This window comes from Streptomyces venezuelae (assembly GCF_008642315.1).
GTDB classification, from domain to species: domain Bacteria; phylum Actinomycetota; class Actinomycetes; order Streptomycetales; family Streptomycetaceae; genus Streptomyces; species Streptomyces venezuelae_D.
The window spans coordinates 1704017-1758989 of the sequence record NZ_CP029192.1 but is presented as its reverse complement, the minus strand read 5'-3'; the positions used below and the strand labels follow the sequence as shown (position 1 = coordinate 1758989).

Sequence of the window (54973 nt, the reverse complement as noted above, 5' to 3'; positions counted from 1 at the left end):
GAGCGTAAGGACCCCTGAACTGCTACGTCAACAGTTTGTTGAAGTTGATGATGGAGTTCCGGGCCGCGGCGACGCCTGGGCGCGACAGGACAGGTGTCAGCGCCGCCACGGCCCGGAAGTTCGAGAGGAGCTCTCGCCGGTGGTGCGGCTCAGAGCTCGGCGCCCGAGAGACGCTCGACGGAGCGCAGCAGGGCGGAGTGGTCGAGGCCGCCGTCACCCTGCGTGCGCAGCGAGGCGACGAGCTGGGCGACGACCGCGCCGACGGGCAGGGCCGCACCGACGTTGCGGGCGGCGTCGGTGACGATGCCCATGTCCTTGTGGTGCAGGTCGATCCGGAAGCCGGGCTTGAAGTCCCGGTTCAGGAAGTTGTCCTTCTTGCGGGTCAGCACGGTCGAGCCCGCAAGCCCCCCGTTCAGGACGTCGAGCGCGGCCTTGAGGTCCACACCGGACTTCTCCAGGAAGACCACGGCCTCGGCGCACGCCTGGATGTTGACGGCGACGATGAGCTGGTTGGCGGCCTTCACGGTCTGGCCCGAGCCGTGCGGACCACACAGCACGATGGTCTTGCCCAGCGCGTCGAGGAGCGGCTTGGCCTCGTCGAAGTCGGCCTGCTCGCCGCCGACCATGATGGAGAGCACGGCCTCGATCGCGCCGGCCTCGCCACCGGAGACGGGGGCGTCCAGGACGCGCAGGCCCTTCTCCTTGGCGGCCTTGGCCAGGTCCACGGAGGTCTGCGGGGTGATCGACGACATGTCGACGATCAGCGCGCCGGACTTCGCGTTCTCCAGGATGCCGTCAGGACCGTACGCGATGGCCTCGACCTGCGGGGAGGCGGGCACCATCGTCACGACGACGTCGGCGTCCTTGACGGCCTCGGCGATGGACTTGGCGGCGGTGCCGCCGGCCGCGGCCAGGCGGTCCAGCTTGTCCTGCTCGAGGGTGAAGCCGGTGACGGAGTAACCCGCCTTGATCAGGTTCTCGGACATGGGCGAGCCCATGATGCCGAGGCCGATCCACGCGATCTTGGGAAGGTTGCTCATGAGGGTGTCTCTCCTACTGCTCTCAAACGGGTCGTACGTCGATGAGGGGGCGCTCAGCGCTGGGCCGGCAGCCAGCCGAAGGCCTCGGCGCTCGGGGCGTCGCCCGGCTTGTACTCGAGGCCGACCCAGCCGTCGTACCCGGCGGCGCGGAGCTGGTCGAGCAGCGATTCGAGCGGCAGCGATCCCGTGCCGGGGGCGCCGCGGCCGGGGTTGTCGGCAATCTGCACGTGGCCGGTCCTGGCCGCGTACTGCTCGATGACCGACGGGAGGTCCTCGCCGTTCATGGACAGGTGGTACAGGTCCATGAGGAACTTGGCGTTGCCGAGGCCGGTGGCCGCGTTCACCTTGTCCACGATCTCGATCGCCTTGGGGGCGCTCACGATCGGGCAGAGCGGCGACTCGGGCTTGTTCAGCGCCTCGATCAGCAGGATCGCACCGACGCGGTCGGCCTCACGGGCCGCGAGCACCAGGTTCTCCAGGGCGAGTTCGTCCTGGACGGCCGGGTCCACACCCTCGACGCGGTTGCCGTACAGCGCGTTGAGCGCCGTGCAGCCGAGCGACTTCGCGAAGTCCGCCGCCACCGCGAGGTTGGCGCGGAACTTCTCGCTCTCCTCGCCGGGGATCGACAGGGCGCCGCGGTCCGGGCCGGGCAGCTGCCCCGCGTAGAAGTTCAGGCCCACCAGCTGTACGCCCGCGTCCTCGATCGCCTGCTTCAGGGCGTCGAGCTCGGACTGCTCGGGGGTGGGGGCGTCGACCCAGGGCCACCACAGCTCGACCGCGCCGAAGCCCGCCTTCGCGGCGGCCGCGGGGCGCTCAAGGAGCGGGAGCTCGGTGAAGAGGATCGACAGGTTCACATTGAAGCGCTGGTCGGAGTATCCCATGGGGCTTCCGCGCTCCTTCCGTATTGCGGAAGTTCATTTCTGTCTGGTGGAAGACTGCCTCCGATCTGCGGAAGCTGTCAAGAGGGGGCTGCCGAAAATTCCCACGGCGGCATTAGGTTGTTGAGCGTGCGATTGAGAGTGGAGTTCACGACCGAACCCTTCGATCTCGACGAGGCCCCCGCCCATGCGGTGGTGGCTCGTGAGGTCATTCAGGGGGCCCCGCTGGACGCCGTGGACGTAGGTCCGTTCGGCAATACGGCCGAGGGTGACGTCGACGCGGTGCTCACTGCCGTCGACGCGATGCTGCGCCGGTCCCTGGGGGCGGGCGCGACCCGCGTCTCGCTCCAGGTCAACGTGATCGGCGAGCCGGCGGACCCGGCGGACCCGGGGGAGGCGGATAAGTGACCAGCTTCGGGGACGACCCCTTCGTCACCGCGGTGAAGCCGCTGGTGGACGCCATGGGCGGCGAGATGATGCCGCCCGACCTGGCGGGGACCGACGACGTCGTGCTCGCCTGGGAGGGCGAGGACGTGGTGGCCGTACGGCTGCCGCAGCTCGCCGACTCGCTGGACCACATCCTGCTCGCCCTGGAGCGGAAGCAGGGCCGGCCCCTGTCCGAGCTGGACCGCAAGGCGAAACAGGAGGTCGTGCGGATACTGGAGGCGCGCGGCGCCTTCTCCGTCCGGCATGGCGTCGAGACTGTGGCGGGCGCCCTGGGAGTCTCCCGGTTCACGGTGTACAACTACCTGAACAGGGAGAACGCCGCCAAGAGCGAGTAATTCGCCCCTGGGTCACCTGGTGACCCACGCCCCGTGGTCACGCTGCGCGGCCGAGCCGTCACCCGAAATGCCGGGTGGCGGCTTCTTTGTTCAAGTTATTTCAACAAACTGTTGACGCGGTGTTGTTGAAGGTCTTAGCTGTTCCGCAGCCCGTCCAGCACAAGGCCACGGAGGCTCCCCGTGACTTCGAGTACGACGCCGGGTCTCACCCGGTTCAACGCCTTGGAGGAGGCCGCGGCCACCGCCGCCCTCCACGAGGCCTGCGCCTCTTCGGCCTGGGGAAGCAAGCTGCTTGCCCAGCGCCCCTACCCCACCGTCGAAGCCCTCTTCGCCGCCAGCGACGCCGCCATGGCCGAGCTCACCGCCGAGGATCTGGCCGAGGCGATGGCGGGGCACCCGCCGATCGGCCGCCCGAAGCCGGGGGACCCGACCTCCGCCCGCGAACAGCGCGGCATGGCCGGGGCCTCCGAGGAGCTCAAGGCCGAACTGCTCGAACTGAACCTGGCCTACCAGGAGAAGTTCGGTCACGTCTTCCTGATCTGCGCGACCGGCGCGACAGCCGAGTTCATGCTCGGCCAGCTCAAGATCCGGATCGAGAACGAGGCGGAGGGAGAGCGCGAGATCGTCCGCAGCGAACTGGGCAAGATCAACCGCATCCGCCTGACCCGCCTCGTGGAAGAAGGAAACGACGCATGAGCACGGAAACGACCGCTTCGGTGTCCACGCACATCCTGGACACCAGCGTCGGCCGCCCCGCCGAGGGCGTCGCCATCTCCCTGTCCGCCCGCAGTGGTGCAGGGGATGAGTGGAAGGCGCTCGGCGGCAGTGCGACCGACGCGGACGGGCGGTGCAAGGACCTGCCGGCCCTGCCGGAAGGCACCAGCCATGTACGTCTCGACTTCGAGACCGAGGCGTACTTCCTGAGCAAGAACAACCAGCAAGCCGAGGCGCAGCAGGACGCCCCCGCGAATCGGGACAGCGGTGCGACCGGAGCGTTCTTCCCGGAGGTGGCGATCACGTTCGCCGTCAAGCCGGGCGAGCACTACCACGTACCGCTGCTGCTCAACCCGTTCGGCTACTCCGTTTACCGAGGGAGCTAGCAGACATGCCCACCATTCTGGGACAGAACCAGTACGGCAAGGCTGAGAACCGGGTCGTAAAGATCACGCGGGACGGCGACACCCATCACATCAAGGACCTGAACGTCTCCGTCGCCCTCTCCGGCGACCTGGACGACGTCCACTACAACGGCTCGAACGCCAACTGCCTGCCGACGGACACGACGAAGAACACCTGCTTCGCGTTCGCCAAGGAGTACGGCATCGAGTCCGCCGAGCAGTACGGCATCCACCTCGCCCGGCACTTCGTGGACAGCCAGCCCTCGATCCACCGCGCGCGGATCCGGATCGAGGAGTACAGCTGGGAGCGCATCGGCGGCTCCGACAGCAACGCCAAGTTCATCGGCGCCGACGAGGTCAACCACTCCTTCGTCCGCAAGGGGCAGGAGACGCGCCTCGCCCAGATCACGTACGACGGCGAGAACTTCGAGGTCCTCTCGGGTCTGAAGGACCTGACCGTGATGAACTCCACGAACTCCGAGTTCTGGGGCTTCATCAAGGACAAGTACACGACCCTCCAGGAAGACTACGACCGCATCCTCGCCACCTCCCTGTCCACCTGGTGGCGGCACAACTGGACCAACGACGAGCAGCGCATGCCGAGTTGGGAGCGGTCGTACGAGCAGGCGAAGAAGCACATCCTGCACGCCTTCGTGGAGACCTACTCCCTCTCCCTGCAGCAGACGCTGTACCAGATGGGCTCGCGGGTCATCAACAACCGCAGCGAGATCGACGAGATCCGCTTCTCCGCGCCCAACAAGCACCACTTCCGTCAGGACCTCTCGCCCTTCGGCCTCGACAACGAAGCCAAGGACGGAGCCGTCTACTACGCCGCCGACCGCCCGTACGGCCTGATCGAGGCCACGATTCTGCGGGACGGCGTCGAGCCGAAGATCCCGGTCGACATGACCAACCTCTGACGCGGGATGCGCGCCCCCGTCCCGCCCGCAGTGGGCGGGGGCGCGCCACACCGGAGGGAACATCCGCAATGGCACAGCCTGCAAAGGGGCCGGCAGCAGCCGAAGGCCCGTGTTCCACCCCACCGGACACAGCTGACAGCGCAGCAACTGCCGACTGTCACCCGGTGGATGAGAAGCTCCACCCCTCGCGGCTCGTCCCCGCCGCACTCCAGCACATCGCCGCCATGTACGCGGGTGTGGTCACCCCTCCGCTCATCATCGGCCAGGCCTGTGGCCTGGACACCGTGGCCCAGACCCGGCTCATCGCCGCCGGACTGCTGATCGCCGGTCTCGCCACCATCCTGCAGACCCTCGGCGTCAAGGGCTTCGTGGGCAACCGCCTGCCGTTCGTGAACGCCGCCTCCTCGGCGGGCATCGCGCCCATCCTCGCGATCGCCGAGACCAACGCCAAAGGCGATCAACTCCCCGCGATCTACGGCGCGGTGATGGTCGCGGGCGTCTTCTGCCTCGCCGTCGGACCGTTCTTCGGCAAGCTGCTCCGCTTCTTCCCGCCGCTGGTCACCGGCGTCGTCATCACGCTCATCGGCGTCACGCTGATGCCCGTGCCCGTGAAGTGGGCGCAGGGCGGCGACGACACCGACCCGACGTTCGGCGACATGAAGTACCTGGCGCTCGCCGCCTTCACGCTCGTCGTGATCCTGCTCTTCCAGCGATTCGGACGCGGTTTCCTCAAGCAAGTCGCCCTGCTGGCAGGCATGTTCATCGGCACGCTCGCCGCGATCCCGTTCGGCATGGCCGACTTCACGTCGGTGCAGACGGCCCCGCTCGCCGCCCTGCCCACGCCGTTCGCCTCCGGCGCCCCCGTCTTCCAGCCCGCCGCGATCCTCTCGCTCTGCATCGTGATGCTGGTCCTGATGACCGAGTCCGCGGCCGGCATGCTCGCCCTCGGCGAGATCTGCGAGCGCAAGACCGACGGCAGGACCATCACCCGCGGCCTGCGCACCGACGGCATCGCCACCCTGGTCGGACCGGTCTTCGGCGGCTTCCCCACCTCGGCCTTCGCGCAGAACGTCGGCGTGGTCTCGCTGACCCGCGTACGCAGCCGCTATGTCGTCGCGGTCGCGGGCGGCGCGCTCATCGTGCTCGGTGCCTTCCCGGTGCTCGGCGCCGTCGTGAACGTCGTCCCCATGCCGGTACTCGGCGGTGCGGGCATCGTCCTCTTCGGCTCCATCGCCGTCAGCGGCATCCGAACGCTCTCCGAGGCGGGCCTCGACGACAGCTCCAACATCATTCTGGTGGCCGTGGCGCTCGGTGCGGGCATCATCCCGCTCGCCGCCCCCACCTTCTACGCGGAGTTCCCCGCCTGGGCACAGACCGTGCTCGGCTCCGGCATCAGCGCCGGCGCGCTCGTCGCGGTCACGCTCAACCTGTTCTTTCACCATCTCGGCACCCGTGGCTCCACGGCCGCGGCACTCAAATCTTCCTAGGGTCATGCCGTGCCCTCCCCCAAGCTCTCAAGGAGCAGGGGGGACCCCCATTGCCACACACAGTAAGGAAGCACCATGGCAGCATCGGCAACCCCTGAAGGCGCCGTCGAGCGCATCGTCATCGAGAACGCCGCGATCGCGACGGTCGACGCCAACGACACCGAGTACGCCTCGGGGTACGTGGTCGTCGCCGGGAACAAGATCGAGTCGATCGGCGCCGGCAAGGCCCCCGAGGGCCTGGCGAACGTCGTACGCCGTGTCGACGCCACCGGCCACCTCGTCACCCCCGGCCTGGTCAACACGCACCACCACTTCTACCAGTGGATCACCCGGGGCCTGGCCACCGACCACAACCTGTTCAACTGGCTGGTGGCGCTGTACCCGACGTGGGCGCGCATCGACGAGCAGATGACATACGCGGCCGCGCAGGGTTCCCTCGGCATGATGGCCCGCGGCGGCGTCACCACCGCCATGGACCACCACTACGTGTTCCCGCAGGGCTCCGGCGACCTCTCCGGGTCCATCATCCGTGCCGCCTCCGAGATGGGCGTCCGCTTCACCCTGGCCCGCGGTTCCATGGACCGCAGCGAGAAGGACGGTGGTCTGCCGCCGGACTTCGCCGTCGAGACCCTGGAGGGCGCGCTCGCCGCCACCGAGGAGACCGTCAAGAAGCACCACGACGCGTCCTTCGACGCGATGACGCAGGTCGCCGTCGCGCCGTGCTCGCCGTTCTCCGTATCCACCGAACTCCTCAAGCAGGGCGCCGAGTTGGCCCGGCGCCTGGGCGTGCGTCTGCACACCCACGGCAGCGAGACGGTCGAGGAGGAGAAGTTCTGCCACGAGCTGTTCGGCATGGGCCCGACCGACTACTTCGAGTCCACCGGCTGGCTCGGTGAGGACGTGTGGATGGCGCACTGCGTCCACATGAACGACTCCGACATCGAGGCGTTCGCCCGCACGAAGACGGGTGTCGCCCACTGCCCGTCCTCCAACGCCCGCCTCGCCGCCGGTATCGCCCGCGTCCCCGACATGCTCAAGGCGGGCGTCCCCGTCGGCCTCGGCGTCGACGGCACCGCGTCCAACGAGTCCGGCGAGCTCCACACCGAGCTGCGCAACGCCCTGCTGATCAACCGCCTCGGCGCCCACAGGGAAGCGGCCCTGAACGCCCGTCAGGCCCTGCGCCTCGGCACCTACGGCGGCGCGCAGGTCCTCGGCCGCGCCACGCAGATCGGTTCCCTGGAGGCCGGCAAGCTCGCCGACCTGGTCCTCTGGAAGATCGACGGCATCGGGCACGCCTCGATCGCCGACCCGGTGACCGCCATCGTCTTCGGTGCGGCCGCCCCCGTCTCGCTCTCCCTCGTCAACGGCAAGCCGGTCGTCGAGAACGGCACCCTGCTGCACGCCGACGAGGACGCCATCGCCCGCTCCACCCGCGAGCAGGCCCAGCGTCTCGCGCGCATCGCCGCCGAGAGCTGAACCCGAGAACTCCGGTCAGGGGGGACGGCCCTTGACCGGACTTGAGCAGCCGAGCGGGCTGCTCAAGTGCCGCCCCGGGAACGTGGCCCAAAGCTTCACGTTCCCGGGGCGGTCAGCACTACCTGGGCGCATTTCCCACAACTGCATACCGAGCAAGTCCTTGCACCATGCACCACCTCCCAGAAGCGAAAAGTGCCGGCGGCCCCGCCGGGACCGGAAAACAACCGGAGGAGCCACAGTGGCCACTCAGCCCAGGTTCACCAAGCAAGGCACCACCCCGGACCCGGAGACCGACGACGGGTCCATACGCGCCGACGGGGCGATACACCCCGTCGACGAGAAGCTCCCCGCCCTGAAGATGGCGACCACCGGCCTCCAGCACGTGGCCGCCATGTACGCGGGAGTCGTCGCGCCGCCGCTCATCGTCGGCGCCGCCATCGGACTCTCGCCCAAGGACCTCACGTTCCTGACCGGCGCCTGTCTCTTCACCGCAGGCCTCGCGACCTTCCTCCAGACCCTCGGCTTCTGGAAGATCGGCGCGCGGCTGCCCTTCGTCAACGGCGTCACCTTCGCCGGTGTCGCCCCGATGATCGCGGTCGTCGAGTCGACCGACAACAAGGACGACGCGCTGCCCATCATCTTCGGCGCGGTGATCGTGGCGGGCGTGCTCGGCTTCATCGCCGCCCCGTTCTTCTCGAAGATGATCCGGTTCTTCCCGCCGGTCGTGACCGGCACGGTCATCACCCTCATCGGCATCTCGCTGATGCCGGTCGCCTTCGGCTGGGCGCAGGGACCCGTCCCCGGCGCCGACGACTACGGCTCGATGAAGAACCTGGGCCTCGCCGGCCTCACGCTCGTCGTCGTCCTGCTGCTGCGCCGCTTCACCACCGGCTTCGTGAAGCAGATCGCGGTCCTGCTCGGCCTCGTCATCGGCACGCTCATCGCCATCCCGTTCGGCGTCACGGACTTCGGCCCGGTCGGCGACGCGGACATCGTCGGCTTCCCGACGCCGTTCCACTTCGGCGCCCCGCAGTTCGCGGCCGCCGCGATCGTCTCGCTCTGCGTCGTCATGGTCGTCTCGATGACCGAGTCGACGGCCGACATGCTCGCCCTCGGCGAGATCGTGGAGCGTCCCGCCGACGAGAAGACCATCGCCGCCGGTCTGCGTGCCGACACCCTCGGCTCGGCGGTCAGCCCGCTCTTCAACGGCTTCATGTGCAGCGCCTTCGCGCAGAACATCGGCCTGGTCGCGATGACGAAGATCCGCAGCCGGTACGTGGTCGCCGTCGGCGGCGGCTTCCTCGTCCTGATGGGCCTGTGCCCGATGGCCGCGTCGCTCATCGCGGTCGTGCCGCGCCCCGTGCTCGGCGGCGCGGGCGTGGTCCTGTTCGGCTCGGTCGCGGCGAGCGGCATCCAGACGCTGGTCAAGGCGAACCTGGAGAAGGACAACAACGTCCTTATCGTGGCCGTCTCGCTCGCCGTCGGCCTCATCCCGATCGCGGCGCCGGAGTTCTACCACGCGTTCCCGGAGACCGCGAAGATCATCCTCGACTCGGGCATCTCGACGGGCTGTGTGGCCGCCGTGCTCCTGAACCTGGTCTTCAACCACATCGGCAAGGGCCGCGACGAGGACGACGTGACGGCACCGATGGAGCCGGGCGGTGAGATCCGGGAGACGCGCGTGCCGGGTCAGGGTCACGGCAAGAGTGAGGCGATAGCCCACTGAGGCCCCGGTTACGGCTCACAGCACACTTACGCGAATTCCCTCGCGCGGTCAGGTCCCGCGCGAGGGAACGCTCATGTCACGGCAGCGCTCAGCCGTACGGCCTCACCGCGGTGTTCAGTCGATGTCCATCGCGTCGTCGCCGCCGCTCTTGACGACCTTGATGACGTTGCCACCGGCGTCGCACAGCTCCGCGCGGACGACGTAACCCGGCTGAATGCCCTTCCAGAAGATGACCTCCTGCTGCTGGGCGAAGGACGTCGTCCCCAACGTGTCCACCAGGTCGATCCCGCCGGGCGCGTGGATCACGTACCGCCAGCCGCTCCCGTCGGGCTGCCGCGCCCAGTCGGGCACGTATCCGCCCGGGGACCGGGTCGTGCTGACGAAACCCGTCCTCTGCAGGAGCTTCTGGTAGTGCCGCAGGCTGGCCGGCAGCTTCTCGTTCCACGGCTTGAAGCCCTTGCCGAGGATCTGGTCCGGCGTCCTGCCGTCCCAGCGGTACAGGGGTTCGTTGTCCTTGCGGTACCGCAGCGGCGGCGCCTCGCGCCCCTGCTTCCTGTCCTCGCGCATCGACTTCACCTTGCCGGGGTCGATGCCGTAGGTGCTCTCGCCGAACCCCGCCGCTTCCTGGGGGGTCGGAGTGGTGGAGCGGGGGTGCTTGCCGCGCTCGGCCATGAACGACGGGTAGTCGTACTCGCCCGCCTCGGAGTCGGTGCCGCCGTCCGAGAGTTCCTCCGCGTCGGAGAAGTCCAGCCGGTCGATGTCCATGGCGGTCGTGTCCTGGCCGCCGGCGCGCTGCACCACGGCCTCGTCCGCCTGCTGGTGGCCGCAGCCCGCACCGTGCTGGTGCCGCTCCTGCCCCGCGGGCTGCCCGGCCCGGCGGAGCATCTGGACGACGGCGGCGTTGCCCGCCGCGCCCTGTAGTCCGAGCAGCCCCGGGAGCGGGGCGTCGGCCGGGGCGGCGGGTCTGCGGGCCGCGGCCCGCGCTTTCGCGGCGTCGTGCTTTCCGGCGTGGTCGTGGTCGCGCAACGGGGGCTCCTCCAGGTACAGAGCCCCCCACTCTTCCTGGCGGACCCTGGTCGGCGCCAGGTACCGAAGGGCAGCACCACGTGCAGTCTTCGTTGTCCGCGGGGTCTTCCGTTGCCGGGGTGCGCTGACGTAACGTCGTGCCGCCGCCGACCGTATGGCGGAAGTTACTTTCCAGTCGGATACGTGCGCCTTGTTCCGCGTCTCATGAACTCCCACGGAGCGGGGCGGATTTCCGGCGTCACGCGACGGAAGAAGCGCCACCCATGAGTTCTCAGCAGAAGTCCGGCGACGCCGCGGCGCCCGCCCCCGAGGTCCATCCGGTCGACGACGTCCATCCCGTCGACGAGATCCTGCCGCCGGGCCGCATGCTCGTCGCCAGTCTCCAGCACGTCGCCTCCATGTACGCGGGCGCGGTCTCCGTCCCGCTCGTCGTCGCCGTCGCGGCGAAGATGTCCCCGGGCGACACGGCCGTACTCATGGGCGGCAGCCTCCTCATGGCGGGCATCGCCACCCTGCTCCAGACCCTCGGCATCGGCAACTTCATCGGCTCGCGGCTGCCGTTCGTCAACGGGGTCTCGTTCGCGGGCGTCGGTGTGATGCTGACGATCATCTCGACGCAGGGCGGCGTCGAGGCGGGCATGCCCGTCGTCTTCGGCGCGATCATCGTCTCAAGTGTCTTCGGATTCCTGGTCAGTTCGTACTTCTCGCGCCTCGTCCGCTTCTTTCCGCCGGTGGTCACGGGCTCGGTCATCACCCTGATCGGGGTGTCGCTCATCCCCGTCGCGTACGACTGGATCGTCGACGACTCGCCGACGGGCACACCGGAGCCGAAGAGCATAGGCCTCGCGGGCGCCACGGTCCTCGTCATGCTCCTGCTGCAACGCTTCACGCGCGGCTTCCTCAAGCAGATCAGCATGCTCATCGCGATGGTCTTCGGCACGCTGCTCGCGATACCGATGGGCCTCGCGGACTTCTCCGAGCTGGACGGCGCTGACCCGGTCGGTATCCCGTCCCCGCTGCACTTCGGCGCCCCGGAGTTCAACATCCCGGCGATCATCTCCATGTGCGTCGTGATGCTCGTGATCCTCACCGAGTCCACGGCCGACATGATCGCCCTCGGGAAGATCGTCGAGAAGGACGTCGACGAGAAGACCATCGCCCGCGGCCTGCGCGCCGACGCGCTCGGCTCCGCGCTCAGCCCGCTCTTCAACGCCTTCCACGCCAGCGCGTTCGCCCAGAACATCGGCCTGGTCGTCATCTCCAAGGTGCGCAGCCGCTTCGTCGTCGCGCTCAGCGGCGCGATCCTCGTCCTCATCGGCCTCAGCCCGGCGGCCGCCGCCCTCATCTCCGTCGTCCCCATGCCGGTCCTCGCCGCCGTCAGCCTCTTCCTCTTCGGCTCCATCGCGGTCAGCGGCATCCAGACGCTGCTCCAGGCGGACCTGCACCGCGGCGACAACGCACTCATCGTGGTCGTCACCCTCGGCGCGGGCCTCGCCCCCGCCCTCTCCGACGGCTTCTACGACGCGTTCCCCGCCTGGGCACAGATCGTCCTCGGCTCCGGAATCTCCACGGGCTGCATCCTCGCCGTGGCACTCAACCTGATCTTCAACCACGCGGGTACGGAGAAGGCGGCGGTCGCCGCGGAGACGGAACCGGCGGTGACGCACTGAGGGCGTGCCGCCGCCTCGGCCACGGCTGATCGCTTGACCTCAAGTGTTCTTGAGGTTCCAGGATGTGGAGCAGGGGAGCCCGTCCGGGGTATCCCTGATCTTCACGGGGAGCCGTCATGCGTGCCGAGTCGTCCACCCTTCGGGCTGTCGATGTCGCCGCCATCCGCCAAGTCGTCGCGGACGCGAGCGAGTTCCAGAACGATGTCGAGCGGTTCATCCCCCTGCTCACCGTCGATACCACCGTGGTGAACTTCGGGGGGCGCCGCGTCGCGGGGCGGGACGCGCTGGAAGAGGCGATGCGGCAGGCGCTCGCGTCGCCGCTCGCCGATGTGGTCACCACGGTCGAGGAGGAGGACATCCGCTTCGTCAGGGACGACGTGGCGATCGTGGCGAGCATCAAGCGCGTATCCGACGGGCGGCGGCCGGGGGACGACGGCGAGGCCGTGGCACCGCTCCCTGCCTCCGCGGGGCGCCTGACGCACGTACTGGTGAAAGAGGACGGGGCCTGGCGGATCACGTCCTCCCAGACCACCCCGATCCTCGGCTGAGAGTCGGCCGGGAGGCCGCCGTCAGGGGTGGTCGTACCAGGAGAACGCGGCGATCCGCCAGCCCTCCGGCGTACGCACGAACTGCATCGTTTTCGTGCCGCCGCCCTCGAACGGCTCGCCGTCCATGACGCCCGCCTTGGCGTACTCGCCGAACCGGCACGCGATGTCACCGGCGACGTCGGTGCGTTCCGAGATCTCCCACTCGGAGAACTCCACGAGGCGGCCGTCGGTGAGCAGCCGCTCGCGGGGCTCGATGAACTCCTCGACGGTGTAGGCCGCGTACTGCGGCCCTGTCACGACGATCACGCCGCCGGGCAGCATGAGCCGGCGGATGCGGGCGACATCCGCGGCCCTGCCGCCGCGGTTGTCGAAGGCCCCGAAGAACTCGGCGGTCAGTGCGTCGATTTCGGCCTTGGTGTGCTCGGCCGCGGGTATCTCGGTCTCGGACATGCCGGGACCGTAACACCCCTACTTGCCGCACACGGCCGCCGAGTTGAGTGAGCCGCCCGCGTTCTCGTCGTCCGTGCCGAGCAGGGCCTTTCCGCCCGATCCCGGCAGGCACTCGACCGCCTCGATCTTGACGCCCTTGAACTTGCGCACCACCGCGGGGGACTTGGCGACGGTCAGTCGTACCTTGCCGGAGCGGGCGACGGAGAGCTTGCCCGCGTCGAGGACCGCCGAGGTGAAGGGCCCGTCGTCGCCCGCGTCGGACGCCGAGCTGATCACGAGGCGGCCCGACGGGGTGACGGAGATGTCCGAGGCGTGCCGGACGTCGCCGGTCGGGTAGGGGGCGCGGAGACGGGCCGTGGTGACCGCGCCGAAGTCGGCCTCGCCGTACTTGTTGAAGGAGAAGGGCGCGGCGTGCACGGTCGCCGGACGCTTCTTGCCCGCGCCCCGGTCCGCCCAGACCGCCCCCAGCTTCCCGTGCCGGGAGGTCAGCGCGAAGCTCTCGTAGTCGTCGCCGTCGGCGATCGCGGGGAGCGGGGAGGTGTCGAGGACCTGGAGCTCGGAGCCGGTCGCCTTCAGGTGGTAGACCAGGCCGCGGCTGGCCAGGGCCACGTACTCGCCGCGGGCGCCCGGCACCGCCTCGATCGCCTCCAGGTCGACGGGTTCCGGGGTGCCCGCCCAGGTGAGCGGTTCTACGTGGGCGGAGGCGGCGCGGCCGCCGCCGGAGCCGGGGCGGTAGTCGACCCTGGCGACACGGTTCTCGCCGGGCTTCTTGTTGTCGCGTACGACGAGGGCACGGGTCCCCCCGTGCCGTGAGCTGCTTCCGGTGACGGCGAGGCCACTGACGCCGGACTTGATGTCGTCACCGATCTTCTGCCAGCCGCCCTGCGGGGCGGGCGCGGCGGACGCCGTGAGGCCGCCCGCCGACAGGAGGGCTGCGGCGGTCAGCACGGTCGTGGTCGTACGGAAGAACATGGAGCTCTCTCACCTCGGTGCAGGTAGACGCGCGTAGACGGGGAGTTGGCCGGGACCGTACCCAGTTCAACCTCCACGGGGCAAGAGGGAGCGCAGGCGCGCGGGACGCCGAGCGCGCCCCGCGCGACTGGCCCACCCGATCCGGCCCGCGCGCTCTGCCGTCCGGCCTAGCCGATGTGGAACGGGTCGCCGTAGACCTTCCAGTCCAGCGGCGGGTCCAGGTTGAGGTTCCGCTTCTTCAGGAAGACGCGCTGAGCCGTGTCCACGCGGCTGGTGTCCTCGTGGGCCTCCTCCTGCTTCATCGCCCAGACCCGCGCGTCGAGGAAGGCGTTCAGGTACGTCACCTCGTCGCCGCCCTGGGCCGGCGGCTTGGCCGAGCGCAGGGCGCGCTTGCGGATGTTGCGGAAGCTGGTGGAGTCGCCGCCGTCACCGTGCATGACGATGGCGTCGTAGTAACAGAACTGGCCGAGCGTGCCGATGCCGTCGGCCTTGCCCTGCTTGACCGCGGGGTTGAAGTAGACCCGGTCGCGCTCGTCGTTCTGCGCCTTGCGGAACTCCGCGTCCGTGTCGGCGGCCCGCTCCCAGTCGCGCGTGAAATTCGGGTCGAGACCGTCGTGCGAGTCGGTGCCGTCGACCCTGCGCAGCGCGGGCAGGTACTTGGCGAGGACGTTGCCCGGCTTGCGCTGCGTGTAGAGCTCGACGAGGTCGAGCATGTCGCCGGTGCCGGAGCAGAAGCCGATGATGCCCGCGGTGTAGCCGCGGCCGTCGTCGATGTCCTCGATGTACCGGTACTGCTTCTTCCAGTCGAGCGAGGAGTTCTCCGCGCTGCAGACGATCTGCATCGCGATCTCCTTCTTGGCCGGGTCGTCGAGTCCGCCGGCCGTGATGAAGGACGAGAACGGGGCGGCCGCGCTCGCGGACTGCGTGGCGAGGAGCGGGCCCGCCACGGCCGCCGCGCCGATGAAGGCGAGGAGCGTGCGACGGGAGGTGTCGGTGGGGCGCGGGCGTATGTGGTGGTGGGGGGTTTCCACGGGGGCCTCCAGATAGGGGAGTTCACGTACCGCGTACTGTTAGGAAGGTTTCCTACCAGAGATCTGGAGTGACGTATACCCGTCAAGACACGATGAGCCGAGGATTCCGAATGGCCGGACATCGCTCTGTGCGCCGGGCCCATTGGTCCATACGATCCCCTCGCTCACGCAATCCGCTCCAGGCACCCGCGTTCCACGCACCCGCTCCGCGTTCCACGCACACAGGCACTTCTCCAACCCCCCTCCTCAGAAACGGAACGGAGAACCATGGCCGGTGCACTGTTGCTGAGCGGCGCCGTCGCGGCGCTGTTCGGCTCGACGCTCCCCGCGCACAACCCGACGACGATCCTCGACCCGCCCCCTGACAAGATCGTGATCGAGGTCGCCACGGTGAACGGATCGGGCTGCCCCCTGGGCACCGCGGCCGTCGCCGTCTCGCAGGACAACACGGCTTTCACCGTGACCTACAGCGATTACCTCGCGAAGGCGGGCGGCGGCGCGGACCCCACCGCGTTCCGCAGGAACTGCCAGCTCAGCCTGATCGTGCACGTCCCCTCGGGCTTCACCTACGCGATCGCGAGCGCGGACTACCGCGGCTACGCGGCGCTCCAGCCCGGCGCCAAGGGCACGGAGAAGGCGTCGTACTACTTCCAGGGCTCGCCCCAGACGGCCGCGATCAGCCATGAGTTCAAGGGCGCCTACAACGACAACTGGCAGGCGACCGACACGACGGACTGGGCGCAGCTCGTCTGGGCGCCCTGCGGCGTGAAGCGGAACTTCAACGTCAACACGGAGCTGCGCGTCGACCTCGGGACGTCCGATCCCGCGAAGTCGAGCTTCATGACGATGGACTCGACGGACGGCGACATCAGCACGATCTACCACATGGCGTGGAAGGAGTGCCCGCGCGCCTGAGCTCCCCGCGCCTGGGTCATGACGGTGTCCCCGCCCCCGCGCCCACGCCCTTCCCGCTCGGAGCCCCCTCCGGGGTGAACGAGTGGTGGAAGGTGAAGGCGTGCGGCGCGGGGTCGCCGTCCTGGAGGTACTCCAGTCGGGAGACCCCGTCCTGCCAGGTGGGTATTGCGTCGTCGGAGACCCACCAGAACACGTAGTTTGGGTGCCCCGTCCTCTCGAACCAGTCGTAACGCCTGTTCAGCGCCTTGCGGTGCATGCCGGTGTAGATGGCGTCGAAGGCGGGGCGCACATCGGTCCAGAGCGACAGGGTCGCGGCCAGAGCGGTGGTCTCCGGCGTGCGGCCCTTGTCGTACCAGGTCGGTACGGTGAACTCGCCCCACGCACCCCAGTCCGCGCCGAAGAGCTTGCCCCGGTCGTCGCCCGCGGGCTCGGCGTGCGCGATGTATCCGGGGTGCCGGCTGATCGTCTGGTAGACGGTCCCGCCGATGTCGTAGAACTCGCGCGTCAGCGGCGAGGCGTCGGCGAGAGGGGACTTCAGGACGCCGAAGGTGTACAGAGCAAGCTGGGGCATGCGTCTCTCCCTGGTTGAGGACCAGGTGAAGGTAGCTGCCCCGGCGGGCCCTGTCGACGTTGTGTTTTACCGCTCGAAATGCCCTCCGCGACCTTCGATGTGCTTACGTACCTTTGATGCGACTTTGTGCGTATCGCCTTTCGGCCGGGTCGCCAGCTTTCCAGGGTCCTTGAGCCACGCCTCCTCCACCGCGAACCAGTCGATCTCGTCGGGCGCGCGGTGCTCCGCGAGGGCGGCGCGGAGCTCCTTGAAGTAGCGCTCCCAGCGCAGCCGGTACAGGCCGCCCACGAGCCCCGCCCACTCCCGGTTCGCGTAGTCGCGCAGCCCCGCGTCGGCGCCGGAACGCGTGCCCCACACGGTGACCAGGGACAGCTGGTCGTACGCGAGCCGGTCCCGTTCCGCCGCGTCGGCCCCCCACGCGCGGGCGTCCGCGACCCAACGCCCCAGCAGGTGACGTGAGTCGGTGGCGACCAGGTGGTCGAGCAGGTCCATCAGGGTCAGCCACTCACGGGTGAGGCGGTCGAAGCGGGCGGCGTCCCCGGCGTCGTACGCCTCCTTGATGTGCGGCAGCAGGACGCGGCTGCGGTTGGAGAGCACCTGCCGGGCGACGTCGAGCAGGTCGCGGCGGTACGCGGACGAGTTCCGCAACCCGGGCCGCACCGCGAGGAGTTCGCCGAGCGCGGGCTCGAGGTCCGCCGCCTCGTACCGCAGCTTCTTCGGGGACCAGGCCGCAGCCGACTTCGCGGCGAGGTCGGGCCGTGCCCCGAAGAGGCCGTCGGCGCCCTCGGCCCACTCGTCGGCGCGGGTCGTTCCGTAGGCCGTGCGGCGCAGGATGTCCCAGGCGGCCTCGGCGTGCGGGTCGGCGGCGCCGTACCGGGACGTCGACCACTCCTTGAACCAGGCCGCCAGGTCCAAGTCACCGCCCATCCAGGCCAGTTCCGAGAAGAGCTCGAAAGCGGCCGGGTTGTTGTCGGCCGCCTCCGGCATGAGGGAGATCCCGCTGAGCGTGCTGCCCTTCTTCGTGCGCCACTTCTCGTACAGGGCGGCCCAGTCGGGGGTGTTGGCGCCCAGCGTCGTGTGGCCGCCGAAGTTCCAGATGGAGCCGAAGGTGTAGGGCGTCGAGCCCCAGTCGGACTCGCGGTCGGTGATGTTCGGGAAGCGGTCGGAGAGGCCGTCGACGACGAGCATCCGCTCCTTGTCGACGGCGTCGGTGATGGCCTTCGGCGGATTGTGCTGCCAGCCGAGGATCACCCAGGTGGCGCCGGGGTGGGCGGTCCGCAGCGCCTTCTCGATGCCCTTCGCCGCGTCGCCCACGGGGACGTTGCCGGGCTTTCCGCCCTCGTGGAGCAGGTCCATCTTGTACATCGTCGTCGGGCCGAACAGCTCGTCCTGCGCGCGGTAGAACGCGGCGGCGACCCGCGCGAAGTGGCCGGTGCGCGGATCCAGCCAGTCCGGTCGCGCGAAGCCGACCCAGTCGCCCTGCGGCACGGTCCGCGCGCCCGGGTTCTTCTTCTCGAAGTCGGGCGGCACGGTCCCGAACCAGCCCGGCAGCACCGGCGTGATGCCGAGGTCGCGCAGCCGGTCGCAGATGCGGCGGCCCAGGCGGGCGCGGGCGTCGAGCTGCTGCCGGGAGACGGGGTGCGGGAACGACGACATGTTCTGCAGGAGCCACCAGGGCTGGTGGGCGGGACCGGGTATCCAGGCCCGCAGTTCGGCGTCCGTGTATCCGAACTCCTGGAAGGCGCGGTGGTAGACGGCGTCGGCGCCCGCGTACACGAGGACTTCGTTGTAGCCGTGGAGCGCGAGCACGTCGATCTCGTGCTCCCAGTAGTCCCAGTCGCAATAGGCCCCGGTGTACCCGTCGTTGGTGTCGTTGAGGACGAAGCGGTGCGGGGTGTTGGCTGTTTTGGTGAGGGGTTCGTCGGGTGCGGGGAGACGGTCCGGGAGGTGGTCGGTACGGCTGCCCGCCCAGGTGATGTTGGCGTGCGTGACGTGTTTCAAGTAGTGGCGAAGACCGGCGAGTTGGGTGGCGGGGCCGGTCCCTGCGACCGTGATGCGGCCACGGCGCCCGTCGACCCGGAAGGAGTCCTCGGCGCCCGCCTCCCTGGGTACGTTCCTGAACTCGATCTGGTCCCAGTGGCGGGGGAGCAGGCGCCGGGCGGCCTCGGCGGCTGCGGTGCGGCGCGGGGCGGGCGCACCGGACGTGCCGGTGGGGGTGGCGGTGGAGTGGGTGACGCCGTCCGCCGTCGTGCCGGAACAGGCGACGGCGGCGACACCGGCCGTCCCGGCGATGCCGGTGAGGAAGGTGCGGCGGGGGAGGGGCATTCGGGCTCCGTCGGTCGGATGGGGGTGCGGGCGCGCGGTGCGTTCGGGAGGTCTCTTCCCCCGGTGCCCCCCTGCCTCTAACCGTCGTGACGGTCGCCCCACCCGCGCGGCGACGCGCCGAGGCCGTCGAGGACGATGCCCACGGCCCGGTCGAGTGCCTCGCCTTCGCTGAGATCCGTGGCGTGCGCGAGGGCGCGCAGGAGGAGGGAGACGTCGTCGCCGGTGACGTCGGGGCGCGCGGCGCCGACGGCCTGGGCGCGGTGCAGTGCGCCGTTCAGAGCGGCACGGAAGGCGTCGGCCGCTTCGGTGACCGGCCGGGACAGGCCCTGGCCGTCGTCGTCGTGCGGGGGCAGCAGATCCATCAGGGTCATCTTCACCGGCCCGGCCGCCGCGAGGGTCCGCAGCAGGGAGGCGAAGGCCTTTCCGGGGTCCGGGCTTTCGGCGAGTGCCAGCGCCTGATCGGTCAGCTTCTCCAGGTAGCGGCACGCGGTGGCCTCGATGAGGTCCTGCTTGGTGGCGAAATTGCGGAAGACGGTGGCGATGCTGACCCCGGCCCGCCGCGCGACCTCATCGGTGGAGGCGGCTGCCCCCTTCTCGGCGAACACATGCTCGGCGGCGAGCAGGACCTTCTCCCTGTTGGCGGCTCCGTCGCGGCGCATGGCTGACCCCTTGTGTAAACGTAGTGGCCACTACGTATGATGCGTAGTGAAGACTCCGCTTAAGGGTAACTCCCAGGCCAAGGAGCGCCAACCATGTCCGTTTCGGACGAGAACACCACTGTCGTGATCGTGGGCTCGGGTGTCGCCGGGCTCGCCCTCGCCAACTTCCTCCAGCGCGCCGGGATCGACTGCGTGGTTCTGGAGCGGCACAGCCGCGAGTACGTCGAGCAGCGCCAGCGCGCGGGGGTCATCGACCCCAGGGCCGCGCGTATGTTCCGCGAGTGGGGCCTTGCGGACCGGGTCCTCGACGGTGCCCCCTTCGCGCCGGTGCTCAACTTCCGCGTCGACGGCGAGACACGGCCCTTCCGGTACGTGACCGACGACCACGTCGACGGACGCTTCTGCCCCCAGCAGGTCCTCGTGCGCAACCTCATCGACGTCTTCGTCGGCGACGGCGGCGACCTCCGCTGCGAAGCCGAGGACGTCGAACTGGGCGACCTCACCGGCCCCCGGCCCCAGGTGCGCTACCGGGACAGCACGGGCGTGACGCGGACCATCACCTGCGACTTCATCGCCGGCTGCGACGGAGACCACGGCGTCAGCCGGGCGAGCATCCCCGACGGCGTACTGAACCGCCAGTCCCACGAGTACGGGTACGCCTGGCTGACCGTACTGGCCGACGCGCCCGCCAACCACCAGTCCATGATGGCGATCCACGACCGGGGATTCGCCGGCCAGTTCGCCCGCGGACCCCAGGCCAGTCGCTTCTACCTCCAGTGCCCGCTGGACACTGCCGTCGAGGAGTGGACGGACGACCGCGTCTGGGAGGAGATCGAGGCACGCTTCGGCGAACCGGTCGCCGCGAAAGGGGCCATCACCAGCAAGACGCTGGTGCCGCTGCGCAGCGTGGTCCACGCCCCGATGAGCCATGGCCGCCTGTACCTGCTCGGTGACGCCGCGCACATCGTGCCGCCGATGAGCGCCAAGGGCATGAACCTGGCCCTGCACGACGCCGACGTGTTCGCCACGGCCGTCCTGAGGCAGGTCAGGGAGCAGGACGCGGGCCCGCTGGAGGCGTACTCCGCCACCTGCCTGAAGCACATATGGAACTACCAGGCGTACGCCGCGTGGTTCACCGACCTCATGCACGACGCGGGAGACGTCTCGTACCGCGGCGAGTTCCGGCGCAGCCTCGCACGCGCCGAGTTCGAGCGCCTCTACCGCTCCGAGACCGCCAACCGGCTCTTCGGCGAGTTCCTCACCGGCCTGAACTGAGCCCGAACTGAGCCTGCCTCCATGGGCGCTGTTCGGAGTCATCGGGTCGGTGAGCGCCTCATCGGCCAAAAGAGAGCCGCGCACGGCGAGTTGGAACCATTGACATCGGATGTATTCGTCCCTACGTTCCCGTGCGACCCCCCAACCCAGGGATCCGGAACAACACCGGGAGCCGCCCCATGCGCCACAGAGCAACTGGACTCGCTCTGCTCCTCGCCGCCGCCCTCGCGGCCACGGCCGTCCCGGCCGCGACGGCCGGCTCGGGCAGGGCGGACGGCACCGACCACGCCGCCGACGACCCCTTCACCGCCGACCGCACCAACTGGTTCCGTCAGGACCGCTTCGGCATGTTCATCCACTTCGGCGCGTACTCGAACCTGGAGGGCGAGTACAAGCGCCCCGACGGCAGCACCTGCCGCAACGCGGAGTGGATCAAGCGGGAGTGCGACATCCCGATGGACGAGTACGAGAAGCAGGCGCAGAACTTCAACCCCGCGGACTTCGACGCGAAGGCGATCGTCAAGGCGGCCAAGGACGCCGGGATGCGCTACATCGTCATCACGTCCAAGCACCACGAGGGCTATGCGATGTGGCCGACGAAGGTCAACGACTGGAACCTGCGCGACCACTCCTCCTTCGACAAGAACCGAGACATCCTCGCCGAGCTGAAGAAGGCGTCCGACGACGCGGGCATCAAGCTCGGCTTCTACTACTCGATCTGGGACTGGCACGACAAGGACTTCCCGGATCCCGCGACGTTCCCCAAGTACGAGAAGCGCATGTACGCGCAGCTCAAGGAGTTGGTCGACACCTACGACCCGGCGCTCCTCTGGTTCGACGGCGAGTGGGACACCGACAAGCCGCACAACCCCTGGACGGCGAGGGACGGCGAGCGCCTGGAGTCCTACCTCCGCGGCCTCGACCCCGACCTCGTCATCAACAACCGCGTCGGCAAGCGCCGCGTCGTCGACGGCGACTACGGCACCCCCGAGCAGGAGATCCCCGGCGCGCCCGTCGACGGCCAGCTCTGGGAGTCGTGCATGACCCTCAACGACCACTGGGGGTACGCGCGCCACGACCAGAACTGGAAGTCCGCGCAGACCCTGACCCGCAATCTGCTCGCCACCACGTCCCGCAGCGGCAACTATCTCCTCAACGTCGGCCCCGACGCCCGCGGCCGCGTCCCGCAGCCCTCCGTCGACCGCCTCCGGCAGATGGGCGACTGGCTGCGCACGGCGGGCCAGGGCGAAGCGGTCTTCGGCGCCCGCTACGGAGGCCTGGTCGAGGAGCCGGCCTGGGGCCACGTGAGCCGCAAGGGCGACAAGCTGTACGCGGCGGTCACCCAGTGGCCCGCTACGGGCGGCTCCCTCCACCTGAAGGTCCGTACGGATTTCGAGGTGAAGTCGGCACGCGTCCTCGGCAGCGACCAGAAGGTGACCGTCACCCGGTCCGGCGACGGCTACGACATCAAGCCGTCGGGCGCCGCCACGAACGACACGGCGACGGTCGTCGAGCTGCGCGTCGACCCCGGCCCGACATCCCGCCCCGGCCGCGGCAAGGGCCTCAAGCAGGAGATCTTCGACAACGAGAACCTCGAAGGCGCCCCGAGGATCACCCGCACCGACGCCACCCTCAACCACTCCTGGAAGTACACCGGCTCACCCGCCGCCTCGATCCCGGCGGACCGCTTCAGCATCCGCTGGACGGGATCGGTCGAGCCGCGCCGCTCGGAGACGTACACCCTCACGACCGTCTCCGACGACATGGCCCGCGTCTGGATCGACGGCAAGCTCGTCATCGACTCCTGGACGCCGCACGAGCCGCGGCTCGACAAGGCGGAGGTGCGGCTGACGGCGGGGAGGCGGCACTCGATCAAGGTCGAGTACGCGGAGCGGACGGGCGAGGCGCACCTGAAGCTGCTGTGGTCGAGCCCGGGCCAGGAGCAGCAGGTGATCCCCAGGTCACAGCTGTACACGCGCTGACAGTCCGCGCCGACGGTCCGCCTTGACCGTCTGCCCGGAGAGTTTGTGGTGAAACAGGCCTCAAGTCCCTGAGAACAGGGACTTGAGGCCATGTTCGTGAGGACCATCAGCGGGCACTTTCCTTGACCTGGGTTGGCAATGTTGATCGACGTCCGACCCGAAGGACCCAGGTGCCGAGAGAGAGTGACTGACCAGTGAGCGCGCCCGAAGCCCCCGAAACACCGGCACCGCCGGCTCCCGAAGCCGTGGCACGGCACCGGGCGCTCTTCCGGGCGATCCACCGCCGCAAGAACCCGCGCCTGCGCCAGACGGACATCACCGTCACCGAGGAAGCCCAGGTCAAGCGCGCGGTGAAGGCGACCGCGCTGGGCAACGCCATGGAGTGGTACGACTTCGGTGTCTACGCCTACCTCGCCGTCATCATCGGCAAGGAGTTCTTCCCCTCCGGGAACGACACCGCGCAGACCCTCTCCTCCCTGGCGACCTTCGCGGCGGCCTTCCTGGTCCGTCCCATCGGCGGCATGTTCTTCGGCCCGCTCGGCGACCGCGTGGGCCGCAAGAAGATCCTCGCGCTCACCATGATCATGATGTCGACGGCGACGCTGGCGATCGGTCTGATCCCGAGCTACACGTCGATCGGCGTCTGGGCGCCCATTCTCCTCGTCCTCTGCCGCATGGTGCAGGGCTTCTCGACGGGCGGTGAGTACGGGGGTGCCGCGACGTTCATCGCGGAGTACGCGCCCGACAAGCGCCGCGGTTTCTGGGGCTCGTTCCTGGAGTTCGGCACGCTGATCGGCTACACGGTCGCCGCGGTGCTCGTCACCTCCCTCACCGCGGCGCTCAGCGACGACGCCATGCAGTCGTGGGGCTGGCGCATCCCGTTCCTGGTGGCGGCGCCGCTCGGCCTCATCGGCCTCTACCTGCGGATGAAGCTCGACGAGTCGCCCGCCTTCCAGAAGATGGAGGAGGGCGGGCCCGCCGCCGAGCGCGACAAGAAGTCCTTCAAGGATTCCTTCTTCGGTCAGTGGCGCGCGATGCTGCTGTGCATCGCGCTGGTCGCGGCGTTCAACGTCACCGACTACATGCTCCTGTCGTACATGCCGACGTACCTCACACAGCTCGGCTTCGGCGAGACCGGTGGCCTGATGTCGATCGTCGTCGTCATGCTGATCCTGATGGCGCTGATCAACTCCGTCGGCCGCCTCTCCGACCGCATCGGCCGCAAGCCGGTCCTGATGGCGGGCTCGGTGGGCTTCTTCGTCCTCGCCCTCCCCGCGTTCCTCCTCATCAAGCAGGGCGGAACGGTCGCGGTCTTCACGGGCCTGCTGATCCTCGGCCTCGCGCTGGTCTGCTACCTGGGCGCCATGTCCTCGTCGCTCCCGGCCCTCTTCCCGACGGACATCCGCTACAGCTCGCTCTCCATCGGCTTCAACATCTCCGTCTCGCTCTTCGGCGGTACGACCCCGCTGGTCGTCGCCGCGCTGATCGGCGCGACCGGCAACGACCTGATGCCCGCGTTCTACACGATGCTCTTCGGACTCGTCGGCATCATCGCGGTCGCCGCGATGAAGGAGACGGCCCGCAAGCCGCTGGAGGGCTCGCCGCCCTCGGTGGCGACGGACGAGGAGGCGCGGGAACTGGTGGAGTCGCAGCGGGTGTCCTGAGGCTGGCACCTCAGGGCTTCTCCCTCAGGGTTTCTCCAGCGTGGTGATCGCCTCGGTCAGCCACGCCTTCTCCTCCGTGCCGGTGGCACGCGCGATGCGCAGCATCCCCTGGCGGAAGAGGTCCTCGGCCTCTTCCGCCCGCACGGGTTTCCCGTCGCGGTAGAAGAAGCTGGCGGGGGTGGACAGGAACGCCTGTCGACGGCGGAGGACGGTGGCCTGTTCGGCCGGGTCCGGAAGGTGGCGCAGAAACGCGAGGAGCGTGAAGAAGCGCTGTCCGTCGGTGATCTCGACGTCCTTGGGCCCGCGCAGCCGGGCGAACAGGCGGGTGCGCCCGGCGTCGGTGAGTGACAGGACCCGGCGGGGTGCGGCGCTGCTGCCGGGTTCGGTGCGCTGGTCGATGTACCCGGCCGTCGTGAGCCGGCTGATCGCCGGGTAGAGCGCGCCGTCGCTCACGGGCCGGATGTGCCCGTTCAGGTCCTGGATACGGGCCTTGAGCTCGTACCCGTGCAAGGGCTCCTCGTACAGGAACCCGAGAATCGCCAACTCCAGCATGAGTGCTGCCCTTTCACCCTTGTACGTTCCGTGCCCGTGATGCTATCTCTTTTCGTGGTACCTCGATTCGAGGTACACGGGTGGAGGGGGATGGGGCATGGGTCCGACGGAGCATCGACGGCGGGTGGTGTCGCTCGCGCTGCCGGTCTACGGGGAACTCCTCGCGGGAGTCGCGGCCGGGATCATCAACATGGTCTGGGTGGCCGGGCTGGGTGGGGCCGCGGTGGCCGCGGTGGCGGTCGCGACGAACGTCGAGAACGTGTTGCTCGGCGTGATCCTCATGGCGGGTTCCGGTACGACCGTGCTTGTGGCCCGCGCACGGGGAGCGGGTGATCCGGCGGCGGCGCGCTCGGCCGTGCGGGGCGGCTGGGCGCTGTGGGCGCTGCTCACTCCCGTGGTCGCGGTCGGGGGTTACGCGGGTCGGGAGCGGTTGGCCCGGTGGGTGCTCGGCGAGGACGGCGGCGCCTCCGTCCACCTCGCCACGGAGTACTTCGCGATCGCGCTGCCCGGCGTGGCGGTCTACTTCGCCACGAACGTGGTCGACGGCATCCTCAAGGGATCGGGCAACACGCGCACCCCGATGCGGCTCGCCCTGCTGGCCAACGGGCTGATCCTCGTCCTGGACCCGGTCCTCATCCTCGCCTGTGACCTGGGCGTGCGCGGCGCGGCGATCGCCACGGTGACCGGCCGCTCGGTGGCGTTGATCTGCGGGCTGCTGGTGCTGCGGCCCTCGCTGCGACCGTCCGGCCTGCGGGTCCGCGCCCTCGCCGCGGACGCGCGCCGGACCGCCGCGACCGGTCTGCCCATGTCGGCCGACTTCGTCGTCCGCATGACGGGCACGCTGGCGCTGGTCGCGGTGGTGGCCCGGATCGGTGTCGACGAGGTCGCCGCGTACGGCATCGCGACGAAGGCCACGTACGTCGCGACGATGGCCTTCTACTCCGTACGCCAGGCCGCCGCGATCCACACCGCCCACCAACTCGGCGCCGGGCGCGACGAACGCCGGGCGATCTGTCGCGAGGCACTGCTCGTCGCTGGAACGCTCGGCCTGACGGCCGCCGTGCTGCTCCTCGCCGCCGCGCCCTGGATCATGCGGGCGTTCGGCGCGGACGGTGAGGTGGCCGCCGCCGGGACGCTCTACCTGCGGTGCCTCGGGCCGTACCTGGTGCTGCTCGCGTGCTTCATCGGGGTGGCCGGGGTGTATGAAGGCGGCGGCGACAGTCCGGCGCTGGCCCGCATCACGGTGTGCGGTGTCGCGGCCCAACTCGGCGCGGCGTACGCGCTGTCGGGCCACGGGCTACCCGGGATCTGCCTGGCGATGGCGTGTGCGGTCGGCCTCCAGTGCGTGGCGCTGACGCGGGTCAGGGGCGGGAGGCGTACGCGACGAACTCCGTCCAGGCGTGGGGGTTCAGGGCGAGTTGGGGGCCGTCGGGGTTCTTGGAGTCGCGTACGTGGAGGGTAGTGGGGCAGGGGGCGATCTCTACGCAGTCTCCGCCGCCACCGCTGCTGTAGCTGGACTTGCGCCAGGTGAGGGCGATCTCTATGCAGTCGTCGCCATCGCCTCCGCTGTAGCTGCTCTTGAACCAGGCCAGTTCGGGGGTGCTCATTGCGCTCCTCGCATCCGCTCCAGCAGGCTCATCGAGTCGTCGAACGAGAGAGCCTGTGCGCGCATCCTGGCATACCGCATCTGGAGAACGCTGATCTCTTTCGGGGAGGAGATGAGCTGCCCGCTCCGCTGGCTCTCGGCGTAGGCGAACCACTGGTTCTCGGGTGTCTCCAGGAGTCGAACGGGCCCATCCAGTCCCGCATGACTCTCCCGCATCACCGGCATGATCTGAAGCTCGATGTTCCGCCGCTCGGCGAGTCCGAGAACATGGTCGATGAGTTCCATGGTGACTTCATGCCCGCCCATGCGGCGCTGGAACAGGTGTTCCTCCAGGATGAAGCTGTACGCGGTGTTCGGCCGCTCCGTGAGGAGCAGTTGACGTTCCACGCGCGCTTCCAGCTGGGCCTCGATCTGCTCGTCGCCCATCGGAGGCAGCTGATTGACGAACAGGGTCCGCGCATACGCCTCCGTCTGCAACAACCCCGGAATCAACCGGCACTCATACGTCGAAAGCGCCACCGCCTCCTGCTCCAGCTGCGCCCACCGCCGGAACCAGGACGCAAGACCCCGCTGCCGCGACAGCTGATTCGCCGCCAGCCGCAGCGTCCCGAACGCATCCAGCGTCGCCTCGCACTGGTCGACGAACCGGGGCGGATGAAAGCGGCGGCCCTGTTCGACGGAGGCGATGAAATGGACTGAGTAGCCGATCTCCTCGGCCAGGGACTCCTGCGTGTACCCGGCGCGTTTGCGGAAGCTCTTCAGGACGGCGCCGAACGCCTTCAAGCCATCGGTCGGTTCGGGCTCATTACTGCTCGTCGCACTTGACGACATCACGGGTATCCCCTGACGCTCGGCTATCGGTCTGCGCCAACGCGCCCATGCTCACGTTCCGTTACCCGTACTGTCCACCCTTCGCACTCGTACAATTACGCAGCGTACGAGTTTTGCTCCTGGTGTCCACAGTCGTGCACGGCCACCGTTGCCGCCATGTCGACGCAAGCGCGCCCCGCCGCCGCACCCCGCACCTTCGCGCAACGCTTCAGTGCCACGCCCCGGGGCGCACGCCTCGCGAGGAGGCTGGCCAGGTATCACCTGGACGGCTGGGGGATCGCGTACGACACCGAACTCTCGGACGCCGCCGAGGCGATCGTCGCCGAGCTCGCCGCGAACGCCGTGACGCACGGCCTCGTGCCGGGCCTCGACTTCGAGCTCGGGCTGACGCTGCGTGCGGACACGCTGCGTATCGAGGTCGCGGATGCCCGCGCGGAAGGCGCACCCCTGGTGGCGCGCGACGCGCCGTCGCCCGAGCGGGAGACGGGGCGGGGGCTCACGATCGTGGCGGCGCTCGCCGTCGAGTGGGGCGTCGTCGGCCGGAAGGCGGGCAAGACGGTGTGGGCGGAACTCGCCGTGCTCTCCCAACCCCACTGAAACCAGGGCGTGTTAACCCTGTGTACATTCGGGCGGGGTGTTACCGGACGCGTCGCGTACGCCGCGCCGACACCGGCAAGGCCCAGTCTCACGCAAGATCCATCCGTTCCCGGAACGAGGAGACATCGCGTGACCAGACACTGTCCGACCCGTCGAACGATCGGCTCGGTCGTCCTCGCGCTGACCACCGTGCTCGCCGCGACCTCGGCCTCCGCCACGGCCGTGGCCGCCGACCCGCTGCCCGGGGTCACGCCCCGGGCCGAGACCCCCGTGCTGCACGACGACGACGCGGGCGGCAACGCCGACGCCGACGACCCCGCGATCTGGCGCGACACCGCCGACCCGGCGCGCAGCCTGGTGATCGCCACGGCCAAGGAGGGCGGCCTGCGCGCCTACGACCTGGACGCCCGCCCCGTCCAGTCCGTCGCCGCACCGCCCGCGGACAGCCCCGACGACGCGCCGGGCCGCTTCAACAACGTCGACCTCGTGCGTGGCCTGAAGCTCTCCTCCGGCTCCGCCGACCTCGCCGTCACCAGCGACCGCGGCCACGACCGGCTGCGTTTCTACCGCATCGACCGCGACCGGTCCGGCGGGCCGCTCACCGACGTCACGGACCCCGCGGCGCCGCCCGTCTTCTCCGCCGACCAGGCCGAGATCAACGAGCAGCGCACCGCGTACGGCCTCGCGACCTGGCAGGACAAGGCGAGCGGTCGCTCGTACGCGCTCGTCAGCCGCCGCGAGCGCACCAGCGTCGCGCTCCTCGAACTGCTCCCGGCCCCCGGCGGCAAGGTCACGTACCGCAAACTGCGCACGCTGGACCTGCCGTCCTCGTTCCGGCTGCCGAACGGCACGTCGTGGAGCCCGTGCAACGAACCGGGTGAACTGCCGCAGGTCGAGGGGATGGTCGTCGACGCGGCGAACGGCACGCTGTACGCGGGGCAGGAGGACGTCGGCATCTGGCGCATGCGCGCCGACCTGACCGGCAGGCCCGAACTCGTCGACAAGGTGCGGGAGTACGGCGTTCCCGGCGTCTACGACGAGGAGACCGAGGAGTGCACGCCGGGCGCCGACCCCGGGTACGGCGGCAAGCGGATCACCGCCGACGTCGAGGGCCTCACCCTCGTCAATGAGGCCGACGGGGACGGGTACCTCCTCGCCTCCAGCCAGGGCGACGACACCTTCGCCGCGTACGACCGTGAACTGAGCGACCACAACGAGTACGAGGGCGGTTTCAGGGTCACCCCGGCGGGCGGCGCGCTCGACGGCTCCGAGGAGTGCGACGGCGCGGCCGCGCTGAACGAGCCGCTCGGGCCGAAGTACCCGCACGGCCTCCTCGTCGTCCAGGACGGCCACGACGCCCCCGGCGACGGCGACCGCCCCGCCACGAACTTCAAGTTCGTCGACCTCGGCAAGGTCATGAAGACGCTGGACGACTGAAACGTCGGCCGGCGGCGTGCCCCTCCCCGGGCGGTTGCGCGGGCCCGGAGAGCGCTGCCCGCTGCTCGCGCGTGAGCCGGACTCCCGGATCGTGCCCGGCGGCCTGTACCGCCGTGATGACGCGCGACGTCGGCCAGCCGAGGGCGACGGCGAGCTCGCTGGTGGTGAGGGGCCTGGCCGCATGGAAGAGGGCGGCCAGGACCGTCAGCGCGTCCTCGATGGCGGCGGAGGTCGGCGGGCCCGTCATGCTCCGGTGAATCCCGGCGAAGAACGCGTGCATCGCCCCGAGCCGCGCGCCCGTGGGGGTGTCGGGCCCGAACAGGTCCGCGCCCTCCTGGGCGGTCGCGGCGCACGCGGCGTTCTTGTGCGCGCTGGTCAGCCAGGCGCGCAGCCAGACCTCCTCGTCGATGACGTAGCGGTCGCGGCGACGGCCGGGCTCGTGCTCGCGGCTGAGGACGTCGAGCCCTTCGAGGTAGCCGACGGCCTTCGACACCGAGGCCGGGCTCACCTTCAGCCGCCGCGTGAGCTCGGCGGAGGTCTCGGCCCCGGTGGGGGCGGTCACCAGGCACGCCAGCACCCTCGCGGCCGTGCGGGGCAGCCCGACCGCGATCAGCAGGGCGGCGAACTTGTCCACGTAGGCGTGGACTGCGGCGGGATCGGGTCCGTGCGTGGCTTCTCCCGACGTCTCGGCGTCCGGGGGCGTCGGTGCGGGGGCCGTGGGCCGCCGGGGTGGCAGCCGGTTGCGCCGCCGCCACGTGTCGGCGCGGTCGGCGTGCTCCGCGCGGTAGGCGTCCGGGCCGCCGTTGCGGGCCACCTCCCTGCTCACGGACGAGGTCGCCCGCCCCAGCCGGCGGGCGATGGCGGCGTACGACAACGCGTCGGACAGCCCCGCCTCGATCGCTCTCCGGTCGTCCGCTGTCAGCCGTCCGCCGCCCATGTTCCCCCTTTGCGTTGCGTTAGCCCTCATCGGTAACGCTACGTGACCCCAAAAAGCCTGCTGTTCCACGGAGTTGTACGCCGTTGTCACTTCAGACGGCCGCTTGCGCAACGTAGCTTTCAGTGGTCGCGAAAGAAAGCGCAAGGTGACGTACGCAAGACGACGTACGAAAGAACCAGGGGGGTTCAGATGGAAGACGCCACGCCTGTGGCGCCCACCCGAGGTGGCCACGAAGCCGCCCAGCACGTCCTCGACCGGGCCGTGCGGGAAGGGGGCGTGCCGGGCATCATCGCCCAGGTGCGCGACCGGGGCGGGAACTGGTGCGGCACGGCGGGGGTAGCCGACCGGCGGACGCGGCGGCCAAGGGGGCACGAGGAGAGGTTCCGGATCGGCAGCATCACGAAGACGTTCGTCGCCGCTGTGCTCCAACAGCTCGTGGGCGAACGCAAACTGACGCTGCGGGACACGGTGGAACAGTGGCTGCCGGGCGTGCTCCGGGGGAACGGGCACGACGGCACCACGACCACCGTCCGACAGCTTCTCGACCACACCAGCGGGATCTACAGCTACACGCACGACCAGGCCGCGCTGACCACGCAGGAGACCTACACGCCGGCGGACCTCGTCGGGATCGCCCTGTCGCACCCGGCGGACTTCCCGGCGGGGACGGGCTGGGCGTACTCCAACACCAACTACATCGTCGTAGGAATGATCATCGAGCGGGTGACGGGACGGACGCTCGCGGCGGAGATCGCCGACCGCATCGTCCGCCCGCTCGGCCTGACCGGCACCTCCTTACCGGCGACGGCCGACCAGACCCTCCCGAAGCCGCACGCACACCACTACACCAAGCTGTTCTCGCCCGACCCGGACGCCCCGGTCCACGACGTCACGGAACTGGAGGCGAGCCCGTACTGGGCGGCGGGCGGCATGATCTCCACCGTCGACGACCTGACCCGGTTCTTCTCGGCCCTTCTCGGAGGACGCCTCCTGCGACCGGAGCAGCAACGGGAGTTGCTCACGATGGTGCCGACCCGCGATTGGCTCCCGCGCACCACGTACGGCATCGGGATCTCCCGCCTGCTCCTGCCCTCCGGCACGGCGGTCTGGGGGATGGGCGGCGCGCTCTTCGGCTCCTGGTCGTACGTCTACGGGACGCGCGACGGCACGCACATGCTCGCCGTGAACATGAACGCCGACTGGGCGACGGGCCACTGGGAGGACCCGATCGGCGTCTTCAGCGACCTCCTGGAGACGGAGTTCAGCTACGGCTGCGCGCTGGGGTTCGCGTCGGCCTGAGGCCCGAGGGGCTGGGGGAGAGGGAGCGGCCGGTCCGCCGCCGGGGGGCAGCGGCGGACCGGCCGTGCTTTTGCAGACTTGTCAGGAGACTCGTCAGTGCTTTGGAGACCCGTCAGTCGAACGGGACGGCGTCCGCCGCGTTGGCGTGCCAGTTCGTGCTCTTCGGCTTGTCGATCAGCGTCGGGCTGGGGAGGCGGACGTCGGTGGCGCTCGCCTCGTCACCGGAGACGGCGATGGCCATCCAGTCGAACTCCGCGCCGAAGTCGCCGTTGGTCGACTTGGGGTTGATGCCCGCGTACGCGGCCTTGGAGCCCGAGACCTTGACGGTGTCGGTGATGGCCTGCTCGACGGGCGTGACCTGCCGGTCGGGGTGGGAGCCGAAGCCGGCGGAGGGGAACGTGCCCTCCAGGTAGCAGGTGATGCCCGGCTTGGCCTTGGCCGTCACGAGCAGGTAGCCGCCGGCCTGCGTCTTCTCGGTGACCTTGAAGGTGAGGTCGTTGGTCCCGCAGAGCTGCTCGACGGGGGCCTTGGACTGCCCGCCGACGGCGAGGGCGGTACCGGCGGCGGTGGTGGCGAGGGCCGCGGCGGCCACGGCGGTCAGGACCAGACGGGCGGGGCGGGCGGCGAGACGCGAACGCATCGGGAACTCCATGGGTGCGGTGAGTGGTTCGTCCGGCGGGCCGCTCGGACGATCCACAGCCTGGGCCGTGACCCGTCCCGGCCGCCAGCACCCACCGGCGATACGGGACGCCGGAACGCTGAAACGGCCGCTGACCAGCGCAAAGACCGTCACCCTGGAACGAGTGACTGGAACGTCTCAGACCTCAAGACCTCTCAGACCTCAAGACCTCAAGACCTCCAGGCCTCTCAGACGTCCGCCACGTGCACGCGCTCGCCCTGCTGCCCGTAGATGGCGATGGTCTCCGCGGGGATGTCGTCCCGCGCGTTGCCGATCCAGTGCGGCGTCGCCGTGTCGAACTCCGCCGCCTCACCCGCCGTCAGTTCCGTCCGGGTGTCGGTCAGGACGAGCTGGACCGTCCCGTGGAGGACGTAGAACCACTCCCGGCCGGGGTGCACGTGGAAGCGCGGCGGCGGGAGCTGCGACATCGGCGGGTAGATCACCTTGTACGCGCGCATGCCGCCCGTCTTCACGCCCAGCGGCACGAACGTCAGCCCGTCCTTGCGGAAGGGGCGCAGGTGGACCCGCGGATCGCCGACGGCCGGCGCGGCGACGAGTTCGTCGAGCGGCACAGCGTACGCGCGGGCGAGCGGAAGGAGCTGTTCCAGGGTGGGACGGATGTGCCCGCGTTCGAGCCGCGAGATGGTGCTCGGCGTGAGTCCCGTGCGCTCCGCGAGCGTGGCGAGGGTGAGGCCGAGGGCCTGACGGAAGCCTCTGAGTCGCGGTCCGACGTTCTCCAGTACGGCCTGGTCTTCGGTCACAGCGGTCGGCACCCTTCTGCGGTCACCGGGGACGTGCGGTGTTTGCAAGGCTGCAAAATTCCGTGCGGTTCCGCAAGGGGGCACCTCACGATCGCACCATGACCTTTCCCCGAAGCAGAAGCACACTCCTCGGAGCAGGCGCACTGGCGCTGTCGTTGGCCGTGGGCGGCACGGTCGGATGGGACGCGCCGGACGGAGCGGCGGCGGCGCCCCCGGTCACCACCTCCTCGGACGGCACCACCACCGCAAAGCATGCCGCCTTCGCCGCGACGTTCAAGCACAAGTACGCCGAGGTCCGCGGCGTCCGCATGCACTACGTGACCGGCGGGAAAGGCCCGGCACTCGTCCTCCTCCACGGCTGGCCCCAGACCTGGTACGAGTGGCGGAAGATCATGCCGGCGCTCGCCGAGCACCACACCGTGTACGCGCTCGACCTCCCCGGCCTCGGCGACAGCAAGGGGAGCCCGGAGAGGTTCGACAAGAAGACACTCGCCCGCTACGTCCACGAACTGCTCCGCGACCGCATGGGGCTGGACGACTTCGACCTGGTGGCACACGACCTGGGCGCGGGGGTCGGGGCGCAGTACGCCTCGCGATACCCCCGCGAGGTCAACTCCTACGTCCACATGGACTATCCGCTCCCGGGCCGTGAGCTCCCCGCCGCCCGGTACCGGACGTTCTCCTGGCACATGGCGTTCAACAGCCAGCGCGCGATCCCCGAGAAGCTCGTCGACGACCGCGAGGACGTACGCGCATACATCACGGCGTTCGCCACACAAGTCGCCCACGGCGGCACGGCCTTCGGCGGCACGCGGACGAAGCCGCCCTTCACCAGGGAGGAGACGGACGAGTACGCCCGCACCTACAGCCGTCCCGACGCCCTGCACGCGGGCTTCGAGCTCTACCGGACCCTCGACGAGGACGAGCGCGACAACATCGCGGCCGCCCCCACCGACACCCCCACCCTCCTCCTCACGGCGACCGGTTCCCTCGCCGCGACCCGGCCGACCCTGACGCCGATGCTGCGCAACGTCACGCGGGCGGCCGAGATCCCGAAGTCCGGGCACTGGCTGGCCGAGGAGAACCCGCAGGCCGTGACCCGCGAGATCCTCGCGTTCACCGGCCGGTGACCGCTGACTCGTCAGGGTCGGGTCAATAGACCTCTTCCACCCACTCCGGGTGGTCGATGAACGGGTTCCTGTTGTGCTGGAACTTGTCGAAGATGACCTGGTTGCGGTTCTTCTCGAACGCGTCCGGCGGGTCCTCGTCGCTCCACTTCTTCAGGACGGAGAGGCGGCCGATGGCGGGCGCGCTGCCGTTGTCCACCTTGTCGTTGGGCTCCAGGTCGGGGAAGCCGCTCTCGCCGTCGTAGCGGACCGCCATGTAGAGGATCATGCGGGCCACATCGCCCTTGACCGCGTCGCGGGGCTCGAAGGAGTCGCCGTCGGTGAGGTTGCCGGGGGCACCCTCGACCGCGCTGCCGCCGTTGTCGAAGTCCTTGTTGCCACGGATGCTGTTGACCGTGACGTCCTCGGGGCGCAGGTGGTGGACGTCGGTGCCGGGACCGGTCGCCGTGCCGAAGTCGCCGTGGGACTTCGCCCAGACGTGCTCACGGTTCCAGTCGCCCTGGTCGCCGCCGCTGCTGCTCTTGCTCCGCGAGGTGCCGGAGTAGAGCAGGATGACGTTCGAGCTGTTGGCCGGGTCCTCGTCCGTGGTCTTGAGGGCGTCCCAGACCTGGTCGTACGAGAGCTTGGTCTGCTCGCTGACGATCGTGTGCAGCGCAGACTTCAGCTCGGGGCCTGTCTTCCCGAGCGCGTCCTTGTAGTACGTGTCGTCATAGGTGCCGACGGCCGCGGTGACCGGGGCGTTGGTGGGGGTGGGGGTGGCCGTGGCGGTGGCCGGCACGGTGATGCCGGCGAGGACCGCGGCCGCGGTCAGGGCCAGGGGTTTCCAGCGGCGTACGCGCGGGATGGGCATGTGGGGGTGTGTCCTTTCCCGATGGCCTCGCGCGCCGCCCGCCCGAACCGACGAGCGTGCGGTCTACGCGAGTTGACTACTCAACCATCGGGAGAGTGGCACGGATGTGCGTACGACCGTGTGAACGTGTCGGGGTGGTTGGGTGACGATGTCATGTACACGAGATCTAGAGGCCCATCACCGTCGCGTCCGTCGCCAGCGCCCGGAAGTACTCGCGCGGATCCGCCACGAGCCGCCGCTCCTTGAGGTCGAGCAGCCCCCCTACGGAGGAAATCGTCGCGGCGACCGTCCCGTCCGCCTTCGTGATCGTCTGCTCGACGCCGAACGTCTTGCGCTCGCCCCACACGAACGCGCAGCTCACCGACGCCTCGTCACCCGCGAGGAGTTCGCGCCGGTAGCGCACCGTGGTCTCAAGGACCACCGGGCCCACGCCCTTGTCCAGCAGGTCGGTCTGCGCGATGCCCGCCGCGCGCAGCAGGGACCAGCGCGCGTGCTCGGCGTACTGGAGGTACACGGCCTGGTTGAGGTGGCCCTGGGTGTCCGTCTCGTATCCACGGACGCCGACGCTCACGGAGTAGGGCTCTGTCACGGTGTTCCCTTCGGTGGACCGGCCTTCTGGGTGCTGCCCGGTGCGTTCAACCTGTAGGTGGCGCAGGGCATTCCGGGAGTCGGCCGCCCTGAGAAGGCACGGGCCCCCACCGCTCACACCCGCCGGGGCGACGCCAGCACATAGCGTCCGCCGCCGCGCCGCTCCGTGTGCTCACTGGTCTGCCATCCGGCCCGCTCCAGGGCCGTCGCGCACGCCCGTATCCCCTCCGCCGTCGGTTCGCGGACGGCGACGGCCTCCGGCTGCGGGGTGGGGGACACCCGATAGCCCTCGCGGTCCGGACCGGCCGGGCCGCAGCCCGCCGCCTCAAGGGCCAGCGCCGCCGCCTGCACCAGGTGCGTGCGCTCCCACGCGCAAGGGCGGTCCCGCGTGCCGTCCGGATTCGTCATGCGGCGCAGCTCGACCAGGCCCTCCCAGGCGCTGCGGACCTCACGCGCGCGGGCGGGGCCCTCCGCGCCGGTCGGCTCCGTCTCCGTGCCGGTGCGTGCGGCGAAGACACCGGAGGACGCGGGGGCCGGGGGCGACGGCTCCGGCGGGGGCGGCGCGGGGGCGGCACCCTCGTCCCGTACCCGATGGCCCGCCGAGGTCAGGAAATACGCGTGCGGCGGCCGGGGGTGGCGGAAGGCGAGGCGCGCCCGCACCAGGGCCGTCAGCTGGGCCTCGCTGCCGGACAGCCGGCCCGTGCCCGGATCCGCGGCCTCGACGATCCGTCGCTGAGCCGCTGTCAAAGGCTTCACCGCACGCACCCCTTCCCCGGGCCGGTTCCGTCGACGAGTTACGTCAACCGGTACCGATGGTGCCCTGTGCCACTGACATCAGGAGGCCAGCGACATCAGGAGGCCACTGACATCAGGAGTTCGAGGACCCGGCGGTCCTCGTCGGCGCCCGCCCGCTCCCCGGGGCTCCCGGGATACGTGTCCAGCAGGACGTCCGTCGCGCCCAGACCGGCCAACGTCTCCAGGTCGCCGCGGATCTGGTCGACGCTGCCGTGCCCGAGCGGCCGCTCCGCGGTGTCCTGCCGCTCCCCGACGCTGATCTGCAAGCGCGGTGCCAGGTCCGGCACGGGACGGCCCGCGGCCTCGGCCTCCGCGGCGATGCGCGGGAGCGCCTCGTCGAGCAGCGCACGGCTCGGCATGAACGGGTGCCAGCCCTCGCCGAGGCGGGCGGCACGGCGCTGCGCGGCGGGGGAGTTGCCGCCGACCCAGACCGGCAGCGGGCTGCTCGCGGGGGCCGGCGCGGTGCGGACCCCGTCGTACGAGACGTACTTCCCGCGGAACGACGTCGGGTCCTCGCGCCACGCGGCGCGGATCGCCGTCAGATACTCGTCGGTGATCGCGCCGCGCTCGCGGAAGGGGACGCCGAGCACCTCGTACTCGGCGGCGGACCAGCCCACCCCGGTGCCCAGGATGAACCCGGCGTCGTTCAACTGGTCGATGTTGGCGGCCATGCGGGCGGTCTGGAGCGGGTGCCGGTACGGGACGACGGTGATGGTCGTCCCGAGCCGCAGCCCCGGCACCCGGCCCGCGAGGTACGCGGCGAGCACGAACTGGTCGTAGAACGGCGCCGGATAGACCTCGTGGACGTCGGGCGTCACCGCTATGTGGTCGGAGATCATCGCGAACTCGAACCCGAGATCGCGGGCGTCGGTCGCCTGCCGGAGCAGGGAGTCGGGGGTCGTGCCTGAGCCGAAGTTGAGGAGGTTGATGCCGTATCGCATGACCGAAGTCTTGATGATCACGTCGACGTGTGTCGAATGCCGTCACTTCAGCAGTTCGGGGCGGAGGTTCCAGCTCGCCACCACGTGCCGCCGGTGCTCCGTGGAGAGCCGGCTCACCGTGCCGGTGGCGAGCAGGAACATCGAGCCGCCCGACGCGGGCAGGCCCAGACGGCGGGCGGTCAGGACACGCAGGAAGTGGCTGTGGGCGAAGAGGACGACGCTGCCCTCGTTGTTCGCGAGCGCCGCGTCGACCTTGGCCAGCATGCGGTCGGCACGGTCGCCCACCTGCTCCGGGCTCTCGCCGGGGTGCTCCGGAGGGCCGGGCGCCACACCGTCGGTGAAGAGGTACCAGTCGGGACGGGTGCGGTGGATGTCGAAGGTCGTGATGCCCTCGTACGCCCCGTAGTCCCATTCGCTCAGGTCCGGGTCGACCCGCGCGTTCGCGAAACCGGCGAGCTCCGCGGTCTCCCGCGCGCGCTGCCGGGGGCTGACGAACGCCGCGCCGATCCGGAACCGCCCGATCAGCGGGGCGAGCGAGCGGGCCTGCTCCCTGCCGTTGTCCGTGAGGGGGATGTCCGTGTAGCCGGTGTGCTGCCCGGACAGGGACCACTCCGTCTCGCCGTGCCGGACGAGGAGCAGATCACCCATGATCGTGCCGTTCCTGTTCTCCCGGTGGTGGCGGGCCGTCCGGCACCGCCACCACCGAGCCTGCCACGCCCCCCCGGGGCCCGCGCCCGGCGGGGACCCGGCAGGCGGGCGCGCGAACGGCGTGCTACATGCCCTGCGGCACCCGCGCGGGCCGCCCCGACCCGCGCGTCAGCGCGTAGCCGCCGACGCCCGCCAGCGCCGCGAGGACACCGCCCGCCGCCGTCCAGAGCCAGCGGGACGACCACCAGCCGTCCGACCAGCCGTCCTCCGGCTCGACGGCGGCGGCGGTCCGCAGCCCGTCCGAGCCCGCGCCCGGCACCAGCGGCTCCCCGAGCGAGCCGTCGACGGCCTGCGCGCCGCCCGCGTCGGTCGCGGTGACCTTCGCCTCGGCCCGCACCGGAAGACCCAGGTCGTCCGCCTTGAGGTCGGTGACCGTGAGCCGCAGGTAGTACGTGCCGGGCAGCGGGTCGTTCGCCCACTGCTCCGACCAGGCCCTGACGGTCCGCAGCGAGCAGGACAGCGACACCGACGATTCGTCCCGCGCCGCCGTCTTCGCGGGCGTGCCGAGGCGGCAGGCCTGGCGGCGCCGAAGCCCGTCGTACACGTCGACCCGCCAGGTGGACGCGGCGTGCCGGGCGGCCGCGTCGGGCAGCTTCACCGTCGCGTGCACGGTGGCGCGCTGCCCGGCGTCCACGGGGAACGCCCAGTACAGGTAGTCACCCGTGGACGCCTCCGCCGACGCCTCCTGGTCGATGCGGAGCGCGGTGGCGGTACGGAAGGACGTGCCCGCCTCCGTCACCTTCTCGGGGGTGTCGTCGTCCGCCGCGGCGGACCCGGCCGCCCCGGTCAGCGCCAGCAGGGCGGCGCCGGTCGTCACGGCGAAGCGCCGCACCACACGTGTCGTACGCATCAGTTGGTCCTCCAGACCGCGAAGCGCCAGCGCGAGACCCAGCCCCAGACCAGACCGGCGAGGAAGCCGACCAGGACGAGCACACCGAGCAGCCACCAGCCGTGGCCGAGCCCGAAGAAGGCGACGTCGGACGCGTCGTCGGGGGAGTCGACCAGGTCGACGGCGAGCTCCACGGGCAGGCCCGGCGACGTCTTCACCGAAGCGGGCGCGGAGAAGGAGTTGCTGACGCGCAGACAGACGGTTTCGCTCGCGCCGTACTTGGCGTCCTCGTCGTCATCGTCTGCCTCGGGCCGCGGATGGCGCAGGCCCGTCGAGATGACGTCGGTGCGCCCGTCGCCGGACTCCTGGCCGCGCACGATCTCACGGCCGCCCTGCGTCTCGGCGCGCAGCAGCACGCCGTAGTCCTGGTTGACCGCCCGGTCGGCGGCGACGCTCACCGAGGCGCGCAGCTCCTTGCCCGCGGGGACGTCCACGCGGTACCAGCGGTGCTCGCCGAACTTCTCGCGGTCCGTGTAGAGACCGGACTTCAGCTCGGGCGCGTCGGTGCACTGCGCGGCGCCCTTCGCCTCCACGGGCGTGACGACCGGGTCGGCCGCGCGGTCCACCAACTGCTTGACACGGCCCGACAGTTCATCGGTGTGCCGGACGGAGGTGTACGTGCCGCCGGTGGCCTCCGCGATGCAGCTCAGCTGGTCGCGGGTCTTGGCGTCGGGAACCAGGCCCAGCGTGTCGATGGTGAGGTGGATGCCCTTGGCGGAGATGTCGCGGGCGACCACGCACGGGTCGAGCGGCTGGCAGGTGTCCTCGCCGTCGGAGATCAGCACGATGCGGCGGCTGCGCTCGGCGTCGTCGTCCTTCGTCAGGTCGTCGGCGGCCTTGAGGAGCGTCGGGCCGATCGGGGTCCAGCCGGTCGGCGCGAGCGTCGCCACGGCGGTCTTCGCGTCGGTGCGGCCCGCCTTGTCGAGCTGCTCCACGGGGTAGAGCAGCTCGGTGTCCTTGCAGCCCGTCTTGCGGTCGTCCCCGCGGTAGTTGGCGCCCAGGGTGCGGATGCCGAGGGCGACCTCGTCCGGGGTCGCGTCCAGGACCTCGTTGAAGGCCTGCTTCGCGGCGGCCATGCGGGACTTGCCGTCGATGTCGCGGGCGCGCATGGAGCCGCTGACGTCGAGGACGAGTTCGACCTTCGGGTTGGGCCGTGCCGGTTCGTCGTCGTCATCGGCGGCGGCGGGGCCTGCCGTGACGAGCCCGGCGGTCAGGGCGGCGAGCAGGGCGATGGCCCAGGCCGCCGGCCGTTGTCTTGTGATCATCGCCGGATACTATTGATCAACGGTGCGCATCCCCAAAACGGCGTCAGTTCTTCAGCACACGGCCCCCGAACGCACCGGACCCGTCGGCCCGCTTCCACCACGCCTCCATCGCGGCCTGGTCCATCGCCCGCCAGTCCGGCGTCGCCTGGACGAACGCGCCGCCGAGCCGCCGCCCCAGGTCCACCATCGCGCGCCCGGAGACCGTGCGGTCGGTGTCGTACGTGTCCAGGGCGTCGTCCCAGGTGTCCGCCGTGGCGAGGGCGGACTCCAGGACCGTCGCGTCCTGGAGCGCCTTGACCGCCCCGGCGCCGGTGTGCGGGCGGGCCACCGCCGCCGCGTCGCCGACCAGCAGGACGCGGTCCGCCGTGCAGCGCGGCGCCGTGAAGTCGTACATGGGCTGGAGGAAGAGCTCGTCGGGCGCCGTCTCGCGCAGCAGCGCGCCCCAGTAGGGCGGCAGGAGCTCGTCGGCCACGAAACCGAGGTGGGCGGAGAGCGCGTCGGTGAGGCCGCCGGGCGGCAGGCTCGTGGGGCCGGTGAGCCGCAGGTCGAGGCCGAGCCCGAGGTCGAGGCCGGGAGGCGGCGCGGTGTACAGGACCCAGTTGACGCAGCGGCCGCCCGCGCCGTCCGGGATGCGGTAGATGATCACGTGACCGCCCGGGAAGACGGCGTACACGCAGTCGTCGTCGGCCCACGGCTCCGGATCGCGCAGCCGGGCCTCGGGGAAGGCGCCGCGCCAGGCGAGGTAGCCCGCGTAGGCGGGGCGTACGTCTCCGAAGCGGGCGGCGCGCACGGCGGACCGGTAGCCGTCGGCGCCGATCACCAGGTCGTGGCGGGAGCTGTCCGTGTCCGTGGTCACCTCGACGCCGTCGGGGCCGGGACGCACGTGCCGCACCGGGGACCCGGCACGGAAGTCCACGCCCGCCGGGACGCGGCCGCGCAACTCGCGCCACAGAGGACCCCAGTTGTACGTGCGGAAGGGGAACGGCATCACGGCGATCTCGCGGCCCACCGGGGTGCCGGACGCGTCGTCCCGCACGTACCAGCGCCGCCGCACGAGCTGCACCCACGGCATGCCCGCGTCCAGGTACCCGGCCGACGCCAGCTCGGCGTAGCGGGAGTCGTGCACGGCGAGTCCCACCCCGCGGTCCGCGAGGTCCCCGGCGGCCCGTTCGTACACGGTGATCTCGTCCGCGCCGCCGCGGTGCGCGGCCAGGGCCGCGGCGCATCCGGCGATGCTGCCGCCGACGACGGCGACCTTGCCTCCACGCATCATGGCGCCATCCTGGCAGCCGCGGTGACCGCCTGTCAGCGCAGAGACACCCCGCGCCCGGCGAAGAACGGCTCGAACGCGTCGGCGGTGAGCGCCGCCGTGCGGGTCGCCGCGTCGATGCCGGACGGATTGTGGAAGTGCAGGCCGCCGTCGGGCGTGCGCGCGGTGAGCAGGACCAGGTGGCCGCCCCTGCCGGGCGAGGGGAGGTGCGGGCGGCGGATCTCGAAGTGCACCGAGGCGATGACCTGCCGCCCCTCGTCGAGGAGCGCGCCGATCTCGTCGACGGAGAGATGCCGGTGGACCTCGGCGTCGACGCCGAACGCGTCGCGGGCGTATGCGGCGAACGGGGCGTAGATCATGCCCTTGATGACGTTGTCCACGTCCGTGTACGCGCCGTGCTTGAGCGCGCCGTCCCGCAGCTCGAACAGGGGCGGCGCGGAAGGGCCGAGGGCCATCCGGAAGCACGTCAGGCCGCACAGGTGCCCGCACCAGCGCGCGTAGTCGTCGAGGGTGGCGGCGCCCGAGGTGCGCCAGGCCGGGTCGGCGGCGCGGTCGAAGCCCTCGTACACGATGGGCGCGACGAGGTCGGGCGAGGCGAACTGGGTGAGGACGGGCTGTCCGCAGTCGGCGCAGGGCGGCACGGTGCTCCTGGGGGTCGGCGCCGTGGGAGGCGTCACTGACTCGAGTGGCTTCACTGGCGGTAGCCGCTCAGGAAGCGGCCGATGCGGCTGATCGCCGCGTCCAGGTCGTCAGCGTACGGAAGCGTGAGGATGCGGAAGTGGTCGGGGCGGGCCCAGTTGAAGCCCGTGCCCTGGACGACCTGGATCTTCTCCTGGAGGAGGAGGTCGAGCACGAACTTCTCGTCGTCGTGGATCGGGTGGACCTTCGGGTCCAGACGCGGGAACGCGTACAGGGCGCCCTTCGGCTTCACGCACGAGACGCCGGGGATCTCGTTCAGCTTCTCCCAGGCCTTGTCGCGCTGCTCGTGCAACCGGCCGCCCGGCGCGGTGAGTTCACGGATGGACTGGCGGCCGCCGAGTGCGGCCTGGATGGCGTACTGCGCGGGGGCGTTCGGGCACAGCCGCATGGAGGCGAGCATCGTCAGCCCCTCCAGATAGCTCTTGGCGTGCTGCTGCGGCCCGGTGACGACCAGCCACCCGGACCGGAAACCGGCCACCCTGTACGTCTTCGAAAGACCGCAGAAGGTGAGGACGACGAGGTCGGGGGCGAGGGCGGCGACACTGTGGTGCACGGCGTCGTCGTACAGGATCTGGTCGTAGATCTCGTCGGCGAAGACCATCAGGCCGTGCCGGCGCGCCAGGTCGAGGATGCCCTCCAGGATCTCCTTCGGATAGACCGCGCCGGTGGGGTTGTTCGGGTTGATGATCACGACGGCTTTGGTGCGGTCGGTGATCTTCGAGGCCATGTCGTCGAGGTCGGGGTACCAGTCGGCGGACTCGTCGCACACGTAGTGGACGGCCTTGCCCCCGGAGAGGGTCGTCACGGCGGTCCACAGGGGGAAGTCGGGGGCGGGGATGAGGACTTCGTCGCCGTCCTCCAGGAGGGCCTGCACCGCCATCGTGACCAGCTCGGACACACCGTTGCCGAGAAAGACGTCGTCTACGGAGACGTCGTCCAGGCCGAGCGCCTGATACCGCTGGGCGACCGCGCGGCGGGCGGAGAGGATGCCGCGCGAGTCCGTGTAGCCGTGCGCCTGGGGGAGCATCCGGATCATGTCCTGGACGATCTCCTCGGGCGCCTCGAAGCCGAAGAGCGCGGGGTTGCCGGTGTTGAGGCGCAGGACGCTGTGGCCCGCCTCCTCCAGTGCGTTGGCGTGCTCGATCACGGGGCCCCGGATCTCGTAACAGACCTCGCTGAGCTTGCTCGACTGCCGGAACTCCATGCGCTGCGCCTCCCATGACGTGTGCCGCTGACGTGTCCCACTCGGTGTTGCTTGGTTTTACCAAGTCCCCGCTTGGAAAGTCCAACAACTTGCATAGACTATGCCGCATGCCACCTCAGCCGCCCCGGCCGAACGCCACCGCCCGGCCCCGCCGAAGCTACGACCAGTACTGCGCCGCAGCCCGTGGCCTCGACGCCGTGGGCGACCGCTGGACCCTGCTGATCGTCCGGGAGCTGCTCGCGGGCCCGCGTCGCTACACCGACCTGCACGCCGACCTGCCCGGCGTCAGCACGGACGTCCTGGCGTCGCGCCTGAAGGACATGGAGCAGCATGGCATCGGCACCCGCCGCAAGCTGCCCCCGCCCGCGGCGGCGTACGTCTACGAACTCACGGACAGGGGGCGCGAGTTGCTCCCGGTCCTCCGGGCCCTCGCCGCCTGGGGCGCCCCCGCTCTCGCGGAGCGCAGGCCCACGGACGCGGTGCGGGCGCACTGGTTCGCGCTGCCGCTCCTGGAGGCCTTGTCGGCGCTGGACGCCGAAGGGGTCCTTGAGGTGCGGCTCGACGAGGGCGTGTTCCACGTACGGACGGGAGGGGGTGTCGAGGCGTACGGCGAGGGGGAGGCGCCTGAGGAGCCCGACGCCCGCATCGTCCTGGACGCCGTGACATGCGCGGCCGTCGCCCGGGGTGAACTCGCACTCGGCGAGGGCGTACGGGAAGGCCGGATCGAGCTCACGGGCGAGAGCGTCCTGGCGAAGGCCCTGCGCGAGGCCTGACGCCAAGGAAATCCGGTTACGTTCCTAGGACCCTTAGGTTTAACCTAAGGGCCCTAGGAACGACTGGAGGGGTGTCCATGGTGAGGGCCGGACTGACGGCGGAGCGCGTGACGATCGCCGGCGCCGAGCTGGCGGACGAGGCCGGACTCGACCGGCTGACCATGTCCCAGGTGGCGCGGCGGCTCGGCGTGAAGGACGCGAGTCTCTACGCGCACGTCCGCGGCCTGGAGGACCTGCGGGGACGCATCGCGCTCCTGGCGGCGGACGAGAAGACGATCCGCATCGCGGAGGCGACGGCGGGCCGGTCCGGCAAGGACGCACTCTTCGCGTACGCGGACGCCTGGCGGGACTACGCCCGCCGGCACCCCGGCCGCTACACGGCCACGCAGACCCCGATCGAGATCGACCCCGCGCTGGCCGCGGACGCGCCGGGCCCGCGGCGCGCGGTCGAGCTGACGTACGGCATGCTGCGCGCCTACGGCCTGGCCGAACCCGACCTGACCGACGCGGTCCGCCTGCTGCGCAGCACCTTCCACGGGTTCGTCGCGCTGGAAGCGGCGGGCGGCTTCGCGCACAAGCGCCCGGCACAGGACTCCTGGAACCGCGCACTCGACGCCCTGCACACCCTCCTCGAACACTGGCCCTCGTCCGAGAGGGAAAAGGGAGAAAAGAAGGCATGACCGAGCCCACCGTCAAAACCCTGCGCGTGAACGGCGCGACCCTGCACTACGAAGTCCGGGGCCGGGGTCCGCTCCTGCTGCTCATCCCGGGAGGAACGGGCGGCGCGGCCTCCCTGGCCTCCGTGGCGACCGACCTGGCCGACTCCCGCACGGTGGTCACGTACGACCCCCGAGGGATGGCCGGCAGCACGCTGGACGACCCGGAGGCCGAGCAGCGGGTGGAGGAGCACGCCGAGGACGCGCTCCGGCTGCTCGACCTGCTCTCGCCGGAAGCGCCCGCCCTGGTGTTCGGCTCCAGCTCGGGAGCGATCGCCGCCCTGCACCTGCTCCTGGCCCACCCGGACCGCGTGCGCCGCGTCGTGGTGCACGAACCACCGGTGGTGGAGGTCCTCCCGGACGCCGCGACGCACCGCGCGCTGCTCGCGCGGGTCCAGGAGACACTCCGCGACCAGGGGCTGATGCCGGCGATGGCCGTGTTCGCCGCGGGCCTGCGCGAGGACGGCGACACGACCGCGCCCCCGACGGAACTCCCGCCGCAGGCGGCGGAACGGGCCGAGCAGACCCTGGGCGGCCTGCCGTACTTCATCCGGCGCATCGTGCCCGCGTTCATGTCCTACGCACCCGACATCGCCCGGCTCGACACCCTGTCGGACCGGCTCGTACTCGCCTGCGGCGAGGACTCCCGCGGTGAACTCCCGTACCGCCCCGCGGCGTTCCTCGCCGAACGCCTCGGCACGGAACTCCGGCACTTCCCCGGCGGACACATCGGTCTGACCACCCACCCGTCCGAGTTCGCGGAACACCTCCGCAAGGCGTTGCACGTCTAGGGCCGCGCCTTCCACGGCCACCACGCCGCCCGGCCGATGTCGCGGACCAGCGCCGGTACCAGCAGGGACCGTACGACCAGGGTGTCCAGCAGGACGCCGAACGCGACGATGAACGCGATCTGCACCAGGAAGGCCAGCGGGATGACGCCCAGGGCGGCGAACGTGGCCGCGAGGACGACGCCCGCGGAGGTGATGACGCCGCCCGTCGCGGTCAGCCCGCGCAGGACACCCTGCCGGGTGCCGTGGCGGGCGGACTCCTCCCGGACCCGGGACATGAGGAAGATGTTGTAGTCCACGCCGAGTGCGACGAGGAAGACGAAGCCGTACAGCGGCACCGAGGAATCCGTGCCGCTGAAGCCCAGCACGTGCTGGAACACGAGAGCGGACACCCCGAGGGTCGCGACGAAGTTCAGGGCCACCGTGGCGACCAGGAGCAGCGGCAGCAGGAGCGACCGCAGCAGGCCGACCAGGATCACCAGGATGATGGCCAGGACCACCGGCACGATGAGGGTGCGGTCGTGCTCCGCCGTCCGCTGGGTGTCGTACTGCTGAGCGGTGTAGCCGCCGACGAGGCTGCCGGACCCGCCCGCACGGTGCACCGCGTCGCGCAGCCGCACCACGGCCCGCTTCGCGGCGTCGCTGTCCGCGGCGTCCTCGAGCGTGACGTCGATGCGCGCCCGCCCCTGGACGACGCGGGGCCCGCCGTCTCCCGGACGGCCGGAAGCGGTCACCGCGGAGGCGCCGGCCACGCCCTCGGTGCGCTTCGCCGCCGCGGTGACGGCGGCCAGGCGGTCCGCGTCGGTGATCACGACGGCCGGGTTGCCCGAGCCGCCGGGGAAGTGGCGGCTCAGCGTCTCCTGGGCGGCGACGGAGGGCGCGTCGTCGACGAAGATCTCGTCCAGCGGGACGCCCTTGGCGGTGAGGGTCGGGGCGAACGCGGCGCACACGCACAGTGCGGCCAGTGTGCCCGCCCAGACCTTGCGCGGCGCCCGGTCCACGAGGGCGGCGACCTTCCCCCAGATCCCGTTCCCCTCGCCCGACGGGTCCGGCGATGTGCGGGGCTTGGCAGGCCAGTACGCGGCGCGTCCCAGCAGCAGCAGCGCCGCGGGCAGGAAGCTCAGCGCGCTCAGTACGGCGCACGCGATGCCGATCGCGCCGACCGGGCCGAGTGCGCGGTTGTTCGTCAGATCGCTGAGCAGCAGCGCCAGCAGACCGAGCGCGACCGTCGCGCCGCTGGCGAGGATCGGGCCGAACGAACGGCGCAGCGCCGCGCGCATGGCCTTCGTCCTGTCGCGGGTACGGGTGAGTTCCTCCCGGAAGCGGGCGGTGAGCAGCAGTGCGTAGTCCGTCGCGGCGCCGATGACGAGGATCGACAGGATGCCCTGCACCTGCCCGTCCACGCGGACCACGTCGTGGTCGGCGAGCGCGTAGACGATCGCGCAGGCAAGCCCCAGGGCGAACACGGCGCCGACGATGATGACGAAGGGGAGCAGCACGCTGCGGTAGACGAGCAGCAGGATCAGCAGCACGGTGGCCAGGGCGACGCCCAGCAGGATTCCGTCGATGCCCGCGAAGGCGTCGGACAGATCGGCCTGACTGGCCGCGGGACCCGCCAGCTCCACGGTCGTGCCCGGCACCTGCGCCGCGCGCTGCTCGATCCGCTCCAGGACCTGGGGCAACCGGTCGCCCAGGTCGGGCCGGAGCGGAACGACGCCTTGCAGGGCCCGGCCGTCCTCGGCGGGCAGTGCGGGCGAGACGCGCCCCGCGACCCCGGGCGAGCCGTCGAGCGAGCGCAACGCGCGGGTGGCGGCCTCCTTCTGCGACGCCTCCAGGCGGCCCGACGGCGCGGCGGAGTCGGCCGTCCACACGACGATCGCGGGCACGGACTCGTCCTGGTCGAAGGCGCGCTGTGCGTCGATGACCCGCGTCGATTCGGCGTTCCGCGGCAGGAAGGCGGCCTGGTCGTTGGTGGCGACCTCGCCCAGTTTCCCGGCGTAGGGCCCCAGCGCGGCACCGACGCCCAGCCAGACCACGAGCAGGACGACGGGCAGGAGCCAGCGGGGGAGGCGTGGACCTGTGGGGGGCATGGTGGTGCTCCTAGACCTCAAGGTACCTCAACGAAAAACAATCTCAATGATTGAATCAAATGGGGTTCGGGCGGAATCAGACACCTGCCCCGGGCTGTCCTTCCTAGTCGGCCAGTTCCTCGTTGAGCGCGGTCAGGAAACGCATGACGACGGCCAGTTCCTCGGTGCTGAAACGGCCGCGCGCACTCTCGGTGGCCACCGCCAGCGGCTGGAAGAAGGCCCGCGCCGCGGCTCGGGCGCTCGCCTCGTAGTGCAGGTGGACGACCCGGCGGTCCCGGCTCTCCCGCGACCGCCGGATGTGCCCGGCCCGCTCCAGCCGGTCCAGACAGGCCGTCACGGCGCCGGACGTCAGGCCCAGGTGCGCCCTGAGCCGTCCCGGAGTCATCGGTTCCGGTGAGTCGAGGATGGCGCCCAGGGCCTGGACATCGGTGGCGTGCAGCTCGTGACCCGCGGCGAACGCGTGCACCAGCCGGTTGATCTCGCCGTTCATGCGACGCAACTGCACCGCGAACGAGACCAGGTCCGTCGCCGCGCTGCTGTCAGGTGCTGGATCTTTCATGGACGCCACGCGAGAAGCCTATAGAGCCGCCCGCGGACGCCCTTCGGAGGGAGCGGTGACTTTCCGCGCTCGCGGCGGTCATACCTTCGTCGAGACCCCGTGAACCGGGGTACCTCATGGACAGGCGGTATCAGTGATGGACAAGCAGTTCACCGCGACCCTGCGGAAGAGCCCGGCCGTCGGCGGCTGGACGTACGTCGTGTGGCCCGAATCGGCCGAGTTCTTCGGCACCCGGGGCCTGGTGAAGGTCCGGGGCACGATCGACGGCCATCCGTTCCGGAGCTCGTTCATGGCTCTGGGAGACGGCACGCACAAGCTGCCGGTGAAGGCGGAGGTGCGCAAGGCGATCGGCAAGGAGGAGGGAGACACGGTGACCGTCCACCTGGAGGAGCGGCTGAACGCCTGACGCCCGCCGTCCGGGCGACGCCCAGGACGCCCACGTATCGCGGGCGTATCGAAAAACGCATACGCCCCCGCAACGCCCCCACCACTTGAGTGGAGCCACGGCTTGAGTGGAGCCACGGACCGCCCCCGCACTGTCGGACGGCCGGTCCGTCGACCAGGAGGGGGCGTGACATGGGATCGGATTCCGTACGGGGCGTGGGGCGGCGGCGGTTGCTCGGATGGGGCGGATGGGGCGGGCTCGCGGTGGTGGGAGGCGCGCAGTCAGCGGGTGCCCGAACCGCCCACGCCGCTGCGGCGGCAACCGGTCCCCGAGCGATCCCCCGGGACACACGACCGGGCGGAGCCTACGACCGATACCTGGCGAAGCTCGCCGCCGAGGACAGGTTCTCCGGCGTCGTGCTGCTGTCGCACCGGGGCCGGACGGTGCTGTCCCGCAGCTACGGAATGGCGGACAAGGAGAAGGGGATCCGCAACCACGAGGGCACCGCGTTCAACCTCTCATCGGCCGGCAAGCCGTTCGGCGCGGTGGCCGTCCTGCAACTGGCGCAGCGGGGAAGGCTGAGACTCTCGGACACGGTGGGCACCCATCTGACGGGATTCCCCGAGTCGATCGCCGACAAGGTGACCATCCACCACCTGCTCTCCGGCATCTCCGGGCTCGACACCCCGGAGGAGGACCTGCAACGCGTCTTCCGGAGCAGGGAGGAGGTGCGGGAGTTCTACGAGAAGTGGGCCCGGCAGGCGAAACCGGTCGGCCCGCCCGGCACGCCCACCGACCACGCGGGCGCCGAGGTCGCCATCCCGGCGCTGATCGTGGAGGCGGTGACCGGCATGACGTACTGGGACTACGTGGAGGAGCACATCTTCAAGCGCTGCGGCATGACCGGCACGGCGTTCTTCACCAGGCCGCAGTGGCTCACCGACCCGCACATCGCGCACTCGTACATGCGCCAGGCCGACGGCAGCCGCGTGGACGCCGTCCGCAACCTGGACAAGGGCAGCCCGGACCCGCTCCAGCTGGGCAAGAACCCGGCCCGCAGCTACATCGACTTCCCCGGGGACGGCGGCTTCGCCACCGCACCCGACCTGGTCCGCTTCGCGCACGCGCTCGGCGACGGCACGGTACTCGACCGGCCCTACGCCGAACTCCTCACCGCCGCGAAGATCCCCCTCGCCCCGCAGGGAGGCGGCGGCCTCCGGGCGCACCGGACCACCCCCGCCGACGCGGCCTTCACGACATACATGATGCCGGTGAGCCTGATCGACGGTCAGTGGCTCAACGGCCGCGCGGGCGTCAACCCCGGCAGCCTCGCCAGCTGGAACATCTACCCGGACAGCGGGTGGGTCGGCGTCGTCCTCGGCAATCACGACGACGCCCCGTTCCAGGAGATCATCGAGCAGGAGATGAACGCGGTCCTCGGCAAAACCTGATCGTGCCCGCACCGGCCCCCGGCATACAGTGGCCGGTGTGCTGCGTGAAGTGACTGCTGTCCGGTATGTGAATCCGCTGCGGACCGGCGGGTCCGTGCCCGGTGTCGTCGAGGCCGACGACCTGGGGACGTACGTCGTCAAATTCACCGGATCCGCCCAGGGCCGCAAGGCGCTCGTCGCCGAGATCATCGTCGGCGAGCTCGCGCGCCGCCTCGGGCTGCGCTTCCCCGAGCTCGTCCTGGTCCACTTCGACCCGGCGGTCGGCGCCGACGAACCGCACCAGGAGGTCCAGGACCTGCTGCACGCGAGTGCCGGGCTCAACCTCGGGATGGACCTGCTGCCGGGCGCCGCGGACTTCACACCGGAGGCCATCGACGTCGACCCGCTGGAGGCCGGCAAAGTCGTCTGGCTCGACGCCCTCACCGCGAACGTCGACCGCACGGTGCACAGTTCGAACCTGATGATCTGGCCCACGTTCGGCGTGCACGAGCCGAAGCTGTGGCTCATCGACCACGGTGCCGCGCTCGTCTTCCACCACCGCTGGGGCGCCTCCGCCCCGGACAAGGAGTACGACTTCCGGCACCACGCCCTCGGGTCGTACGGCCCGGACATGGCCGCCGCCGACGCCGACCTGGCGCCCCTCGTCACCGAGGAGGCCCTCCGCGAGATCGTCGCCCTCGTCCCCGGCGCGTGGCTCGCCGACGAGCCGGGCTTCGACTCGCCTGACGCGGTCCGCGAGGCGTACGTCGAGCACCTCCTGGCGCGTGCCCGCGCCTCGGCGGTCTGGCTGCCCACGTGCTTCCCCTCCCGCGACGAACTCGCAGCCGCCGACGCACGGCGCGCAGCCGCCACCGAGAAGGGCCGGCCCGCCTGGCTGAAGCGCGTCCCCGATCTGCACGGGAAGCCCGCGGCCCAGCAGGACTGGTCGACCCATCTCGGTTGATCACAGCTCCGACAGGAGCCGGTCTCAGCTCTTCGGCATCAGGACCGTGTCGATGATGTGCACGTCGGCGTTGGCCGTCTTGACGTTGCCGCAGACGACGTTCGCCGAGTCGTTCACCTTGTACGACTCTCCCGAACCGGACGTCGTGAGCTTCGACTTCTCCAGCGTCTCGTAGGAGCCGCTCTTCAGGTCCTCGGGCGCCAGCCGCTGGCCCACCACGTGGTACGTGAGGATCTTGGTGAGCTGCGCCTTGTCGTTGAGGACCTTGTCCAGGTCGGCCTTGGGGATCTTCGCGAAGGCGTCGTTCGTCGGGGCGAAGACGGTGATGTCCTTGGCGTTGTTCAACGTGTCGACCAGGCCGGCCTTCTTGACGGCGGTCACCAGCGTGGACAGGGCCGGGTTGTTCGACGCGGCCGTGGCCACGGGGTCCTTCGCCATGCCGTCGAAGCTGCCCTTGCCGTCCTTCGGCACGGACGAACAGGCGGGCCCGAACGGCTCCGACATGGATCCCATGTCATCGGAGGGGCTCTGGGTCGCCTTGTCCTCGGCGGCCGACGACTTGGCGGTGTCCGAGGACGCGGAGGTGTCCTTGCCGTCGTCGGAGCAGGCCGTCAGGGCGAGGGGGAGAAAGGCGGCCGAGACGACGGCGACGGCGGCGCGACGGACACGGCGGGGGGTGGTGTTCATGACTTCTCCAAGAGGGTGAGTGAGCTGGTGTACCGGGGGAGTGACGCGGGTCAGATGACGGTGATCACCACCGAATGCCGACCGCTCGCCCCGTCGGGGATCGTGCGGGTTCGTTCCGCCGTCTGGACGGCACCCGTACGGTCGGTCGCCCGCACCGTCAGGGTGTGACCGCCCGGAGCGGCCTGCCAGGGAAAGGACCACTGACGCCAGGTGTCCCGGGTGTCCTCGGCGGCCAGGTCGGCCGTCCGCCACGGGCCGTCGTCGACGCGCACCTCGACCTTGTCGATGCCGCGGTGCTGCGCCCACGCCACGCCGGCGACCATCACGGTGCCCGCCTTCGGCCTGGCGAACGGCTTGGGGGTGTCGATCCGGGACTGGGTCTTGACGGGAGCCTTGGCGGCCCAGTCGCGCCGTACCCAGTAGGGGTCGTACGCGTCGAACGTCGTCAGCTCGATGTCCTCGATCCACTTGCAGGCGGAGACGTAGCCGTACAGCCCGGGCACCACCATGCGGACGGGGAACCCGTGCTCGAACGGCAGCGGTTCACCGTTCATGCCGAGCGCGAGGAGCGCGTCGCGGCCGTCCATCACGTCGTCCACGGGCGTGCCGATGGTCATGCCGTCCACGGACCGCGCGACCAGCTGGTCCGCGGGGCCGCCCCGGGCCGGCGGCTCGACCCCGCACTCGGCGAGCACGTCCGCGAGGCGTACGCCGATCCAGCGGGCGTTGCCCACGTAGGGGCCGCCGACCTCGTTGGACACGCAGGTCAACGTGATGTCCCGCTCGACCAGTTCACGCCGCAGCAGGTCCTGGAACGACACGGTCGTCTCGCGCGCGACACCCTTGCCGTGGATGCGCAGCCGCCAGGCGTCCGCGTCAACCTTGGGCACCACGAGGGCGGTGTCCACCCGGTAGAAGTCCTTCGAGGACGTGACGAAGGGGCTGATGCCCGGCACGCGCAGCCGCGCGCCCCTGGGGACGGCGGAGGCCGGCGAGGCCGGAGCGGGCAGGACGATGCCGTCGCGCGAGGCGATGGCGTCCTTGCCGCGCGAGGCGTTGAACGACCTGCCCAGCGCGCCGACGCCCGCCGACGCGGCGGCGGCCGCGGTGGTGGCGACCAGGAACCCGCGCCGGTCCCACCCCCCGGCCTCCGCATCCCCCGCTACGCCTTCGGGTACCTGGGCGAGACGCCCGGCGAGCCCGTACAGCAGCGCCGCCCCGGCCACGGCACCCACCAGGGAGGGCAGCGCGTCCACCGGCCCGGACGCATCCGGCCGGGAGACGGCGGCGAGAGCACCGACCACACCGAAGAGGAGCACACCCGCCGCCCCGATCCGGCGGTGGCGCAGGGCGACGAGTCCCAGCGCGAGGGCGAGGAGCGCCAGCACCACCACGATGCCGGACTGCAGAACGAGCTTGTCGTCGGTGCCGAACTCCCGGATCGCCCAGTCCTTGACGGACGCGGGCGTACGGTCGATCGCCGCGCCGCCGACCGCGACGACCGGCCCGGCCTCGGGACGCACCGCGGCGGACAGCAGCTCGGCCACCGCGAGGGCGGCGAACCCGGCCAGTAGCCCGCTCAGGGCACCGGCCGCGGCACGTGCCAGGTCGAAGCGCGATCCGGAACCGTTCCGTTCTGTCTTCACACCCGGTATCCGAGGCCGACGGCCGTGCGGATTGGTCGATTCCCCGTCGGTTCCGAGGAATCACGGATGCGCACGGTCAGGTGGGCAGCTCCATCAGCGCCACGGGCGAGGAGGTCGGCTCGTCCGAACCGCCCGCGGGCTCCACGGTGATGCCCATGCCGGTCGCCTTGCCGATCCCGCCCCGCATCAGGACGGTCGCCGCGGTGCGGTCGGGGTCCATCAGTCCGGCCGAGCGCATGGAACCACTGTCGTCGAACCAGAGTTGGTAGACCTTGCCCTTGGGGGGCGGTGCCATGCCGGCCGCGATGAACACGGCCTTGTCGAGGCTCTTGGACGCGACGACCGTGCCCCTGGCCCCGTCCGTGAGTCCGCCGGTACGGGTTTTCGCGTCCGGGGCGGCGAGCACGGCGGCGAGCTCCTGCGACCGCCGGCTGCTCTGCTCCCGCGCTTGCCGCGCCTGATCGCGTGCGTCCTCGGCTTGCTGGTGCTGCCAGACCGCGGTGCCGCCGAGGCCGACGGCGGCGGCGACGCAGGCGGCGAGGGCCCAGCGGTATACCCCGCGCGTGCGGCGCGGCGCGGGGCCGGGGACCGCCGCGGTTTCGCGCCGTACCTCGGGAACGTCCTGGCGGACGGTGCCGATGCGCCGAAGCACCTCGTCCTTGAGGGCGGGCCGGGGCGTGACGGCGGAGGCGAGGGCCAGGCGGGCGACGGTCGCGGTCAGCTCCCGCACCTCCTGGTCGCAGGAGGGGCAGAGCGCGAGGTGCTCCTCGAACCGGGCGCGTTCCGCGTCGTCGAGGGCGTCGGCGGCGTAGGCGCCGGTCAGGGTGTGCAGGTCGGCCGCGCTGTTCATGCGCTCACCCCCAGGCAGTCGCGCAGCCGGATGAGTCCGTCGCGCAGGCGGGTCTTGACGGTGCCCAAGGGGAGGGCGAGGAGCTCGGCGACCTGGCGGTAGGTCAGGCCGCGGTAGTACGCGAGGGTCACGGACTGGCGCTGGACCTCGGTGAGGGCGCGCAGACACCGGCGCACCTGCTCGCGCTCCAGATGCGCCTCGACCTCCTCGCTGACCTCGTCGAACGCGGGGGTGCTCGCGAGCTGCGCCGCCTTGCGGTCGCGGGCGGCGGCCGCCTCCACGGAGCGGACCCGGTCCACCGCGCGCCGGTGGGCGAGCGTGAGGACCCAGGTCATCGCGGTGCCGCGGTCGGCCCGGTACCGGGGCGCGGTGCGCCACACCTCGACCAGGACGTCCTGCGTGACCTCCTCGGACTGGGCGTGGTCGCGCAGCACGCCGCGCACGACCCCGAGAACGGGGCCCGCCACGGCGTCGTAGACCCCGGTGAACGCCTGCTGATCACCGCGGGCGACCCGGGCGAGCAACTCCTGCAGAT

The 54973-nt window shown here is 70.6% G+C and carries 56 protein-coding genes (1 of these 56 only partly in view); 25 read left to right on the top strand and 31 right to left on the bottom strand.

Going from position 1 to position 54973, the window contains the following annotated elements:
• Positions 1 to 149: 149 nt before the first annotated feature.
• Both DEJ48_RS07400 and DEJ48_RS07395 read right to left on the bottom strand, forming a co-directional pair.
• The gene (locus tag DEJ48_RS07400) at positions 150 to 1040 is read right to left on the bottom strand and encodes a 2-hydroxy-3-oxopropionate reductase (RefSeq protein ID WP_150215405.1); all 891 of its coding nucleotides are present in this window, start codon (positions 1038 to 1040) and stop codon (positions 150 to 152) included.
• A gap of 53 nt (positions 1041 to 1093) precedes the next feature.
• Positions 1094 to 1921 (bottom strand): TIM barrel protein, encoded by an 828-nt coding sequence (locus DEJ48_RS07395; protein WP_150215404.1) that lies wholly within the window; start codon positions 1919 to 1921, stop codon positions 1094 to 1096.
• Between the two features lie 126 nt (positions 1922 to 2047).
• On the opposite strand from DEJ48_RS07395, the gene DEJ48_RS07390 reads away from it, so the two are divergent.
• From DEJ48_RS07390 to DEJ48_RS07355, 8 genes are all read left to right on the top strand, one after another.
• Positions 2048 to 2326: a hypothetical protein gene (locus DEJ48_RS07390; protein ID WP_150215403.1), complete on the top strand. Its 279-nt coding sequence runs from the start codon at positions 2048 to 2050 to the stop codon at positions 2324 to 2326.
• On the top strand, positions 2323 to 2700 hold the full coding sequence (locus DEJ48_RS07385) for a helix-turn-helix domain-containing protein (protein WP_150215402.1): 378 nt from the start codon (positions 2323 to 2325) through the stop codon (positions 2698 to 2700). Before DEJ48_RS07390 ends, DEJ48_RS07385 begins: the two co-directional genes overlap by 4 nt.
• Positions 2701 to 2880: 180 nt before the next feature.
• Positions 2881 to 3396, top strand: coding sequence for a 2-oxo-4-hydroxy-4-carboxy-5-ureidoimidazoline decarboxylase (gene uraD, locus DEJ48_RS07380; protein ID WP_150215401.1), 516 nt, complete (start codon positions 2881 to 2883; stop codon positions 3394 to 3396).
• Positions 3393 to 3800 (top strand): hydroxyisourate hydrolase, encoded by a 408-nt coding sequence (gene uraH / locus DEJ48_RS07375; RefSeq protein ID WP_150215400.1) that lies wholly within the window; start codon positions 3393 to 3395, stop codon positions 3798 to 3800. Before uraD ends, uraH begins: the two co-directional genes overlap by 4 nt.
• 5 nt (positions 3801 to 3805) lie before the next feature.
• A complete protein-coding gene (gene pucL / locus DEJ48_RS07370) occupies positions 3806 to 4738 on the top strand; it encodes a factor-independent urate hydroxylase (protein ID WP_150186926.1) in 933 nt (310 codons plus the stop codon).
• Between the two features lie 68 nt (positions 4739 to 4806).
• Positions 4807 to 6225, top strand: coding sequence for a nucleobase:cation symporter-2 family protein (locus DEJ48_RS07365; protein WP_150215399.1), 1419 nt, complete (start codon positions 4807 to 4809; stop codon positions 6223 to 6225).
• Between the two features lie 75 nt (positions 6226 to 6300).
• Positions 6301 to 7701 (top strand): 8-oxoguanine deaminase, encoded by a 1401-nt coding sequence (locus tag DEJ48_RS07360; protein WP_150215398.1) that lies wholly within the window; start codon positions 6301 to 6303, stop codon positions 7699 to 7701.
• A gap of 358 nt (positions 7702 to 8059) precedes the next feature.
• Positions 8060 to 9427, top strand: coding sequence for a nucleobase:cation symporter-2 family protein (locus DEJ48_RS07355; RefSeq protein ID WP_150221030.1), 1368 nt, complete (start codon positions 8060 to 8062; stop codon positions 9425 to 9427).
• Between the two features lie 114 nt (positions 9428 to 9541).
• Here DEJ48_RS07355 and DEJ48_RS40915 read toward each other — a convergent pair whose 3' ends face one another.
• A complete protein-coding gene (locus tag DEJ48_RS40915; RefSeq protein WP_317850905.1) occupies positions 9542 to 10453 on the bottom strand; it encodes a hypothetical protein in 912 nt (303 codons plus the stop codon).
• 263 nt (positions 10454 to 10716) lie between these two features.
• Between DEJ48_RS40915 and DEJ48_RS07345 the strand changes: the two genes are divergently transcribed.
• Entirely contained in the window at positions 10717 to 12123 is a 1407-nt protein-coding gene (locus DEJ48_RS07345) for a nucleobase:cation symporter-2 family protein (protein ID WP_150215397.1), read from the top strand.
• Positions 12124 to 12239: 116 nt separating this feature from the next.
• Positions 12240 to 12671: an SgcJ/EcaC family oxidoreductase gene (locus DEJ48_RS07340; RefSeq protein WP_150215396.1), complete on the top strand. Its 432-nt coding sequence runs from the start codon at positions 12240 to 12242 to the stop codon at positions 12669 to 12671.
• A 21-nt stretch (positions 12672 to 12692) separates the two neighbouring features.
• Here DEJ48_RS07340 and DEJ48_RS07335 read toward each other — a convergent pair whose 3' ends face one another.
• The 3 genes from DEJ48_RS07335 to DEJ48_RS07325 all read right to left on the bottom strand — a co-directional run bounded on the left by DEJ48_RS07335 (position 12693) and on the right by DEJ48_RS07325 (position 15124).
• Positions 12693 to 13121, bottom strand: a complete 429-nt coding sequence (locus DEJ48_RS07335; RefSeq protein ID WP_150215395.1) for a nuclear transport factor 2 family protein — start codon at positions 13119 to 13121, stop codon at positions 12693 to 12695.
• A gap of 18 nt (positions 13122 to 13139) precedes the next feature.
• Positions 13140 to 14093: a hypothetical protein gene (locus DEJ48_RS07330; RefSeq protein WP_150215394.1), complete on the bottom strand. Its 954-nt coding sequence runs from the start codon at positions 14091 to 14093 to the stop codon at positions 13140 to 13142.
• A 167-nt stretch (positions 14094 to 14260) separates the two neighbouring features.
• Positions 14261 to 15124, bottom strand: coding sequence for a chitosanase (locus DEJ48_RS07325; protein WP_223831940.1), 864 nt, complete (start codon positions 15122 to 15124; stop codon positions 14261 to 14263).
• Between the two features lie 267 nt (positions 15125 to 15391).
• Here DEJ48_RS07325 and DEJ48_RS07320 point away from each other — a divergent pair, with 267 nt between their 5' ends.
• A complete protein-coding gene (locus DEJ48_RS07320; RefSeq protein WP_150215393.1) occupies positions 15392 to 16039 on the top strand; it encodes a DUF4360 domain-containing protein in 648 nt (215 codons plus the stop codon).
• A gap of 16 nt (positions 16040 to 16055) precedes the next feature.
• On the opposite strand, the gene DEJ48_RS07315 is transcribed toward DEJ48_RS07320, so the two are convergent.
• The 3 genes from DEJ48_RS07315 to DEJ48_RS07305 all read right to left on the bottom strand — a co-directional run bounded on the left by DEJ48_RS07315 (position 16056) and on the right by DEJ48_RS07305 (position 19594).
• On the bottom strand, positions 16056 to 16610 hold the full coding sequence (locus tag DEJ48_RS07315; protein ID WP_150215392.1) for a DUF3291 domain-containing protein: 555 nt from the start codon (positions 16608 to 16610) through the stop codon (positions 16056 to 16058).
• A 66-nt stretch (positions 16611 to 16676) separates the two neighbouring features.
• Positions 16677 to 18935, bottom strand: a complete 2259-nt coding sequence (locus DEJ48_RS07310) for an alpha-N-acetylglucosaminidase (RefSeq protein WP_150215391.1) — start codon at positions 18933 to 18935, stop codon at positions 16677 to 16679.
• A gap of 77 nt (positions 18936 to 19012) precedes the next feature.
• Positions 19013 to 19594, bottom strand: coding sequence for a TetR/AcrR family transcriptional regulator (locus DEJ48_RS07305; protein ID WP_150215390.1), 582 nt, complete (start codon positions 19592 to 19594; stop codon positions 19013 to 19015).
• Between the two features lie 93 nt (positions 19595 to 19687).
• Here DEJ48_RS07305 and DEJ48_RS07300 point away from each other — a divergent pair, with 93 nt between their 5' ends.
• From DEJ48_RS07300 to proP, 3 genes are all read left to right on the top strand, one after another.
• On the top strand, positions 19688 to 20869 hold the full coding sequence (locus tag DEJ48_RS07300; protein ID WP_150215389.1) for a 4-hydroxybenzoate 3-monooxygenase: 1182 nt from the start codon (positions 19688 to 19690) through the stop codon (positions 20867 to 20869).
• 179 nt (positions 20870 to 21048) lie between these two features.
• The gene (locus DEJ48_RS07295; protein WP_150215388.1) at positions 21049 to 22851 is read left to right on the top strand and encodes an alpha-L-fucosidase; all 1803 of its coding nucleotides are present in this window, start codon (positions 21049 to 21051) and stop codon (positions 22849 to 22851) included.
• A 194-nt stretch (positions 22852 to 23045) separates the two neighbouring features.
• A complete protein-coding gene (gene proP / locus DEJ48_RS07290) occupies positions 23046 to 24515 on the top strand; it encodes a glycine betaine/L-proline transporter ProP (protein ID WP_150215387.1) in 1470 nt (489 codons plus the stop codon).
• Positions 24516 to 24539: 24 nt separating this feature from the next.
• Here the strand turns inward: proP and DEJ48_RS07285 are convergent, their stop codons facing one another.
• Positions 24540 to 25067, bottom strand: a complete 528-nt coding sequence (locus tag DEJ48_RS07285; RefSeq protein ID WP_150215386.1) for a PadR family transcriptional regulator — start codon at positions 25065 to 25067, stop codon at positions 24540 to 24542.
• 97 nt (positions 25068 to 25164) lie between these two features.
• Here DEJ48_RS07285 and DEJ48_RS07280 point away from each other — a divergent pair, with 97 nt between their 5' ends.
• Positions 25165 to 26529, top strand: a complete 1365-nt coding sequence (locus tag DEJ48_RS07280) for an MATE family efflux transporter (protein ID WP_150215385.1) — start codon at positions 25165 to 25167, stop codon at positions 26527 to 26529.
• Here the strand turns inward: DEJ48_RS07280 and DEJ48_RS07275 are convergent.
• Together DEJ48_RS07275 and DEJ48_RS07270 are read right to left on the bottom strand one after the other, a co-directional pair.
• Complete coding sequence (locus DEJ48_RS07275; RefSeq protein ID WP_150215384.1) at positions 26429 to 26674, bottom strand: DUF397 domain-containing protein; 246 nt, start codon at positions 26672 to 26674, stop codon at positions 26429 to 26431. The genes DEJ48_RS07280 and DEJ48_RS07275 overlap by 101 nt on opposite strands.
• Positions 26671 to 27504 (bottom strand): helix-turn-helix domain-containing protein, encoded by an 834-nt coding sequence (locus tag DEJ48_RS07270; RefSeq protein ID WP_150215383.1) that lies wholly within the window; start codon positions 27502 to 27504, stop codon positions 26671 to 26673. Before DEJ48_RS07270 ends, DEJ48_RS07275 begins: the two co-directional genes overlap by 4 nt.
• 156 nt (positions 27505 to 27660) lie before the next feature.
• On the opposite strand from DEJ48_RS07270, the gene DEJ48_RS07265 reads away from it, so the two are divergent.
• Both DEJ48_RS07265 and DEJ48_RS07260 read left to right on the top strand, forming a co-directional pair.
• Positions 27661 to 28101, top strand: a complete 441-nt coding sequence (locus DEJ48_RS07265; protein WP_150215382.1) for an ATP-binding protein — start codon at positions 27661 to 27663, stop codon at positions 28099 to 28101.
• Positions 28102 to 28230: 129 nt separating this feature from the next.
• Complete coding sequence (locus tag DEJ48_RS07260; protein ID WP_150215381.1) at positions 28231 to 29538, top strand: phytase; 1308 nt, start codon at positions 28231 to 28233, stop codon at positions 29536 to 29538.
• On the opposite strand, the gene DEJ48_RS40740 is transcribed toward DEJ48_RS07260, so the two are convergent.
• Positions 29516 to 30475 (bottom strand): GbsR/MarR family transcriptional regulator, encoded by a 960-nt coding sequence (locus DEJ48_RS40740; protein ID WP_263399435.1) that lies wholly within the window; start codon positions 30473 to 30475, stop codon positions 29516 to 29518. The genes DEJ48_RS07260 and DEJ48_RS40740 overlap by 23 nt on opposite strands.
• A gap of 189 nt (positions 30476 to 30664) precedes the next feature.
• Here DEJ48_RS40740 and DEJ48_RS07250 point away from each other — a divergent pair, with 189 nt between their 5' ends.
• Positions 30665 to 31774, top strand: a complete 1110-nt coding sequence (locus DEJ48_RS07250; RefSeq protein WP_150215380.1) for a serine hydrolase domain-containing protein — start codon at positions 30665 to 30667, stop codon at positions 31772 to 31774.
• Between the two features lie 112 nt (positions 31775 to 31886).
• Here DEJ48_RS07250 and DEJ48_RS07245 read toward each other — a convergent pair whose 3' ends face one another.
• Entirely contained in the window at positions 31887 to 32414 is a 528-nt protein-coding gene (locus DEJ48_RS07245) for a DUF4232 domain-containing protein (RefSeq protein ID WP_150215379.1), read from the bottom strand.
• A gap of 227 nt (positions 32415 to 32641) precedes the next feature.
• Entirely contained in the window at positions 32642 to 33214 is a 573-nt protein-coding gene (locus tag DEJ48_RS07240) for a helix-turn-helix domain-containing protein (protein WP_150215378.1), read from the bottom strand.
• A gap of 98 nt (positions 33215 to 33312) precedes the next feature.
• Here DEJ48_RS07240 and DEJ48_RS07235 point away from each other — a divergent pair, with 98 nt between their 5' ends.
• On the top strand, positions 33313 to 34344 hold the full coding sequence (locus tag DEJ48_RS07235; protein WP_190537246.1) for an alpha/beta fold hydrolase: 1032 nt from the start codon (positions 33313 to 33315) through the stop codon (positions 34342 to 34344).
• 22 nt (positions 34345 to 34366) lie between these two features.
• On the opposite strand, the gene DEJ48_RS07230 is transcribed toward DEJ48_RS07235, so the two are convergent.
• The 10 genes from DEJ48_RS07230 to DEJ48_RS07185 all read right to left on the bottom strand — a co-directional run bounded on the left by DEJ48_RS07230 (position 34367) and on the right by DEJ48_RS07185 (position 43550).
• Positions 34367 to 35191, bottom strand: a complete 825-nt coding sequence (locus tag DEJ48_RS07230) for an endonuclease I family protein (RefSeq protein WP_150215377.1) — start codon at positions 35189 to 35191, stop codon at positions 34367 to 34369.
• A 166-nt stretch (positions 35192 to 35357) separates the two neighbouring features.
• A complete protein-coding gene (locus tag DEJ48_RS07225; RefSeq protein WP_150215376.1) occupies positions 35358 to 35780 on the bottom strand; it encodes an acyl-CoA thioesterase in 423 nt (140 codons plus the stop codon).
• A gap of 113 nt (positions 35781 to 35893) precedes the next feature.
• Positions 35894 to 36535: a hypothetical protein gene (locus tag DEJ48_RS07220; RefSeq protein WP_223831939.1), complete on the bottom strand. Its 642-nt coding sequence runs from the start codon at positions 36533 to 36535 to the stop codon at positions 35894 to 35896.
• A gap of 95 nt (positions 36536 to 36630) precedes the next feature.
• Positions 36631 to 37536 (bottom strand): TIGR03619 family F420-dependent LLM class oxidoreductase, encoded by a 906-nt coding sequence (locus DEJ48_RS07215; RefSeq protein WP_223831938.1) that lies wholly within the window; start codon positions 37534 to 37536, stop codon positions 36631 to 36633.
• Positions 37537 to 37557: 21 nt separating this feature from the next.
• Complete coding sequence (locus tag DEJ48_RS07210; protein WP_150215374.1) at positions 37558 to 38163, bottom strand: histidine phosphatase family protein; 606 nt, start codon at positions 38161 to 38163, stop codon at positions 37558 to 37560.
• Between the two features lie 124 nt (positions 38164 to 38287).
• A complete protein-coding gene (locus tag DEJ48_RS07205; RefSeq protein ID WP_150215373.1) occupies positions 38288 to 39073 on the bottom strand; it encodes a hypothetical protein in 786 nt (261 codons plus the stop codon).
• Positions 39073 to 40377: a VWA domain-containing protein gene (locus DEJ48_RS07200; protein WP_150215372.1), complete on the bottom strand. Its 1305-nt coding sequence runs from the start codon at positions 40375 to 40377 to the stop codon at positions 39073 to 39075. The genes DEJ48_RS07205 and DEJ48_RS07200 overlap by 1 nt, the downstream gene beginning before the upstream one ends.
• 43 nt (positions 40378 to 40420) lie before the next feature.
• Positions 40421 to 41647 (bottom strand): FAD-dependent monooxygenase, encoded by a 1227-nt coding sequence (locus tag DEJ48_RS07195; protein WP_150221022.1) that lies wholly within the window; start codon positions 41645 to 41647, stop codon positions 40421 to 40423.
• A 35-nt stretch (positions 41648 to 41682) separates the two neighbouring features.
• The gene (locus DEJ48_RS07190; protein WP_150215371.1) at positions 41683 to 42288 is read right to left on the bottom strand and encodes a peptidase; all 606 of its coding nucleotides are present in this window, start codon (positions 42286 to 42288) and stop codon (positions 41683 to 41685) included.
• 50 nt (positions 42289 to 42338) lie between these two features.
• Positions 42339 to 43550, bottom strand: coding sequence for a pyridoxal phosphate-dependent aminotransferase (locus DEJ48_RS07185; protein ID WP_150215370.1), 1212 nt, complete (start codon positions 43548 to 43550; stop codon positions 42339 to 42341).
• A gap of 107 nt (positions 43551 to 43657) precedes the next feature.
• Between DEJ48_RS07185 and DEJ48_RS07180 the strand changes: the two genes are divergently transcribed.
• The 3 genes from DEJ48_RS07180 to DEJ48_RS07170 all read left to right on the top strand — a co-directional run bounded on the left by DEJ48_RS07180 (position 43658) and on the right by DEJ48_RS07170 (position 45830).
• Positions 43658 to 44323: a winged helix-turn-helix transcriptional regulator gene (locus tag DEJ48_RS07180; protein WP_150215369.1), complete on the top strand. Its 666-nt coding sequence runs from the start codon at positions 43658 to 43660 to the stop codon at positions 44321 to 44323.
• 77 nt (positions 44324 to 44400) lie between these two features.
• Complete coding sequence (locus tag DEJ48_RS07175) at positions 44401 to 45003, top strand: TetR/AcrR family transcriptional regulator (protein ID WP_150215368.1); 603 nt, start codon at positions 44401 to 44403, stop codon at positions 45001 to 45003.
• Positions 45000 to 45830 carry an alpha/beta fold hydrolase gene (locus tag DEJ48_RS07170; protein ID WP_150215367.1) on the top strand — a complete coding sequence of 277 codons (831 nt, stop codon included), beginning with the start codon at positions 45000 to 45002 and terminating at the stop codon, positions 45828 to 45830. Before DEJ48_RS07175 ends, DEJ48_RS07170 begins: the two co-directional genes overlap by 4 nt.
• Here the strand turns inward: DEJ48_RS07170 and DEJ48_RS07165 are convergent.
• Entirely contained in the window at positions 45827 to 47917 is a 2091-nt protein-coding gene (locus tag DEJ48_RS07165) for an MMPL family transporter (protein WP_150215366.1), read from the bottom strand. The genes DEJ48_RS07170 and DEJ48_RS07165 overlap by 4 nt on opposite strands.
• Positions 47918 to 48020: 103 nt before the next feature.
• Entirely contained in the window at positions 48021 to 48476 is a 456-nt protein-coding gene (locus tag DEJ48_RS07160) for a MarR family winged helix-turn-helix transcriptional regulator (RefSeq protein ID WP_150221021.1), read from the bottom strand.
• Positions 48477 to 48612: 136 nt separating this feature from the next.
• Here DEJ48_RS07160 and DEJ48_RS07155 point away from each other — a divergent pair, with 136 nt between their 5' ends.
• The 3 genes from DEJ48_RS07155 to DEJ48_RS07145 all read left to right on the top strand — a co-directional run bounded on the left by DEJ48_RS07155 (position 48613) and on the right by DEJ48_RS07145 (position 51255).
• Positions 48613 to 48882 carry a DUF1905 domain-containing protein gene (locus DEJ48_RS07155; RefSeq protein WP_150215365.1) on the top strand — a complete coding sequence of 90 codons (270 nt, stop codon included), beginning with the start codon at positions 48613 to 48615 and terminating at the stop codon, positions 48880 to 48882.
• 170 nt (positions 48883 to 49052) lie between these two features.
• Positions 49053 to 50312 (top strand): serine hydrolase domain-containing protein, encoded by a 1260-nt coding sequence (locus tag DEJ48_RS07150; protein WP_150215364.1) that lies wholly within the window; start codon positions 49053 to 49055, stop codon positions 50310 to 50312.
• Positions 50313 to 50349: 37 nt separating this feature from the next.
• Positions 50350 to 51255, top strand: coding sequence for a HipA family kinase (locus DEJ48_RS07145; RefSeq protein WP_150215363.1), 906 nt, complete (start codon positions 50350 to 50352; stop codon positions 51253 to 51255).
• A gap of 24 nt (positions 51256 to 51279) precedes the next feature.
• Here DEJ48_RS07145 and DEJ48_RS07140 read toward each other — a convergent pair whose 3' ends face one another.
• The 4 genes from DEJ48_RS07140 to DEJ48_RS07125 all read right to left on the bottom strand — a co-directional run.
• Positions 51280 to 51942 (bottom strand): fasciclin domain-containing protein, encoded by a 663-nt coding sequence (locus DEJ48_RS07140; protein ID WP_150215362.1) that lies wholly within the window; start codon positions 51940 to 51942, stop codon positions 51280 to 51282.
• Positions 51943 to 51992: 50 nt separating this feature from the next.
• Positions 51993 to 53588: a sulfite oxidase gene (locus tag DEJ48_RS07135; RefSeq protein WP_190537244.1), complete on the bottom strand. Its 1596-nt coding sequence runs from the start codon at positions 53586 to 53588 to the stop codon at positions 51993 to 51995.
• Positions 53589 to 53664: 76 nt separating this feature from the next.
• Positions 53665 to 54438, bottom strand: a complete 774-nt coding sequence (locus DEJ48_RS07130; RefSeq protein ID WP_150215360.1) for an anti-sigma factor domain-containing protein — start codon at positions 54436 to 54438, stop codon at positions 53665 to 53667.
• Positions 54435 to 54973 carry the 3' portion of a sigma-70 family RNA polymerase sigma factor gene (locus tag DEJ48_RS07125; RefSeq protein WP_150215359.1) on the bottom strand. 46 nt of this gene lie beyond the right edge of the window, so 539 of the gene's 585 nt are visible here — the last part of the coding sequence; its start codon lies off the right edge, out of view — the gene reads right to left on this strand; its stop codon occupies positions 54435 to 54437. Before DEJ48_RS07125 ends, DEJ48_RS07130 begins: the two co-directional genes overlap by 4 nt.

Excerpts from the sequence above, each read along its gene's own strand:
- DEJ48_RS07400 (WP_150215405.1), bottom strand. The coding sequence starts at position 1,040 with ATGAGCAACCTTCCCAAGATCGCGTGGATCGGCCTCGGCATCATGGGC.
- DEJ48_RS07395 (WP_150215404.1), bottom strand. The coding sequence starts at position 1,921 with ATGGGATACTCCGACCAGCGCTTCAATGTGAACCTGTCGATCCTCTTC.
- uraH (WP_150215400.1), top strand. The coding sequence starts at position 3,393 with ATGAGCACGGAAACGACCGCTTCGGTGTCCACGCACATCCTGGACACC.
- pucL (WP_150186926.1), top strand. The coding sequence starts at position 3,806 with ATGCCCACCATTCTGGGACAGAACCAGTACGGCAAGGCTGAGAACCGG.
- DEJ48_RS07365 (WP_150215399.1), top strand. The coding sequence starts at position 4,807 with ATGGCACAGCCTGCAAAGGGGCCGGCAGCAGCCGAAGGCCCGTGTTCC.
- DEJ48_RS07360 (WP_150215398.1), top strand. The coding sequence starts at position 6,301 with ATGGCAGCATCGGCAACCCCTGAAGGCGCCGTCGAGCGCATCGTCATC.
- DEJ48_RS07355 (WP_150221030.1), top strand. The coding sequence starts at position 8,060 with ATGGCGACCACCGGCCTCCAGCACGTGGCCGCCATGTACGCGGGAGTC.
- DEJ48_RS07345 (WP_150215397.1), top strand. The coding sequence starts at position 10,717 with ATGAGTTCTCAGCAGAAGTCCGGCGACGCCGCGGCGCCCGCCCCCGAG.
- DEJ48_RS07340 (WP_150215396.1), top strand. The coding sequence starts at position 12,240 with ATGCGTGCCGAGTCGTCCACCCTTCGGGCTGTCGATGTCGCCGCCATC.
- DEJ48_RS07335 (WP_150215395.1), bottom strand. The coding sequence starts at position 13,121 with ATGTCCGAGACCGAGATACCCGCGGCCGAGCACACCAAGGCCGAAATC.
- DEJ48_RS07330 (WP_150215394.1), bottom strand. The coding sequence starts at position 14,093 with ATGTTCTTCCGTACGACCACGACCGTGCTGACCGCCGCAGCCCTCCTG.
- DEJ48_RS07320 (WP_150215393.1), top strand. The coding sequence starts at position 15,392 with ATGGCCGGTGCACTGTTGCTGAGCGGCGCCGTCGCGGCGCTGTTCGGC.
- DEJ48_RS07315 (WP_150215392.1), bottom strand. The coding sequence starts at position 16,610 with ATGCCCCAGCTTGCTCTGTACACCTTCGGCGTCCTGAAGTCCCCTCTC.
- DEJ48_RS07310 (WP_150215391.1), bottom strand. The coding sequence starts at position 18,935 with ATGCCCCTCCCCCGCCGCACCTTCCTCACCGGCATCGCCGGGACGGCC.
- DEJ48_RS07305 (WP_150215390.1), bottom strand. The coding sequence starts at position 19,594 with ATGCGCCGCGACGGAGCCGCCAACAGGGAGAAGGTCCTGCTCGCCGCC.
- DEJ48_RS07300 (WP_150215389.1), top strand. The coding sequence starts at position 19,688 with ATGTCCGTTTCGGACGAGAACACCACTGTCGTGATCGTGGGCTCGGGT.
- DEJ48_RS07295 (WP_150215388.1), top strand. The coding sequence starts at position 21,049 with ATGCGCCACAGAGCAACTGGACTCGCTCTGCTCCTCGCCGCCGCCCTC.
- DEJ48_RS07285 (WP_150215386.1), bottom strand. The coding sequence starts at position 25,067 with ATGCTGGAGTTGGCGATTCTCGGGTTCCTGTACGAGGAGCCCTTGCAC.
- DEJ48_RS07280 (WP_150215385.1), top strand. The coding sequence starts at position 25,165 with ATGGGTCCGACGGAGCATCGACGGCGGGTGGTGTCGCTCGCGCTGCCG.
- DEJ48_RS07275 (WP_150215384.1), bottom strand. The coding sequence starts at position 26,674 with ATGAGCACCCCCGAACTGGCCTGGTTCAAGAGCAGCTACAGCGGAGGC.
- DEJ48_RS07270 (WP_150215383.1), bottom strand. The coding sequence starts at position 27,504 with ATGTCGTCAAGTGCGACGAGCAGTAATGAGCCCGAACCGACCGATGGC.
- DEJ48_RS07265 (WP_150215382.1), top strand. The coding sequence starts at position 27,661 with ATGTCGACGCAAGCGCGCCCCGCCGCCGCACCCCGCACCTTCGCGCAA.
- DEJ48_RS40740 (WP_263399435.1), bottom strand. The coding sequence starts at position 30,475 with ATGGGCGGCGGACGGCTGACAGCGGACGACCGGAGAGCGATCGAGGCG.
- DEJ48_RS07250 (WP_150215380.1), top strand. The coding sequence starts at position 30,665 with ATGGAAGACGCCACGCCTGTGGCGCCCACCCGAGGTGGCCACGAAGCC.
- DEJ48_RS07245 (WP_150215379.1), bottom strand. The coding sequence starts at position 32,414 with ATGCGTTCGCGTCTCGCCGCCCGCCCCGCCCGTCTGGTCCTGACCGCC.
- DEJ48_RS07235 (WP_190537246.1), top strand. The coding sequence starts at position 33,313 with ATGACCTTTCCCCGAAGCAGAAGCACACTCCTCGGAGCAGGCGCACTG.
- DEJ48_RS07230 (WP_150215377.1), bottom strand. The coding sequence starts at position 35,191 with ATGCCCATCCCGCGCGTACGCCGCTGGAAACCCCTGGCCCTGACCGCG.
- DEJ48_RS07210 (WP_150215374.1), bottom strand. The coding sequence starts at position 38,163 with ATGGGTGATCTGCTCCTCGTCCGGCACGGCGAGACGGAGTGGTCCCTG.
- DEJ48_RS07205 (WP_150215373.1), bottom strand. The coding sequence starts at position 39,073 with ATGCGTACGACACGTGTGGTGCGGCGCTTCGCCGTGACGACCGGCGCC.
- DEJ48_RS07200 (WP_150215372.1), bottom strand. The coding sequence starts at position 40,377 with ATGATCACAAGACAACGGCCGGCGGCCTGGGCCATCGCCCTGCTCGCC.
- DEJ48_RS07195 (WP_150221022.1), bottom strand. The coding sequence starts at position 41,647 with ATGCGTGGAGGCAAGGTCGCCGTCGTCGGCGGCAGCATCGCCGGATGC.
- DEJ48_RS07185 (WP_150215370.1), bottom strand. The coding sequence starts at position 43,550 with ATGGAGTTCCGGCAGTCGAGCAAGCTCAGCGAGGTCTGTTACGAGATC.
- DEJ48_RS07180 (WP_150215369.1), top strand. The coding sequence starts at position 43,658 with ATGCCACCTCAGCCGCCCCGGCCGAACGCCACCGCCCGGCCCCGCCGA.
- DEJ48_RS07175 (WP_150215368.1), top strand. The coding sequence starts at position 44,401 with ATGGTGAGGGCCGGACTGACGGCGGAGCGCGTGACGATCGCCGGCGCC.
- DEJ48_RS07170 (WP_150215367.1), top strand. The coding sequence starts at position 45,000 with ATGACCGAGCCCACCGTCAAAACCCTGCGCGTGAACGGCGCGACCCTG.
- DEJ48_RS07165 (WP_150215366.1), bottom strand. The coding sequence starts at position 47,917 with ATGCCCCCCACAGGTCCACGCCTCCCCCGCTGGCTCCTGCCCGTCGTC.
- DEJ48_RS07160 (WP_150221021.1), bottom strand. The coding sequence starts at position 48,476 with ATGAAAGATCCAGCACCTGACAGCAGCGCGGCGACGGACCTGGTCTCG.
- DEJ48_RS07155 (WP_150215365.1), top strand. The coding sequence starts at position 48,613 with ATGGACAAGCAGTTCACCGCGACCCTGCGGAAGAGCCCGGCCGTCGGC.
- DEJ48_RS07150 (WP_150215364.1), top strand. The coding sequence starts at position 49,053 with ATGGGATCGGATTCCGTACGGGGCGTGGGGCGGCGGCGGTTGCTCGGA.
- DEJ48_RS07140 (WP_150215362.1), bottom strand. The coding sequence starts at position 51,942 with ATGAACACCACCCCCCGCCGTGTCCGTCGCGCCGCCGTCGCCGTCGTC.
- DEJ48_RS07130 (WP_150215360.1), bottom strand. The coding sequence starts at position 54,438 with ATGAACAGCGCGGCCGACCTGCACACCCTGACCGGCGCCTACGCCGCC.